Origin of the sequence: Legionella qingyii (assembly GCF_003990155.1) — a bacterium.
Classification (GTDB): Bacteria; Pseudomonadota; Gammaproteobacteria; order Legionellales; family Legionellaceae; genus Legionella; species Legionella qingyii.
Genome location: NZ_RZGX01000005.1, coordinates 1 through 57,671 on the forward strand (window position 1 = coordinate 1; position 57,671 = coordinate 57,671).

Here is a 57,671-nt window from a genome sequence, read left to right on the forward strand (position 1 = left end):
AATTGCTGGAAGAGGACAAATCCTCTCAGGATGGTATTGCTTTAAAAAGAATGAAAGCTGCTCTTTCTACTCAATACTTAAGAAAAGTGATTGGTTTTTAAACTTTGATGAAATCGCCCTGGTCTCTGGATGGCTTGCGCCTTCACCCAAGCTACGATGACTCATTTCCTTAAGTTGACACTATTGAGCATTTACAAGGATGAATCCTCTTGATGCGCAATAAGGGATCTACTTCGTCGTAAACTCCTGGGGATGATGACTATCAAAAGGAGACTACTGTGCTATATATTGGTAATATGAAGCGTAAAAACAATCTGATGCAAAGCTCGGATTGCTTTCACTGAGGCTATGTGAAGATTAAAATTCTTCCCAGATTTCACCCTTTTCATTTCCGTAATCTTTATTATCACGCATCATAGAAATACGCTTGTGCTTGTTAATTTCTTTTATTTGCGATGCAGATTTATTATGAGTTGCATCAAATTCAAATAAAAATTTATCATAAGGACTTACATAAGCTTTATCTATATCATCTGAGTTCATAACCAATCCAAATAACTATAATTTAAAGTGGGTATTTTATAGCTTTTTCATCTAAGTTACCATTACTCTAACTTTTAAAGAAATTAGGAGCACATGATGAGTTTAAAAAAAGCGGAGTTACATGTCCATTTGGAAGGTACCATCACTCCTGGATTAGCTGCAAAGTTGGCTACACGTAATAAACTAGTACTCCCTGAAGGCCTCGTTGCATCTGATGGAAAAAGTTATGTATCCAAAGACTTTCTCGATTTTTTAAAAGTTTATGATACGCTTGCATCGGTGATTCGGCATCCTCGGGATTATTATGATATCACCTTCGACTATTTACGTGCCCGCGCTCAAGAAGATGCTATTTATGTTGAAATGATGTATTCACCAGATCATGCAGAGCTCTCGAGTAAAATCCCTTCCGCAGAACATCTGGCAGCAATTCAACAAGCAATTGACGATGCTAAAGAGCAGTTCAATATAGTAGGACGCATTTTAATTACTGCCGTTCGCCATTTTGGTGTAGAAGCTGTTGAGCATGTTGCGCAACAAACTCATAAAGATAGGTTTCCTTGCGTCACAGGTTTTGGTTTAGGCGGTGATGAAGCAAAATTTCCTCCTAAATTATTCAGCAGAGCATACAGTATTGCTGCTGATGCAGGTTTACAATGCACAGTACATGCAGGGGAATTTGCTCCTGCAAGCGGTATGGTCGAGGCGATGGAACATCTGCCAATCCAACGTATAGGACATGGGGTTAATTCGATTTATTCACCAGATACCATTGCTATGGTAAAAGATAGAAATATTACTTTGGAAATTTGTCCTACAAGTAACATCTTTTTGGGTTTGTTTAAAGATATGAATGAACATCCTTTGCCTAGATTTTATGACGAAGGGATTAAAATTAGTATCAACTCTGATGATCCTCCTTTTATGAATACGACCTTGGGGCAGGAATATCAACGAGTACAAAAATCATACAGCTACAGTGATGAAATAATGAATGCAATCACACGTATGGCCATAGAATCTGCTTTTGTTGATGAAAAAACAAAAGCAGAACTTCTGGCAAGAATTTAATTTGCTCTATTACCCAGGAGTCTGTGTCAGAAAAAGCGGGCTCCTACGTGAATCAAGAAAAAAAGAACACAATGACCTAATCATTACCATGTAGTTCACCCATCAGTTGTTCAATGTAACGTCTGCACGTCAGAGGGTTATGCAAAAAATTAATAATACGACGAGTGCCACCAGTACCGGTGATGCTTATCATCCCATAACTCAACATGCTGCCCATAATGGATTGACGAATATCGATCGCTTCAATTTTGCTTAATGGAATATCAATCGTTTGTCTCACAACGACTCCAGTACGGATAATCACGTGATTTTTCTTGATTGTGAGAGAAGAAAAATAATAAGTCATCCAGGTTATTCCAACCCATAATAAGGCTAGCGCGGCGAAACCGTATCCAAGTTTATGTAAGAAATCAATTTCCACATAATTAACGATCATCAAAGCAGCGCATAAAGATATAACTGGCCAAAAAAATATAATCCAATGCATGCGGGTAAAATAAATAACATTGCTGTCGTAGGGCTTCTCAAACATTGATTCACCTATAATCCTGAAAGTCTACTAAAAAATTATGATATTGCATTTAGCTCAAATTTACTATTCTATACTTCATAGGAAGTATATACTAACTCTCTTTACATTTTTTTTATTCAGAATCGAAAAATGCGTTCTATCAGTCGTTGCCTCAATAAACAACTTGTTGATCTATGCCAACGCTCTGTTCAGTTAGAAGAGCTTGCAAATAAAGTTAAACTTTTGCTCCCTGATACTTTAGCAAATGAATGTCAGGTGGGCAGTTTTAATAAAGGTTGTTTGCTGTTAACAACTACTGACGCTGCCTGGGCAATGCAATTACGTTATGCAATTCCTGAACTGCGAGATAAATTACGTAAAGAAGCAGGCATGTATCAACTTTCTTCAATTAAAGTGGTTGTTATTGAACCAACAGCACAATATGACAAATCCGTACCAACCTCAAAGCATGAGCTATCCGAAAAAGCGAAAGCAATCATTATTAGTGAAAGCCAACATTGTACCTATGAACCATTACAAAAAGCATTATTGCATTTAGCTGATGGTGATGATTCAGTAAATGCAAGCAGTAATAATCAAGAACATTGACAACTGCACCTATTATCATTAATACAATGTCATTGTAACCTGGGTGAAGCATTACATCCTGAGTGCAACGAGGCCCCACGATTTAGCACCGTATTACGATTGGAGTCCTGGGTTCCGTTTTGCTGTACTCAACCTAGAAATACTGCAGATATAATTAGAGAAAAAAATTAAGAATTTGTTTCAGTTAGCGCTGTTGCAAAACGACGAGTTACCCATTCCGGGCCAAGATAAGCAAAACAATCTTGTAGATAATCAGTCAATTCTTCTTCTTCAATTATATGTTCTTTACCACTCGGCTCAACATCATGATGAAAATAGGAATCAAAATAGTTTATGGAAAAATCGACATAATCTCGTGTATGGAGAATAAAGGTATGCCACAGTTCATCAAGAATGAGCAATGGTCCAAAAAGGTAGGTTTTCTTACCTTGTTTTGCCCTTTGCGCATTTAGCCACATCCAAGCCAATAAATCTGCAAATAAAACCTGACCTTCTTGCTCAGAACAGTCAGGATGATGATAGCAAAAATGATTAACTACTGTTTTATTTTTATAAGCAAGTAGTTCAGATAAACTAATCATCCGCAGCACGCTTTTTTGCGACTTGGTTTTTGGGTTACATAACGTACGATACGACAAATCATTTCTTCTTTAGTCATCATTATCTCCACAATTAATTGTAAACAGTGCAGAAAGTCTAACCAATGTTCACAATGGAAGCAATTTAATTATTTATATTTTTTCATCTTCATAAGCGTATAAGCTCCTCTTGCATATTCAGGAGGAGCAACTAATTACCAAATCACACAACGGTTTTTATTCACCATGGGACTGTCATTAGGAATATCGAACGCTTCCTGAAATTGAGGAATATTAGCTAAACTGCCATTCACCCTATATTGTGCAGGAGGATGTGGATCAGTAGTTACCTGATTACGCAGTTGTTGTGGCCGAATGTTCATCGCCCAAACATGTGCTGTTGCGAGAAAAAACTGTTGATCTGGTGTCAGACCACCAATTGTAGGTGCATTTTTATATGCATCAGAATGCTTAAAAGCTCTATAGGCAAGTGTAATCCCTCCTAAATCAGCAGCAGCTTCTCCTACAACCAACTTTCCTTGTACATGCAAATTATCATCTACAACATATTGAGAAAACTGATTCACAATGCACTGCGTAGCTGCCTTGAATTTTTCTAAATCACTTGGAGTCCACCAATTTTTTAAATTACCATGCCCGTCAAATTGCGCGCCTTGATCATCAAATCCATGCGTCATTTCATGTCCCATTACAAAACCAATCGCGCCGTAATTTACAGCAGCAGGTGCATTTGGATCAAAAAATGGTGATTGAAGAATTCCTGCTGGAATATTTAAATTATTCATTGAAGGATCATAATAGGCGTTGATGGTTTGTGGTGTCATAACCCATTCAGTTCGGTCTATAGGTTTACCGATTTTATTAAGATCACGATTCGTTAAAAATTTATTAGCGCGAATTACATTTAAGACATATGGCCCTCTATTAATTACTAATTTGGAATAGTCTCGCCACTTGGAAGGGTAACCTACTCGTTCCTCCATCATTGAAAGCTTTTTCAATGCTGCCTCACGAGTAGCAGGGGTCATCCATGATAGAGTGCTAATATCTTCTTGTAAAACCGCGCGGATATTTTTGAGTATATCCAAAGCTTGCTTTTTATCTTCAGGAGAAAAATAACGCGCCACATACATTTTACCAATAGCAAAACCCAAAGCACCATTTTCCGTAGCAACTACCCGCTTCCATCGAGGCAATATTTTTTCAGCCCCCGTCAGGACTGAAACCATTTTAAAATTCTGGTCCACAAAGGGTTTGGATAAGTATGATGCAAAAGCATCAATTAAATGCCAACGCACGTATGTTTTCCAATCATCTAAAGAAACGGTTCTTAGTTGTTTGTTCATGTCTTTAAAAAATTCGGGCATTGCTAAATTAATACTTTTGATTTGAGCTTGTCCCATCGCTGAAAAATAAGCTGGCCATGAGAAATTGGGAGTGACTTTAGCAAGTTGTGCTCTATCCAAAATATGATATATCGCATGGGGATCACGTTGTTCTATCTGAGACATCGAAGCCTTTGCCATTTGCGTTTCTAAGTTCATCACCGTGCTGGCTTCAGCAGCTGCTTTATCTGGAGAATCACCCAATAGCTCAAACATTTTAGCTATATGATTTATATAAGCCGTGCGAATTTGTTTAAACTTGGCATCACCTTTTAAATAATAATCGCGATCGGGCAAGCCTAAACCGCCCTGCATGGCGGCAGCAATCATCTCTTCACTGTTTTTGAAATCTTGCATGCTGCCAAAATTAAAAAACACATCAACTCCTATTTGATGCAAATGTGCTATTTCATTTTGTAGATCAGTTAAATTTTTTAAATGATTAATGCGATCAAATTCTTGCTGCAGTGGTTTAATACCCAGTTGATTGATGCTGGCTTCATCCATACCGCTATAATAAAAGTCCCCAACCTTTTGCTCTATGCTGCCTGGCTTTGCTTTAGTATCTTTTGCAGCATCGATTAACATTTGGTGAATAATATTTTGAACTTTCTCATTAATCAGATTAAAGCTTCCCCAGCTTGAATAATCGGGAGGAATGGGATTATTTTTTTGCCAATTACCCACAGCATAAGCATAGAAATCTTTGCTTGGTGAGATATTGGTATCCAACCAATTCATTTGGAGTGCTTGCTCAGCATTCTTTTTGGGTGTTTCTGCAGTACTTGCAGAATATATTGAGGAACTACACAACAACGCAAAAGTAAAAAGGCTAATATTAAGTTTCATGCCACAACACTCCCTTGCCAATCATTTATTATTAAATTCACTAGGAATCCGAATAAACGTAGCCAGGTGGAGGCAAATCATAACCAGAGACATATGCGGTTTTGTTTTCCTGGGTTACGACGTTGTCTTCACCCAGGCTACATTCCTACGCTTCGACAGGATAAAATTCGGTTTGCATTGTAGGGAGATATTCTTCTTTATCAAAATAAGTATATTCCCAAGCGTCTTGTCTTACCATTAATTCACGTAACAATCTGTTATTCAGTTCATGACCTGATTTGTACCCTTCGAATGCACCAATCAAACTAGAACCTAATAGATATAGATCACCAATTGCATCCAATACCTTATGTGAGACAAACTCTGATTCAAAACGAAGTCCATCATCGTTGAGAACACGATAGTCATCGACAACTATAGCATTATCCAAACTTCCGCCTTTTGCCAAATCACATTCTCTTAATTTTTCATAATCGGAGAGGAACCCAAATGTACGGGCTCTGCATACCTCTTTCACATAAGAAGTTGTAGAAAAATCAAAACTTACGGTTTGTGGCTTATCATTAAAAGCAGGATGATCAAAGTCAATAGTGAAAGAAATTTTATACCCATTATAAGGATAAAATTGAACGTATTTTCCATTGTCTTCCACTCGAATGGGTTTAAGAATCCGAATGTACTTTTTAGGCGCGTTTTGCTCTCGTATTCCTGCTGATTGGATCAAGAAAACAAAAGGAGCGGCACTGCCATCCATAATTGGCAATTCTGGAGCATTCACATCAATATAAGCATTATCAATACCCAACCCAGCCAAGGCAGATAGCAAATGTTCCACGGTGGCAATTTTAATTGGTCCATGGTGTAACGTGGTACATAACATAGTGTCACCCACATTTTCATATGACGCGGGTATTTCTACTACAGGTGAAAGATCTACTCTTCTAAAAACTATGCCTGTATTAACAGGAGCAGGTCTCAAGGTTAACAGCACTTTTTCACCGGAATGCAATCCTACACCAGTTGCCTGGATCACCTTTTTAGGAGTTCTTTGTTTTGTCATTCAGTGCTCACCTTGTTCCTCTTAATATCAATTTTAAAAATTTTTTATTTTGCACGCAAAACCTAGTGATCGTATCAATATTTTAATATTTAGTCTAATTATTTTTTTATCAAATAATTAAATTTCCCTTCATCTGTACTAATACAGAGGAAGGGGGACAATTTATTTTAAGCTTCTTCTTGCCGACGTAAAAATGCTGGAATATCAAGATAATCCACATCTGGTATGCCATCACCATTTTGTTTTACGCCCGAAGACATTCCTGATTGAGCTTGTTTGCGAACAACGGCAGGTCTATCCAATTGCTGATAATCCAAAGAACCATCACTGCGCGTTGTTTCAAGCAAACGTGCCCGATGGGATTGTGGCTGTGCCTGTTGATGGCGCTGTCTCGCATCGCCTAAACCAGTAACAATAACTGTTACCCGCATTTCATCTGTCATTTCTGGATCGATTACTGTTCCGACCACTACAGTTGCATCATCAGAAATGAATTCTTTAACAACATCTCCGACTTCTTCAAACTCACCAATTGACATGTCAAGGCCAGCAGTAATATTGACCAGGATTCCTCGTGCGCCTGAAAAGTTCACATCTTCTAATAATGGAGACGCAATTGCTGCTTCGGCGGCTTGACGCGCTCGCTGCTCACCCACCGCACTGCCAGTACCCATCATAGCCATACCCATTTCTGACATTACTGTTCGTACGTCTGCAAAATCAACGTTAATCAAGCCTGGACGAGTGATTAAGTCAGAGATACCTTTTACTGCGCCAAGTAAAACATTATTTGCAGCTTTGAACGCATTAAGAAGGCTGATGTTTTTTCCCAAAACACTGAGTAATTTATTATTAGGAATTGTGATTAATGAATCAACATGTTCGGCTAAACGACGGATTCCGTCCTCTGCGGCCAATGCGCGTTGCTTACCTTCAAAAGAAAAAGGCTTGGTTACAACAGCTACAGTTAAAATACCTAATTCTTTAGCAATTTCTGCAAAAACCGGTGCTGCACCTGTTCCAGTTCCACCACCCATTCCTGCAGTAATGAATACCATATCTGCACCACTTAAGATTTCTCGGATATGGTCTCTATCTTCTTCGGCTGCTTCGCGACCTATTTGTGGATTTGCGCCTGCCCCCAAGCCCTTAGTCAGCTCATCACCAAGTTGAATATGTATTTTTGCATTTGAGCCTCTTAGTGCTTGTGCATCAGTATTAGCACAAATAAACTCAACACCATCAATATTTTCTGCAACCATATGCTGGACGGCATTACCACCACCACCGCCAACACCTACGACCTTAATAACAGCATTATTACTATGGTGTTGGCCTTCCATTAATTCAAACATAACCTGCTCCCCTCATATGTTTAATCTTTCAACAAACATCGGCAGTATACCCTTAAATAGAATTATTACCGATCGAGTTATATACGTTAGTTGTAACCTAAAAATTACCCTGAAACCATTCTTTCATACGGGCCCATAAACTTTGGGTATTATCATTCATTGTAGGTACCTTGTAGTTCGATACATACTGTTGTTGGTATCCTTGTAACAACAAACCTACCCCTGTTGCAAATGAAGGATTTTCTGTTGCTTCAGCCAATCCGGATACATGATGGGCGCAACCTTTTCTTACCGGCATTTCAAAGCAAAGTTCTGCAAGTTCAATACCGCCTCTAACATTGGCAGCCCCACCAGTTAGAACAATACCTGCAGCCATTCTATCCTCAAAACCACTACGTCGTAATTCATTGCGTACTAGAGTAAATAGCTCCTCATAACGTGCCGCGACTACATCGGATAGAGTCTTGGCTGATATCTTCCTTCCTGGCCTGTCATTAACACTAGTAACTTCCAACATGAGGTCCGAATTTGCTAATTCAGTTAGAGCACACGCATGATTCAGTTTAATGGACTCTGCTGCTTTTGTCGGTGTGCGTAACGCCATAGCGATATCATTGGTTACTTGATCCCCCGCGATGGGAATTACGGCAGTATGTTGAATTGCACCTTCACAAAATATCGCAATATCCGTAGTACCACCACCAATATCAATCAAGCAAACACCAAGATCTTTTTCATCTTCGGTCAAAACTGCATGACTTGAAGCCAATTGCTCGAGAATAATATCATTTACCTCTAAACCACAACGACGCACGCACTTGACTATATTTTGAGCAGCGCTTACTGATCCTGTAACTATATGCACACGCGATTCAAGTCGTACTCCTGACATTCCTATAGGTTCGCGGATGCTGCCTTGTTGATCGATGATAAATTCCTGCGGTAATACATGTAGAATTTTTTGATCGGCAGGAATTGCTACAGCCTTTGCAGCATCGATCACACGTTCCACATCAGCTTGCGAGACTTCTTTGTCGCGAATCGCCACAATACCATGTGAATTTAAACTACGAATATGGCTGCCAGCAATACCGGCATAAACTGTTCTCACCTCACATCCAGCCATAAGCTCAGCTTCCTGAACAGCTCGCTGAATGGAGTTCACGGTCGCCTCTATATCAACCACAACACCACGTTTTAAACCCCGAGAAGGATGACGACCTATTCCGATGATTTCTATTGCACCATCCGCTGTGACTTCGCCAATTAATGCAATAATTTTTGAAGTTCCAATATCCAATCCAGTGATAATATCTTTTTCTATTTTTTTTGCCATTATCGTTCCGTTTGTTGTTTCCACTGCACTGCCATACCACGTGGATAACGCAGGTCCACGCTAGACAGTTGCTCAATTTTTTCAGCAAACACTGCTGGATATGCTTTACAAAAACGCTGCAATCGTTCTTCTAACTCTTTCTTTCCTAAATATATTTTTATATCATTGGCTAAAAGCAATACCCAGGATTGGTTTTCTCTTAGATGCAGTCCAGTAGCGTTTAAGCTGTACATTGACAATATCTTACTCAATTTTTCGTAAACTTGTAAGACTTCTTCTTGCTGAGATGGTGGTCCTTTTAATTTCGGTAAGCTTAGACCCTCTGGTATAGCACCTTCATTAAATAATCTTCCATCCGCGGTCATCAAAGCATTATCCCAAATTGCAACGGGTTTTTTTTCAACAAGCCTTATTTTCAATGTATCTGGCCAAACACGCTCCACAGATGCTGTGTCGATCCAACCGAGCTCATTTAACTCATTCTGTAACGCACTGATTGATAATGTAAAAAAGCTATTACTCAAGTGTTTTGATAATACACCTTCCAGCTCTTTATGCGTAACATGTTCATAATTTGCTGCAACTTTGATTGTAGTAATTGGAAACCGCTCTGCATCGGATAGAAAATAGTAGCCTAAGCGGCAAGTTAAGAATATTGCACTTAAACTTAATACCAACAACCAACAGATATACCGCAAATTACTGGAATCAACATCCCTATTTTTCTTCATGGCGCTCACAAATAGTTGGTTACCAAATGTTGGCGGCAATTCTGATGCACCATCGCAATACGAATCAACTCATCCAATAATTCGGGATAAGATAAACCACTCGCCTGCCATAGTTTTGGGTACATACTGATTGAAGTAAATCCAGGTAAGGTGTTTACTTCGTTAAAATAGATCGTTTCTGTTTTATCATTAACAAAAAAATCCACACGCGCCATGCCCTTACATTTTAGCCGGATAAAAATATCTGCAGATGCCTTTCTTAATTGCTCATATAAATTCTGACTTAAAGGAGCAGGTACAATCAGATCAGTTTGTCCACTCTCCAAGTATTTTGCTGAATAAGAATAAAAACCATCCGGGTGATTGACACGTATTTCACCTGCGATGCTAACTCTTGGCTCACCGGAAGGTACTGCACTCTCCAGAACAGACAATTCAATTTCTCGTCCATGAACAAAGGACTCTACTAAAATCTCTTCGTCATAGCGCAAAGCATCATCAACTGCGACTAACAATTCAGCCATATTTTTTGCTTTATGAATGCCTACGCTGGAACCCATTGAGCAAGGTTTAACAAATACTGGCCAACCAAACTCTTCTGCAACTTCATGGCAAAAGTGTTGCCTTTCTGATGCTGAGGCATGCCATGATAAGAGCTTATAATTTGCTGATTTTAAACCATTGACGCAAGCAATGCGTCTTGCCATATCTTTATCCATTCCAATGGATGAAGAAAGTACATCACAACCCACATAAGCAACACCTGCTAGCTCAAGCATTCCTTGCAAGCAACCATCTTCATATAAGGGTCCATGAACTACAGGAAAAACAACATCAGCATCAATTGATAAACGTCCATTAACAAATAAACTAGCCAAAGATTTTGAGTGTTCAGTTACTACTGGAAGTTTTTCTTTGTAGGCTAGCAAATCCTGATATTGATGGAGATGAAATAATCCCTCTTTATCCATTGCTACAGGAATAATATTATATTTTTCAGTATCCAAATGAGTAAGCACAGATGCAGCTGAAATTAATGAGATTTCATGTTCTCCGGATTTTCCACCATAAAGCAGAACTAAATTGAGAAGTTTGGACATTTAATGGTCTCCGATTATATGAACTTCGCGCATCAACTCAATTGATGTCTGCTCACGAACTTTAGTTTGTACTAAATTAATCAATGCTTCAATATCAGCTGCAGTTGCTGTACCTTGATGATTGATAATAAAATTAGCATGTTTCTGAGAAACTACTGCGCCTCCGATATTGATACCTTTTAATCCACAGGACTCAATAAGCCGAGCTGCATAATTTTCTGGTGGATTTCGAAACACTGAACCACAATTGTATTCATTAGTGGGTTGTGTGTTTGCACGGTGTGCCAACAAATCTTTTATGACCTGTAATGAGGTTTCTTTATCACCAGGCTGTAGCTTAAATGTAGCTGAGATGAACCATTCATCAGATGGGCCAGAAACATGTCGATACGCCACCGCATATTCATCGGGCTTACGAATTCTTATTTCACCATTGCGAGTCATGGTCTGCAGTTCAACTACAAAATTCCAGGTTTCGCCACCATGACAACCGGCATTCATACGCAAAGCGCCTCCCATTGTTCCAGGGATTCCCGCCCAAAATTCGCCGCCAGACAAATCATTACGCGCGCAAAAACGCGCCATACTCGCACAAGATACTCCTGCATCAACTTTAATAATTTGCTTGTCTAATAGTGCGATTTCTCTTAAGCATCCTTGAGTCAAAATCACTGTTCCTGGAAATCCAGTATCGCGAATTAGAGAATTAGAACCTAATCCCAACCATAATAAAGGTTCTGTTTCGGGGAGCTGGCGAAGAAATATAGCCAGATCCGCAATGCTTTTGGGCTTATATAGCTTGGCAGCAGGACCGCCAACACGCCAGGTAGTATATTCTGCCAAAGGTTCATTATAAAGCAAACTGCCTTGAAACTCGGTAACAAGGCTACAATCATTCTCAGTTGGACTCATGTTGCTCTCACACTTCCCTCATTAAGTTCACAGCAATTTGACCAATACTCCCTGCACCCTGCATCAAAACCACATCACCATCTTTAATCAACTGGTTCAATTTTGCTTTAAGCGATTGTTCATTCACAAGAGTTACTTTTTTATCTTTACCTCTGATTTTCTGTGCCAAACTTTCACTAGTTACTCCAGGGATTTCTGGTTCTCCTGCAGAATAAATATCAAACAAAAATAATTCATCAGCAAGGCTCAACACATCAACAAATTGTTCTTGTAAGGATTGAGTTCTTGTATAACGATGCGGTTGAAAGACATGTACAAGACGCTTATTGGGCCAAACATGTCGAAATGCATCAATGGTTGATAGAATTTCTTGAGGATGATGGCCGTAATCATCCACAATAAGAGCTGAACCATTCTCAAATCTTTTCTCACCTAACATTTGAAAACGGCGCCCCACTCCTTGGAATTTTGCTAATGCACGTTTAATGGAAGCATCATCCACACCTAATTGCGTCGCAATCGCAATAGAGGCCAAGGCATTTAATACATTGTGGCGACCCGGGTACTGAAATTGAATGTTTAATTCAGAATATGGTGCTGGACGTACTACAGTGAACTCGCTAATGAGTTCATTTTGAGTCCATTTGGTCGCACGATAATGAGCTTCCTCAGAAAATCCATACGTTAAGGTAGGTCGCTCAATAGCTGGAAGGATCTTGCGTACTTCCGGATCATCAATACATACCACCGCTAACCCGTAAAAAGGCAAGTGATGCAAAAATTCAAGAAATGTTGTTCTTAATTTATCAAAATCATTCTCATAGTTATCCATATGATCTGCATCAATATTGGTCACTATGGCCATCATGGGTTTTAAGAATAAAAAAGATGCGTCACTTTCATCAGCTTCAACTACAAAATATGGGGATTGACCAAGCTGAGCATTAACTCCGAGACTATTTAATTTCCCACCAATTACAAAACTTGGATCTAAGCCACCTTCAGCTAAGAGACTACTTACTAGGCTTGTTGTCGTTGTTTTACCATGGGTTCCAGCTACAGCAATCCCATGACGAAAGCGCATGAGCTCGGCAAGCATCGCTGCTCGTGGTATTACTGGAATCATTTGTTCGCGAGCAGCCACAATTTCAGGATTATTCATACCTACAGCTGAGGAACGCACTACAACATCAGCGCCTTTTATATGTTCTGCTTTATGTCCCATATAAACATGGATTCCCAAAGATTTTAACCTTTGTACGGTACTCCCATCACCTAAATCAGAACCGGTAATCCGATATCCTTGGTAGTGTAATACTTCAGCGATGCCACACATGCCAACCCCACCAATTCCAACGAAATGTATTTGTTCTACACAGCCCATCCTTGAAGATATAAATTGTCCTGAATTACCCACAAATGCCCCCTTATGATGACAGTGGCCCCAATCCAAGAGCCTGCCAACGATTTTCATGATCAATGCGCAATAATAACGCAATTACAACACAATTGATAACCATACTTGCACCACCATAACTCATTAGTGGTAAAGTTAACCCTTTTGTCGGTAATAATCCCGAATTAACACCCATATTTATAGCGGCTTGCAGCCCCAACCAAAAAGTCAGACCATAAGCAGTATATGAAGCAAACAATCGCTCTTGCATATGAGCATTGTATGCGATAGTCATACCTCTAATAACCAATATAGTGTATAAAAGCATGACCAGTAAAATGCCTACCAAGCCTAATTCTTCAGCCAATACAGCAAATAAAAAGTCAGTATGTGCTTCTGGTAAATACAATAATTTCTGGATACTTTCTCCCAAACCAGAACCAAACCACCCTCCTCGACCAAATGCAATCAAGGATTGAGTCAACTGATAACCACTATTGTACTGATCCGCCCAAGGATCTAAAAATGCCGTTAAGCGGGCAACTCGATAGGGAGATGAAACCGCCAAAAAGGCTAGTGCCCCCATAACGACAACCATAAGTCCTATATAATAGCGTAATTTCACACCAGCTAAAAATAGCATAGCCATAACAGTACCAGAAATTACTACTGTGGCACCAAAATCAGGCTCAAGTAATAACAAAAAAGAAACAACTCCCAAAATTACCATGGGCTTAATAAAGCCCAAAATGCTCTCACTGACAGCTTTTTGTTGGCGTACTAAATAGCCTGAAAGATAAAAGATCATAGTGAGCTTGGCAAGTTCAGACACTTGCACACCTATTGGCCCTAAAGCCAACCACCGTCGACTGCCATTGACTGACCGGCCTATTCCAGGAATCAAAACAATAACCAACATCAACAAACAAATTAGCAACATTGGCATGCTGATGCGTTCCCAAACACTACTATCTGTCCTAACCACGATAAGGGCAATCATTAAACCTGCAAATAAATAACATGCTTGACGAATTAGAAAATGAAATGGTTGATGGAAATATTTGGTAGAAATCATGACTGAACTTGAAGCCACCATCATCAGTCCGATAATCAGCAAACCAATAACCACGCTAATTAACCACTTATCATAAAGCGAAATAGGTCTGCTGACAGGTTTACCCCTTTGATTCACATGTCTTGGCCGCATTGATTACAATCCATTCACTAAAGAAGCAAACGTTTCACCGCGATGATTAAAATCACGGAACATATCTAAGCTGGCACATGCAGGAGACAATAAAACAACATCGCCTGGTTTGGCTTGCGATTTAGCCACAACAACAGCATTATCCAGGGAGGAAGCCCGCGAAATTGGCACTACATTAGCTAATGCAGCTTCAATCTTGTCTGCGTCTTCTCCGATTAAGATAATGGATCTTACATAATCAGCTATAGGCTGAGCCAGTTCGCTAAAATCAGCGCCTTTTCCTTGCCCGCCTGCAATCAATACAATCTTTCCTTCCATAGAGCCTCCTATTCCATTAATAGCAGAGATGGTTGCACCAATATTTGTCCCTTTAGAATCATTAATCCAATCTACGTCATCAAGAGTTCGCACCCATTGACACCGATTCGGTAACCCCGTGAATGAAGTTAACACACTAGTGATGTGTTGATTTGAAATCCCTGCAGCATCCGCTAAAGCAGAAGCAGCAAGCGCATTAAGCCAGTTATGAACTCCTTTGATTAATACAGACTCAACGGGCAAAAGGCCTGTGCTGCCTTTTGCCAAATAGATTTTATTTTCTTGGGTGATCAAACCCCAATTGTCTTTTTCAGGGGCATCAGTACCAAAAGAAATACGATTATCCTCTGTAGCTGGAACAGTATATAGATCATCGCGATTAAATAATGCAACTTGTGCTTGATGATACACTCGTTGTTTCGCTTGCACATAAGCATCCATTGTATGATGTCTATCTAAATGATCAGGAGATACATTCAGAATTGTAGCCGCGATTGGTGCTAAAGAATAAGTTAAATCCAATTGAAAACTGGACAATTCCAAAACCCACAAATCATACTGATGCTCATCATGAAGCATATCAAGAACTGGTGTTCCTATATTTCCGGCGACAGCAACTTTATATCCTGCTGCCTTTGCCATTTCCCCTACTAAAGTGGTCACCGTTGATTTTCCGTTAGTTCCAGTAATTGCGATCACTGGAGCATGAATCTCGCGAGCCAAACACTCTATATCACCATATACAGAGATGCCCATTTGCATCGCTTTTTTTAAAAACGGTGTATCCAAAGACAAGCCTGGGCTTGCAATTATATCTGACAGTTGGCCGATTACTTCATCAGGAATATGCTGAGTATAAACAAGAATATCCGGGAATTCTTTTGTAAATTCAGTTACACTTGGAGCTTGTGCACGTGTATCAAAAGCAATAAAAGGTTTATTTTTTCTACGTAAATATCGCGCTACCGATATTCCAGTTTTACCCAAACCTGCAACTAAATACAAAGGAGAGTTCATGAATGCACCTTTTTATCGAAGTTTTAAAGTGGCTAACCCGCATAACACAAACACAACAGTAATAATCCAGAATCTAACAATTATCTTAGGCTCTGACCATCCTTTTAATTCAAAATGATGATGTAAAGGTGCCATTCTGAATAAGCGTTTACCATGAGTATATTTAAAATAACCTACTTGTAAAATAACGGAAATTGTCTCTATGACAAATAAGCCACCCATCATTAATAAGACTAGCTCTTCTCTAATGACCACCGCGACAATGCCCAAAGCAGCCCCTAAAGCTAGAGAACCCACATCGCCCATAAATAACTGGGCAGGATAACTATTGTACCAAAGAAACCCAAGTCCTGCGCCAACAATCGAAGAACAAAAGATTGTCAATTCTCCTGTATTTGGAACATAAGGTATACCCAAATAAGGTGCATAGACTGAATTCCCAGAAGCATAAGTAAAAATCCCCAATGCACCCGCAACCATGACTATCGGCATAATAGCTAAACCATCCAGTCCATCAGTCAAATTCACTGCATTGGAACTTCCTACAATTACAAAATAAGCTAAAACAGGGAAGAGAATACCCAAACCAATCGTTAGAGATTTAAAAAAAGGCACTGTTAATTGGGTATGGACGGGTAAAGTAGCATGCATATATAAATAAATTACAGCAATAAGCGCGATAACTGATTGCCAAAAATACTTCCAACGCGCAGGTAATCCTTTACTGTTTTTTAATACCAGTTTGCGGTAATCATCAACCCAACCCACAACCCCATTTGCAAGCGTAACCAAAAGAACAAGCCATAAACTGGACTGTTGCAAATCACCCCAAAGCAAACAACTCACCGTGATTGCCAACAAGATTAAAACTCCCCCCATAGTCGGGGTTCCTGCTTTGGATAAATGTGATTGAGGACCATCATCCCGTACCATCTGACCAATCTGTAAGCCTCGCAACCAGCGAATCATGACCGGACCACACAATAATCCCACTATAAGTGCAGTCAAAGAAGCTAAAATAGATCTGAAAGTCAGGTATTGAAAAACTCTTAACGCATGATATTGCCCTTGAAATAGCTGCGTTAGCCAGTAGAGCATAATTGTTCCTCTTGGTTAACCCCAATTATGGGTTTGTGTTAAATAATGCCCAACAGAATGTTGGGTCAAAAAAGCGGCCAAGCATACCACAAACCTACATACCATTCAGCATCATACAAAAAAATTTCTTTTGTTCTTTATTTAATTATTTGTTGTCATGTAGCTTAGAGCTAAAGCTCCTTAATCTATATGAGCTGATGCACAATTTTTTCCATTGCACTGGATCGAGATCCTTTTACCAAAACAACAGTATCTGGTGCTAATTTTTCTACTAAGTTTTGTACCAGTGTCTCTTGACTAGAAAAATGCTCACCACCGACACCAAATGACTCAGCAGCTAGTCTGCTGTTGGAGCCACAACTGAGCAACTGATCTATACCCAACCTACGCGCAGCAAGTCCAACTTCCTGATGATGCTGAGTAGCCCAAGTTCCCAACTCACCCATATCACCAAATACAAAAATTTTTTTGCCTGGGCGTTCTGCTAATACCTCTAAAGCAGCTAAAACAGAACGTAAATTCGCATTATACGTATCATCGATCACTGTAGATTGATTTTTTCCTTTAAGAACCGACAAACGACCTTTTACACCTCCAAAACAATTGAGACCCTGTTGAATTTCTTTTATGGAAATACCCACTGCATAGCAACATGCTGCAGCCGCTAACGCATTGCGAACATTATGCAAACCAGGAATTTTTAAATGAATATCTGCTTGTCCATTAGGCACAATTAAAGAAAATTGACCACAGACCTGCTCATCCAGCACAACGTCTTGAGCATAGATATCCGTGGGATGATCTAGAGAAAAACGAAGAACCTTTTGGTCAATCAATAATTCATCCCAAAAATGGGCATAAGCATCATCATCGTTAACTACTGCAACACCAGCAAGAGATAAGCCCTGATGTATTTCACCTTTGGCGCGAGCAACACCATCTATAGAGCCAAATCCTTCCACATGTGCTGGAGCAATATTATTAATCAATGTCACATCGGGATGAACAATTGCAACCGTATGTGCGATTTCACCTGGGTGATTTGCACCTAATTCAAAAACCGCATAACGATGTTTGTTATTTAATTGTAAAACACTTAAGGGAGCACCAATATGATTATTTAGGTTGCCTTTAGTAGCATGAGAGGGAGGCGGTAAAATGGCAGCAATCATTTCTTTAGTTGTAGTTTTTCCATTGGATCCAGTTAATGCGATAACAGGACAATGCACATTTTGTCGGTGCGCTGCTGCTATTTTGGCTAATGCTTGTACAGGATCCGAAACTACAAATTGCGGTATACCTACTCCATCTACAGTATGACTCACTATTGCAGCTACTGCACCTCGCGCTTCTGCTTCTTTGATAAAATCATGCCCATCAAAACGCTCACCACAAATGGCAATAAACAGACTTCCTGGTGTGAGTTCACGAGTATCAGTACAAATACCAGTAAGTTCAGCATTGATCTGACATGGTTGGGCAAGTAATGCAGCAACAGTATTTAGGTTCATAGTATTTAGATATGGCCAAAAGTCTAGTGTACTAACACTTGTGCGTAGAGTTCAAGTGGGTAATAACAGTAAAAAAAGGTTAATCCTTATTCCCAATCAAAACTTTAGGCTGGCATGGCGCATGCAAAATCCATGTTTCAAGGAAATGAAATACATGTATCAATCCCGGGTTCCGCAGCGTGGCACCCGGGCAACTATACAGTCTTAACCTGCAACAGACTCGAAATGAGACTGATTAATTTGTAATAGACGGTAGTAACGTGCAATACGATCTTCAGTCAACGGCTTACGCTGATCATCCAGCAAGTGCGCATCCAAACCTTCACTTAATTGTCTTGCTGTTTCCAGCATCACCGTAAATCGTTCAATATCAATACCGGGATTTTTTGAGGAGTGCATATACAAACAAAGACCACGCACACTAAAAGCACCAATATTTTGCAAATCAAAAACACCTGTCGCAGTTGCAGCGGCCAAGCTACACAAAACAGGGCCTTGACCATTAGGAAATTGATGGCGATGAAATAATTGTCCTTCGCCAAAACGTAAACCAGCCGCTAAAACCGTTTGTAATAAGTCATATCCCGCAAATTGTCTGTTTTCTTTTGCGAGCAAAAACATCATCAAAGTAGTCTGACTGTCCACCTGGGTTTTCGTCTCAACTTCTATTTTAGGTGTTGGTTTTGACTCAATCTCTATCTTTAACTTAAAGTCATCTTCATCATCCATAGGCATTAAACGTGGTTGTGAGGGCTTTGCCGTAGTTTTCTTTACTAATTGCAAATCCTTATCCACTTCAATTTTATTCTCCATTGCCTCAGCATTGACTTTACGTACAGCAATAATGTCATCATTATAATTCTGTGTGCCATCGGAACTCTTTTCTGGTGTTCCCAGATTAGGTTGATAACGTTCTGGACTTAAGCTCTGTCTTCGAGCTTTCATTAAGCGCCCAATTGCTACGATAACGCCAATTAACAACAGGACATTAAGAATTAGGCTCCAATTTTCCTGCATCATCTACTCCATAGCCAAAGCTTGTGTTACATCAACCGCAACCAAGCGAGATACCCCAGGTTCACGCATAGTTACCCCAATCAAATGATCTGCCAATTCCATTGTAACTTTATTATGTGTAATAAAAAGAAACTGTACGAATTGTGACATTTCTTTCACTAAAGCGCAAAAACGCCCTACATTTACATCATCTAAAGGTGCATCCACTTCATCTAGCATACAAAAGGGTGAAGGATTTAACTGAAAAATAGCAAAAACTAATGCTACAGCAGTCATTGCCTTCTCGCCCCCGGATAACAAATGGATCGTACTGTTTCGTTTTCCCGGAGGTTGTGCCATTACTACAATACCAGCTTCCAACAGATTATCACAAGTCAATTCAAGCTGCGCTCTCCCACCACCAAACAAACGCGGAAAAAGCGCCTTGAATGAAGAATTAACTTCGTCAAAGGTATTTTCCAAACGTGAGCGGGTTTCTTTATCCATTTTTTCAATGGCAGTTTCCAGAGTTGCCAACGCTTGATTTAAATCATTATACTGTTCATCCAAATATACTTTACGTTGCTGTTCTGCAGTAAATTCTTCAATCGCAGCAAGGTTAATAGCACCCAAGCGTTTGATTTTTTCAGAAAGAGCGATTAATTCATCCTCCCGCATAACTTGGGTCACATCAATAGGAATCAACTCAAGTAATGATTGCGCTTGCAAACCCAGTTCATCAAGCGATTCATGTACGGAGCTAGCACGCACTGCCAAAGCCTGCTCTTCCATCCGAGTCTGGCTTATTTGTTCTTGGATACGTTTTACCTCAAAATCACAGTTTAAAATATTTTTCTCACACTCTTCAAGTTCGCTCCTTAATTGTGATGACTGCTCTCGACCAAGAGTCAATTGCAATTCCACTTCACTATGTTTTTGCAACAGTAGGGCCAGTTGTTCGTTGAGCTCTTCCCCAGGACCTTCAGTTTGCAAGCAAAGCATCGCTAAATTTTCCAGACGCTCCTGCAAAATATTTAAACGTTCTTGTTCCCGCTGGATACGATCGTTAATTTGTTGTATTTTATTTCGTTCTCTATCATATTCCAGCTCTGCTTGATGCAGCACAACGCGAGACTCTTCTATTTGTTTATTTTTTAATGCCAGAGTTTGCAACCATTCTTGCTTTTCACGCAGACAATGCTCATGTTGTTGTTCATAATCTCGACATTGTTCTTCTAAAGAATGCAATTTCTCTTTTATATCAAATTCTTCTGCTGCCATTTCTTCCAAAATAAGCTTCAACTCTTCGCACTCTGATGCTAAAGCGGTTGCTTGTTTTTCAGCATGAATAATGGCTTGCTCATTAGCACTCAAAGCCACACTATTTACTCTTAATGCCTCATTACTGGCATTCACATTAAGCTGTTGTAATTCTATTTCCTTCAGACTTCTCTGTAACTGCAGATGGGTCTCGTCACGTTCTGTTCTCAGGATCTCAATTTTTTGTTGTAACTCCTGAACAACTACAGATAAATCAGAAATTTTTTGTTGTCGGGCCAATAAACCTAATTCATCCTGGGTTTCAGGAGTAACAAATTTCACCCATCCTTTCCCCAACCAAAAACCATCAGGCGTTATAATAGACTCATGCTCTGCCAGCTCAGGCAACCAGCTTAATGCTTCATCAAAATGTTCCGCAGTATAAATATGCTCCAATGGACATACATGTGCCGGGATATCCCCTTTTATTTTATCTATGAGACGTGGATGAGTCGCGGATTTGAGATCGCCCTTTCTAAGGGTAACAATATGTTCCCCTTGCCGCTCACAAAGTACTCGGTGCGGCCATAACTCATCAAAAGTTTCCAATACGTAAGCATGTAATGCTTCATTAAGCACACGTTCGCAAGCTGATTGCCATTTGGTTTCAACCTGTAAAATATCCATTAATCGGGGCTTTTCTGACCATTCCTTAATCGTATTTTTATTACTCTGCACACCTTGTTTTGCTGCGCGTTGAGCGGCCATCAATGCGGCATACTCACTGTTTGCCTGATGGAAATCATCTTGTAATCCATGCAGCTTTTGTTCTATATCTTGTAATTTGGCGCGTAATTGTTCCGCACTCTCTTGGCTTTGTTTGAGTTGAAGTTCATCAAATTCTTGATCTGCAATTAATTTAGTATGTTGATTCTCTAAATTTTTCCGAGTTTGTTGTAAATCTGCTACAGAAATGGTTTCTTGTTCTAATTGAAGCTTTTCTAATCTTAAAAGGGTTTGCTGATGCTTCTCTTCCAGGTGCTGCGCTTTAACTTGTGCAACTTGAAATTCCCTTTTCAGAGTACTGCTTTGAGTCTGAACCTCTTGCCATCGAAGTTCCCATTCTGCCTGTTGTTTTTGCGTATCTAGCCAATTAGCTTCTTGTTCTGTAAATTGATTCTTTAATTGCTCAAGTTGTTTTTCCAAATCGCATGCGTGCTGCTGACACTGAAGCAGTTCTTCTTTATCATGTTTGAGTTGTTCCGCAGCAACCCGCCAATCCTCCTGCATTTGCTGTTGATCTTGTTCCAAACGTTTCTTTTCACGCGTTTGCTGTTGTATGGTCTCTTCCAAACGTGCAATTTCAGTACCCAACTGATAGAAGCTCGCTTGAATTTGTTGCGATTGTTCCTCTGCATCGTGCAGGGTTTCATTCAAAATGACCCGGTCTTTATTTGCTTTTGTTAATGCACTTTGCTGTTGTTCATAACCAACTGCGAATTCTTGTATTTGACGTTGTTTCACTTCTTGTTGGGCAATAAAATCTCGCCATTTTAATGCTAAAATTTCTGCACGACATAAGCGCTCTTCATCTTTGAGAATCAGATAACGTTCCGCCGCTTTAGCCTGACGTTCTAAACGCTGTAATTGTTTGTCTAGTTCTTCTCGGATATCCGCAACACGAGTTAGATTTTCGCGCGTGTGATCAATACGTTGTAAGGTCTCGCGTCGTCGTTCTTTATATTTGGATACGCCTGCAGCTTCCTCGAGGTATACTCTTAAGTCTTCTGGTCGGGCTTCAATCAACTGGGAAATAGTACCCTGACCGATAATTGAATAACCACGAGCTCCAGCACCAGTTCCAAGGAAAATATCGGTAATGTCTTTACGTCGACAACGACTGCCATTTAAATAATAAGAAGAATCACCATCGCGAGTTACAATGCGCTTTACGGCAATTTCTCCATAACTGGCAAAAGGACCGGTCAAACGTCCAAGGCTATTATCAAACACCAGTTCAACAGAAGCCTGACCTACAGATTTCCGATTAGAAGAACCATTAAAAATCACATCAGCCATAGATTCACCACGCAAATTTCGCGCAGAACTCTCCCCCATGACCCAACGTACGGCATCGATTATATTCGATTTTCCGCAACCATTGGGGCCAACAACTGCAACCAATTGACTCGGAAAATGAACCACCGTAGGGTCAACAAAAGATTTAAAACCGGCTAATTTTAATTGCTTCAAATGCATAAGAATGGCAATTCTAAACAAAAATAAGAGCGCATTATAACCGAGGATGCATAGGCTATCCACATAAGTACGTAACCTCTTTCCAGTTCCCAATCCTATAGTGAGCGATTTTTTCAGATGATCGGATGTCAATTGGGAATGATTTATAAATCAATTTATCAATAAAGCGGGAAAAGCAGGCGAAATTAAATGAAATGTCAACACACTCTAATAAAGTCAAAAATATAATTATTTAAAACTTTAATTTGGGACTGATTTGACAAACAAATGAACAAAGATATAATTCTGTCATTTAGTAAAAAATGGATGAATAATGACGCGTTTTCTCAATAAATCACTCACTCTAATTGCACTTGGTGTGGCGTTTCTTTTTTCAAATCCAATTTTTTCAGATCCACCGAATCTCACCTTAGTAAAAAATGAACTAAAAAGTTATTATAATTCAGGTCTTTATCAAAAAGAGTTAACACAAGTTATTAAAAAAGCCCAAAAATATATTGATCAACAAGTTGAATTAAATCTAAAAGATAAATCGCATAAAAAGCTCGCTCTGGTTCTAGACATCGATGAAACCAGCTTATCGAATTATAAGTACATGATTGAACGTGATTTTGGTGGAAATCGCAAAGCGTATCATCAAGACATAATGGCTGCTAATGCCCCGGCAATCAAACCTATGCTCACTTTATATCGAGATGCACGAAATCATGGTATTAAAGTATTTTTTGTCACAGGCAGAAATGAATCTGAGCGACAAGCAACAGAGAAAAATTTACACAAAGCAGGTTATACCGGATGGTCAGGTCTGTATTTGCGCCCCATGAATTATTCCTCAAAATCCATTATTCCGTTTAAATCACATACACGAAAAATGCTCACGGAAAAAGGCTACACCATTGTAGCCTCCATAGGAGATCAATATAGTGATCTTAAAGGTGGATATGCTCAAAAGGTATTTAAGTTGCCAAATCCCTTTTATTATTTGCCTTGAATACCTTGCCTAACCAGGCGGCTCTGCTTGCGGATAAGACATATTTCTTAAAAGTTTTTAGGACTATCAGGTACGAGTTCACTTGTATCCTGATGGACTATATCTTTTAAAACTAGTGATATTAATAATTGAATTTGTTGCTCATACATTTCTTGATCATATCCTCCTTCTAACCCCCAATATACTTTTTCAATGCAGCTTTTATTCTCTTGATATATCTTAAATAAATTCTCATAAAAAAAGGTTAAGTCTGTTGCGTTAAAACGAGTTTTTCGCGCCTCGGCACGTCCCATTAAGTGACCATCAACAAATTTACCACAATAAGCGGTTTCCTCTTCATGAGAGTCCCAACCTGTTGGCAGAAATAGAGCGACTTTCTGTTGGTTCGTTTGAGCCAGTTTTATTTCTTCTTTAATTTTTTCTAATGCAAAAACTAAAGCAGGATGTATCAAACCGGGTTTACGTACAGTAAGACTTAAATCTACTGCAAAATATTTAAAACTGCCTCGTTGCCATGCCTGAATTTTTTGTCCAACATCTGTTGCACTCTGTTTGAATGCTTTAGTAATAAAGGCATCATCTTGCTGGGGATAAACCCTTGAGTCAAAAATATCGATATGATGTATATCCATATCTGAAGCAGAATTCATCAAAATATCGCATAGGCCATTGTCTCGATTTACATCAGTTCCAACAATAATGTGTTTCAATGGTTTACTCGATAAGTGCTGCAGGTATTTAATTAACACTGCTGACTTATTTAAAATACAAAAGCCACTTCCCTCATCACTGTACGCATGGTGCGTCGGCAGGCCAAAAGAAAAATGTATTTTTCCCGAATGAAACAAAGTCATTGCAATATCTTTAATCAATACTTCAAATGCTCCAGGTGTAATAAGGATATCTGGGGATAATTGTTTCCATCCTTTTTTTTGTGCTTGAATGCAATAAATAATGAGTTCCTGCAAATATTTTAGTGTATGTACTGCTAATAATGCCTGGAGAATTTCATCTTCTTCAGGAAATTGAGCTAGAAGAGTCAATGCAACTTCCGCATCTCCTTTCTTCATTGCAGCAAATAATTGATTCCAGTGTTTCGGCAGCTTCACTAAATCGGTAGTAGCTACAGATAATGAAGAATCAGTTGATTGAATTTTTGCAATCAACTGAGTCATATTTTTTAAGCGTTCAAATTGATCTTCATCCGCACCTGCCGGCATCGCATGCATTTGCTCTATATCCTGGGGCGATGGAATTTGAATACAACATTCTTGAGCGTTATGTGTATTAGGAGAAACCTTATGTCCAAAAAAATATTTTTGCTTCATCTTCATTAATCCATATGAAAGTAAGGAGCAAAGGAGTTTTGGTATAAGCCAAACTCCTTTAATTTTCTACTAGATTATAGAGTATAGTGTCGTGATGCAATGAAGCAGAGATAAATTAATTTAAGACAACCGCACTATAGGGTGGAGGGTCATCATAGTTCTCAATCCCTTCTTTAATATCTATAAGTTCTTGAGATAAACCTTTACGTGCTCCTGATTCAATAGCTTTAGGACCCGCAAAAAATGTTAATCCAACTCCAGTAGCTGCTGCTAGAGTAGAGGCAACCCCAAAAACAAGTTCTGTTTCTAATAAACTTAGCCCTAATGAAATACCCCAGGCACTTAGTACAGAACTCGAACCAAAAGTAGTGATAAAACCAGCAATACTAGAACAAATGAGCAATGCCCCAAATACAATGAGCAGACCGCCTAAAACTTCCTTACCAATGGATTTGTTTCCGGATGCATGTTCAGCGATTTTTCCTAAACGTGTCGCTAATTGCTTATCTGTAGGATTAACCAAAGATCCGCCCAGTACTTGAAGAGTTCGGCCATAAAAATGGTAATCAATTTCCTCATGATTTTGCTTTTTAAATTTCACTTCTGCATCAATTAAATTGGCCGCATTCATGATGTGCTTTTGAAGTGCCGTAGGCTTTAACGGTGTATTCTGAGTAATAAAAGCAAGTCCATTGTTAAGGGTTTGTTCTTCTAAAATGGGCAAATATTGTTCTTGAATTGCAAAATAGGCTGGTGCAGTTTGTTTATTACTTTCAAACCAGGCAGTCGCACTATAACCTGTTAACATTGGATAAGGTAAATCACCATGTTGCGCAACATGAGCACTTTCAACAAGGCGTCTTAGAACATTCTCAAACTCAGCATCTTTATTTTCTTCTTTTACGTTAGAGTACATATCCCATAACAAACCACACAAACGAAGATAATTGCTGCGATGGACTTGATTCAGATAGCCAGGATCACCGACTCCAGGGTAGGCAGTTAGTAGATTCATATATTGAACAGCCATCAAGCAAATACGTACCTGAGGAGAAAGGCCGACCAAGTGCGTATCTTCATAATTAACGAATGCTTCCCAAATCCTATTGGTCAAATCCTGAACCGACTTCATAGGATTTTGTTGTAATGTTTCTAAAAATAACTGTGCAGCTGGAATATGCTCATTTAACCAGTCTCTCCGAGAAAATAATTCCTGCAAACGCTTTTGGGCTTCAATAATTGCTTGCTCATATGGATACATAGTTCGTTTGACTCTATCACGTTGCTCTTCCAAACGACTTAACTCCAGTTGCAATCCAAAGGTATCCAGTACCCGAATATATTCTCCATAATAATGCGTCTTAGGACGCATGAAATCCTGAGCCAGCCCAATATCCATAGAAATCTGGTGTTCAATTAAAGAAATACGTAAATTCAGGGATCTTAATTCTTCTTCGCTCGGACCAAGCTGTTGCCTCTGGTGTTCAACGAATTGTAAATGTTCTGATATTTGCAGTTCGAGTGGGGTTAATTCTTTCTGCCAGGATAGGAGAGCAGCGTGATTGTAAACAACTGGATTAGCTGTAGGCATAAAGATCCTCACAAGTGGGTTACATTAGAAGCGCAGTCGATTATACACGGTGGGAACTATTGATTCAATTATTGCATTTTATACCCAATATATCGGTATCTTACTGAATTTTAATGATAAAAAATTGGTCTGAAAAATTAAAATACTTCACATTTCATGCATTGGATTTTACTAAATGTGTATCAATAGGTAGCATGTTACATAGGCAAGAAGATACAATAACAACAGTTCCTAAAAATAGTTCAGGGCAATAGTAATGAGCACCCAAAAAACTTTTGGACCTTATTTTTTTCCGTTTATTTTAATTACAGCCATTTTGCTAGGAGGCCTCACAGGATACTTTTTGGGGCCGGCTACGCTCTATTTAAAGCCTTTTGGAGAAATTTTTCTTAACCTAATTTTTACAGCAATTGTCCCTTTAATTTTTTTTAGTGTTTCTTCAGCAATCGCACGAATTGGCTCTATGGGTAAACTGGGTAAGATTGCTTTTTATATGATGATTGTATTTCTGTTTACCGGAATCATAGCCGCCGTTTTTGCGCTTTTCATTGTAAGCCTGTTTCCTCCTGCTCAAGGAGTCGCATTAACACTCAATGTTCCAGAAAAAACGTCTGCATTAAGTTTCCTTAATCAAATTGCTGATATATTTACTGTTCCTGAATTTAGCAAACTTCTTTCGCAGCAGCATATTCTGGCACTCATTGTATTTTCAATCCTGGTGGGCCTGGCTGCATCGAGTAAAAATGAAAAAGGAACGATATTTGTTGATTTTTTAAAAGCAGGTGAAGAAACGTTCATGCGTGTTTTCGCTTTGATTATGTATTACGCGCCATTTGGTTTTTTTGCTTATTTCGCGGTGTTAGTCCATGACTTAGGCCCTCAGTTGATGGCTAATTACCTGAGAATTGCGGTTCTTTATTATTCATCTGGAATAATTTATTTTATTATTGCTTCGACAGCATTTGCCTATTTTGCTGGGAAAACTAAAGGTATAAAATTATTTTGGAGTGCTATTTTTTTACCCGGAGTTACTGCAATTGCCACCTGCAGTAGTGCTGCGAGTATTCCTGCTAATTTACTGGCAGCAAAAAAAATGCGGGTCGCTCCTGAAATTTATGAAACAGTCATTCCTTTGGGTACCATCATCCATAAAGATGGATCGGTAATAGGTGGGGTGTTTAAGATTGCTTTTTTATTTGGAATCTTTCACTTAAACTTTTCAAGCCCCAGTGTGTTGCTTACCGCCCTAGGAATTTCATTATTAGTTGGCACAGTAATGGGAGCAATTCCAAGTGGAGGCATGCTTGGTGAGTTACTCATACTCAGTGTCTATGGATTTCCTCCTTCAGTTTTAATAGCAATTGCGGCAATTAGTATTATTATTGATCCACTTGCAACGATGCTTAATGTAACATGTAATAGTATAAGCAGTATGATGGTTGCTCGTCTTGTTGAAGGAAAAAAATGGCTATCACAATCCTAACTAAATTGTTAGGAACATTCATTGAAGGTAAATTATGACTCAACCCTACAAAAAGTTATGGCGCTCTCGTAAAGATCGAAAAATTGCTGGAGTATGCGGTGGTTTAGGAGTTTATTTTGGTGTCGACCCGGTATGGATGAGAATTATATTTGTGATTTTCTTCCTCATTGGAGGCACAGCACTTATCGCATACCTCATATTATGGCTCATTATTCCTTTAGAGCCCGAGGGCTGGCAAGACGCATAAGCATAGATCAAGCACACTTCAAAGAAAGAGAGGACCTTTTAGTTCCGGGTTAGATTTTAAACCCTAACCCAGAACTACCCATTTAGAGTTCATCGTGTGATAAAACAAAGGACAATGCATTTAAAATCGCTGCAATACGAAGCACAGACTGTACTGCAACCTTGTTTAACTCATGCTCCAACAATTGCCTTATATGTGAATGGATGCACATCCCACAACCGTTGATTGCAGATACGGCCAAAGCGAATAACTCAAAATCAGTTTTAGGTACCCCAGGATTTAACATACCATTCATACGCAAATTAGCAGGCATTGATAAAAGTTCTTTGTTTTCTGCCAAATGAATTGCCCGATAATATATATTATTCATTGCCATCAAAGCAGTTGCTGTTTTTACAGCCTGATCCAATTCAGCGGTTATGTAAGATGTACCCTCTGTTTTAACGGCATCGATAATCCGCTTATTTTTTAAAGTGTAAGCAACAGCTAATGCAACTCCATAAAATTGGGTTTCTGTTAAACCTGATTGCGAGACATTGCCGAATATATTACTCACATTTAGACGAATATCCTTAGCAAAATCGGGTATCATTTGTTTCAATTGTTCTATAGACATAGTACTCTCCTTTGCAGAAGCTCTTATCGATAAGAACTTCTGAATTTTGCTCAGGCCTATAATGTTTCACCACCAATAGGACGATTACAAGGACACAACTCATCAGTCTGCAAGGCATCCAAAATACGCAATATTTCTTGAGGATTACGCCCAACATTTAATGAATTGACACTAACATGTTGAATCACATTGTTCGGATCAATAATAAATGTTGCCCTTAAAGCACACCCACTTTCCTCATCCCTAATACCAAAACCATCAGTTAATTTTCCATGCACATCAGCAAAACTGTACTGATCTAACTTATCTAAGTCCTTATGTTCTCTTCGCCAAGCCAATTTAACAAACTCATTATCAGTACTCCCTCCAAGTACTACCGTATCTCTATCGTTAAATTCGCTGTTTAATTTTGCAAACTCCACAATTTCTGTTGGACATACGAAAGTAAAATCTTTAGGATAGAAAAAAAGTACTTTCCATTTCCCCGGAAAACTTTTTTCAGTAATCACTTCAAATGCACTCACACCATGTTCTTCATGATTATTAAAACCAGGTTTTGCTGCAACAATAGAAAATTCTGGAATTTTTTGACCAACAGTTAACATAAAATTCTCCTCATTTGTTTCGTTCAAATAAATTATAGTTATGGTATATAATTATTTAAAATGAATAAAACAGATTACTTTAATCGGAAAAATCGATGAGCAGATTAATCAGTCTTAAACAGCTTCATTACCTAATTACACTATATGACCATCAACATTTTGGGCGCGCAGCGGCTGCATGTTTTATAAGTCAGTCAACCTTAAGTGCAGCAATTACAAGCCTTGAAGAAACTTTGGAGGCACAATTACTTGAGCGCGATCATAAAACATTTCTGTTTACGCCTTTAGGAGAAGAAATTGTTCGTCGCGGTCGACTAATCATTGAACAGAGTAACGATTTAGTGGATTACGCGCGAAATCAAGGAAAGCTGATGCAAGGTAAATTTTATTTGGGAGTAATTCCTACCATTGCCCCTTTTATCTTAAGTGACTTACAGAATCTATGTCAGCAACTTTATCCAGAGCTCACTTTATTTATCAGAGAGGACACGACAGACAATGTTTTGAACTATTTAAGTGAAGGAAAACTTGATCTTGTTATATTAGCACTGCCCTACTCAACCCAAGAATTTCAGACACAGATATTATGCAAAGATTATTTTAAACTTGTCTTACCAAAAACTTGGTCACAGGAAGGTTTTGACAAAGAAATCAGTAAATTGCCTGAAAACAGTATTTTCCTTCTGGAAAAAGAGCATTGTTTAACAGGACATGCATTACAAGCATGTCAATTAAAAGAAAGTAAAAAAATCAATCATTTTTTTGCCACCAGCCTGCATACTTTAATCCAAATGGTAAGCCATCAGCCTGGCATTACTTTTTTGCCTAATCTTGCAATTAACAGCGACATCCTTACCGGTACTGATTTAGTCTCCCTACCTTTAAAAACCGACCATGCCTACAGAGAAATTGGCGTAGCCTGGCGTGCAACCTCCCATAAAATAGAAAATTACACGCTATTAACGGAATTAATTAAACAGATTGTTGTTGCAAAGTGCACTGATGCTTCTTAAAAGTATTCTAACAAACTTACAGTGACAGAACTGATGGCCATAGATAAAGGAAATTAAAACAAACGATCTACTATTTTTGCTAATAAATCTTCTTAAAAAAGGCTCCGTATATTATAGTCTCCCAAAAACTCATGGTGAACATTATGCGACAATACATCACGTTGCTCCTTTGTATTCTTCCATTTTTAACATCAATAAATTCTTATGCAGATATAAAGAAAACCACACGCATTCCTCAACTATCAAACAAAGAGGTCTCTGTCTGGACAACAGTGATTTATCCGAATAAAAAACAAATTTTAAAAATGCATCGACATGAACACAATCGAGTCATTGTTGCCTTAGATAATGGAGTGTTGAAAGTAGTTAACAATAAAGGAAAAGTACATTTCTTAAAATTGGAAAAAGATAAAGCGTATTATCTCTCTAAAGATGTCCCTGGTGAATTGCACACCGATGAAAACATGAGTAAACATCCAATAAAAGTTGTTGTCATTGAATTAAAAAAGTAAACGGTTTCGCATAAGACACGAAACCGTCCGCTGCATCTTATGATTTTTTAGCAAAATTCTTATTCTGAAGACGACAATGATGACCGTGATGAACAGGCAATAAAACACCCAATTTTTGATAGGTTTGAAATTGGGTTTGAGCCCATAGAGTACTTATTTTCGCATGAACACGATTTCTTTTTTCTACCAAGCTCGAGATATCACTCCATTTCGCATTAGGAGTAGCTAATTTACCTCTTATTTGCATACTTAGGGCGCGCTTTTCTTTAACTAATGGAGCCATTTGTTCGCGAAGATTTTTTTTGATTTTAGCCAACTCTGAACGCTGCTCAGGAGTTAGCAGCTTACCAACATGCTGACGATAATGATCTGTTTGATTTATAGAGACTGTCGCGCTAGATACTACTGGTTGTGCTATTGCGATAGAGGTACTTAATACACTGAAAGCCAAGCTATTAACCAATAAGAATCGTTTCATATTCATTTTATTTCTCCTATTTGGATTCATTGATAAGTTTAATGAAGCAATGTAAAAGGAATATGACAAACACACTGTTTATTGTAACAACACTGTTACAATGCTAAAAATAGGGCCGTTTGCTGTTATAATACAGTCTGAGTACAACGCGTAATTTTACTCGTTAAAAAAACCTCTGGGTTCTGCTTCATTGCCCAAGATTACATTTCTTTTATCAGGTGATTCATGAGCACAAGAAAAAACCACATATTGATTATTGATGATGATCAAGAAATTACGCACTTGATTAATGATTACTTGATTAAAAATGGTTTTCGAACCACCTGGACCTTGAATGGCTTGAATATCAAACAATTATTAAGAGAAAATAATTTTGATTTAATTATTTTAGATATTATGCTCCCAGGAATTGATGGATTGAATTTATGCCAAACAATTCGGCAAACTCATAGCATGCCAATTATTATGCTCAGCGCAGCAAATAGTATTGCTGATCGAGTTGCTGGACTGGAATTGGGTGCAGATGATTATATTTCCAAACCCTTTAGTTCACGTGAATTACTTGCTCGCGTCAAAGCACAATTAAGAAGAACTCAGGGTGAATTAGAGCATGATCGTAAAAAACTCACTCCATTACAACAAATTCATTTCGATAATTGGATTCTTGATCGCAATACCCATTCTTTGATTGATAAAGAATCCGTGGCCATCCCTTTAAGTCATCGTGAATATGAGCTCTTGGTCATTTTTTTGGAGCATCCTGGGCGTATTCTAAGTCGTGATCAATTGATGGATTTGTTGTATGACAAAGACTGTGATTCGCAAGATAGAACAATTGATGTTCTAATCGGACGTTTACGTAAAAAAATTGAAATTGATCCTCGGAACCCCAAATTGTTATTAACGATTCGAGGCGGTGGCTACCAATTCAAAACCAAGGTTGATTTGGTATGAGTCAATTAACTAAAACCGCAAAAAAAACCCTGGTTGGGTTAATACTGGGGAATTTATTAATAATTTTTTCACTCATGCAACTGGGGAAATATTATTATGAAAACATCCGCTCCCCCCTTCCCCCCAAAGCAGTACGATCGTTGACTCATCTTGTGACACTATTACAAAAAAACCCCCAATCCATATGGCCTCTGATCTTACGAAATCAAAGTATTTCTTGGGCAGAAATAACTTTATCCCCTAAACCCTTGTTCGATAAAAATGCATTTTTGACTTTAAAAGCTCCAGTGCTTTTTAATTTAATAAAACAAAATAAAAAATTAGAATTCTCCGTTTTTATAAAGGAGAATAACTGGTTAAATATCAAGGTAATTTCCTTTTTTCCCGTGCAAGCAAACTCAGTTGTCAGCCTGTTTCTTATCCTAATTGGGGCGTTACTTTTCATCAATTATTGGGCCGTACGCACACTCAATCAACCAATTCATACTTTAATCCAAAGCCTTCATTACAGCGAACACCAAGAAAATTGGTTACCTATCCCAATAACTGGAAATCAAGATCAAAAAACTATTTTTAAAAAAATTAATGATCTACAAGAAAAAGTGAATAAACTTTTAGCAAATCGAACTCGAGTAGTTACTGCGATTTCGCATGATCTGCGCACACCGTTAACCCGTTTAAAATTACGTGCAGAATATTTGGAAGATGATCCCAACTACAACAAAATAATGGCTGACATCAATGAAATGGAAGTCATGATCCGTGAAACCCTGGATTATTTCAGAGATGTAAATGTTGAGGAAAAACCTCAACTTTTTGATTTGGTAGCGCTGCTTTCATCACTGAAAGATGATGCCACCGAATTAAACTATGATGTCAGTTTTACTAGTGAAACCACGAAGTTTGTCTATTATGGTACAGTAAATTTACTAAAACGTGCTTTTAATAATTTAATTAATAATGCAGTTCATTATGGCTATAAGGCGATGATTCACTTAGATTGTTTACAAAATAAAATAGAAATTACAATTACAGACCAGGGACCAGGATTAGCAGAAGCAGATCTAGAGCACGTTTTCTTGCCCTTTTACCGAGGTGAAAATTCGCGTTCACGCAGTACAGGCGGCACTGGACTTGGATTAACAATTGCCAGAGAAATTATCCAAATGCATCAAGGCGATATTACGTTAACTAATAATTTGCAAGGGGGTTTAAAAGTAATTGTAACTTTGCCCATGAGAACAAATTAAATTTGTGATTGAACACTATAGCGTTAAGCACCACCAGCCCGAACATAATGATGTCCCGACATATTGAGGGATCTCCTGTAAGTGGTATGACATTATAATAAAATAATGCCATGCTAAAATTTGGAGATCCTTAATTGTAAATTCCTCAAGATGACGTGGTCGTATATCCTATTGGGAGAAGCCATATCGTGTCCCCCAAAAGGCTATAGTTAAAAAATGACTCACTTAATATAGAAGCAGGTTATCGAATTAAATTCACAGCCCCTTCCAAACGTGTTTTAAGCAAGAAAAGAATGGCGTTTTTCTTTTCATTAGTCAGGGTATTAGATTGTACCAAAGTCAAACAATACTCAGCGAATGCAGCAAGCTTTTCCTGATTTGTTGGTGTTGACGCATCAAGCGCATGCATTTCTCTATAGTTATTTTCCAGCTCATTAGCAATAACATCCATCATTTTTGGATCTGGATTTTTTATATTTTCTAGACCTTCTTGTTTCTTAACTGTCGCGATCTTTTCCAAAAGTCCACTTACCTGCTCCGATGTCACTTCATTAGCTTGGTTCGATTTCTTTGTTATTGATTTTAAACTATCTCGGTGAGTACTTTCCCAATATTCTCTATCGCCCTGAAATGCAATTACAGTCATGAGTACGCGAGAATCAATTTCCTTTTGATTGAATAATACTCGGTTGGTAATAGTAAAAGTCCAGTCATTTTTCAGCCTAAAAAATGGTCGATATAAAGTAGCCATTTCTTTATCTGTTACCGGATCGTAGATTGTGAAGGTTGTACCCCAGAAGTTCATACTCGCCTTAGCCAATTTTGTATATCCATCTTGTCCATAAATATCAAAGGTAGGGAAAAAAGCAAATAATCGTTCATCAGCTGCCCCAATAAAATTTTCATAATTATCGTAAACATCAAAATGGGCCGTCAGAGAAAAGAATTTTGATCGGGCATATGCCAATTTGTTATCGAACGGATCAAAAAATTCGTAAGTTAATAAGAGACTGAAGAATTTTCGATATAAAGTACCTAGTTTTCGTGTTTTTGTTTCAATGTCATAGCTTGTGGTTAAACTGATCCAATGTTCTTTAATGAACATTTCATCAGGAATTTTCGTATTTGTCAGAGCAAAACTTGTATTAATACCTATTACTAATGAAAACAAAACAGCGATTGCATTTTTCATATAGAACCTCATTTTAAACATTCCTTTTTTATTATTTTTTAATCTTTTCAGAATGAATTTGCACACAACAAATCCATTCATGATTCAGAACGAGGACGATTATATGGAAGTTCTATTAAGATAATATTAAATTACATTAACCTGAGTTCGATATAAAAAACATAGTATTATATTCCTATATCGAACTGGATTTATTTAGAAAGGATCCCGCATAAAAGGAGCCGCATTTTTATTGGATAAGTTCATCTCGTAACCTAAAAAGTATAAAGCTATTATTTTATACTTCTTAGGTCTAACTCATGTTAATTTAGCAGGTAAACTCTTAACATCAGGATTTTTTGAGTAAGCATCAAGGATTTCGTTAATTAATTGTTCTACAATACTTTCTTTCAGTTCATCCTCAATCAAACCCATTTTTTCTTTCATACTATTCAATCGAGTTTCTAGTTCTTTGGCAACGGAACCATTAGGAAATAATGCAGCCAAAAGACGCCTTGCTTCTGCAGGGCCAAGATGTCGATATAAGTGGTTTCTCACTGTAGCATCTTCAGCTGTAGTACTAAACGCCCAGAGTTCCACAGGCCCTAAAGTCAGGGTAAGCAATTGCACATTTACACCATTTTTAGTGGCATACTGTGCCAAAAACGTTCCCCCACCTTGTCTTGGTCCATGTACACGGGTGCGCAAAGCAGTTTTTGCAGTATCCGAAAGTCCAAATATTGCAGTCGTTTTTTCGATCGCTTGTGAAGGTCCTGCATCCATAATGTAAATTGCAGTAGCAAAATCGATCATAACGGGATCAAAGTCATCAACTGACTGAGATAATAAGGCGATTTGTACTTTCCACTTACGTCCCTCACGCATATCGATAATGACTTGTTCGCGTACTGCTGCAGATTTTGAAGTACGATGGAACTCGTCATAAACAATACGTTTGTGATCTTCGCGAATTTCTTGCACTCTTTCTTTATGATATTCCTTATATTGATCCGGTATATTATTTAGACTCTCTTCAGTTAAATAATAATGTCTTGCCAAGACATAACGTGCCAACATATACATAACAGCTGTCTGTCTGTCTGCAGCATCTCCACCACTTTTTGCAACTTCATCAAGATCAAGTGATACCACGCGCGCATCACCGATATCAAATGCACTTACACGCGATAAAATAGGATATTCCCGAACCGCAGCGGAGATCATTCGCGAAAACGCATTAATTAGGGACTCACCTGTCGGTGCCGTTATTCTTTCGTATAAATCTTCAATAGATGGAGTACGGCAAATTGATGCAGCATCTGCCAACAAAGGCATCGCATAGCGTTGAGCCAACATCGCTTCATGAATAAATCCTGCTGAATAAAGTGAATCTGTTACTTCCCACCATGTTGATTTTGAATCACGAATAAAACCAATTTCTTCCAAAATACTGTCAATAAATTCCTCAACCCCAGGGGAGTAAGGTGCGGGATTATACTCATCAGCCAAACTTTTATATAATTCATCTACAACCATACCTGCAAGATCCGGCATACCATCATAGGGTTTTTCCGCACCAAGAGGAGTGGTAAGCAGCGTAATAAAGTTAACTAAAAAAGCACGCTCTAATGCTGTAGGATAGCGACACCCTAATTGCGTATCAAAAGGATTAATTGAATATTCAGGGGTCATCCTTAACCGATGATAAGCAACCTGGTGACGTTTTGATGCGGGAAGAGCTTCTTTCAGCAAAGAGATGAGTCCACTGCTTGAAGGTCCAATATCAATAATCGCAATACGTGGTAAACGTAACAATCCCCCAGACAAACATAATGCTAAATTAATCGCATTTGATAGAACTGATTTACCAGAACCTGGGCGTGCATAAACCAAATCAATCCAAGTAGTCTGTTCCGTAGAGCCTGGTTGGAAAGGCCAAGGCTTACCGTCAGGTGTCCTAAAAAGCAAGGCACCTTTTGTCCAAGGTGATGCCGGACGGGTAATAGGCAAAATGGATACTACCGAACTTAGTGGTGCAACTGTAGGTACGGCGGTGCTATTGAGCGTAGCCGCTAACATACTGGAAACAAACCCACCAAACGGATCGCCACAAATTTCAGAAACATCGGTTGAACCCCATCCCTCAATGGCTTTTACTAATTCAGAACTACGTTGGCGTAATAATGGAAGTCTGTCTTCAGGTGCCCAGGTTGTTGCAACAACTCGCAAGCGCACTATTGATTCATCCGTATTAAGCTGAATGTATTTTAATAAATTCACTGAATCACTGATCAAACGATTTTGTGCCGAACTAAAAGTAAGAATCGCAGCCAACATTCCCTTAAGCTTAATCGTGGCAAGTCCTTCACTCTCAATCAAAAAAGAGATTCGCCAAGGGACATGTGAAGGTAATATACGAGTAAATAACTGAATAAAAGGTCTTAGATCTTTGGGGAATAAATCGATATAGGTTGATGAATAAATCTTATCCCCAACCCTAACTGTTCGCAAATCTAATACTTCGGCGTCACGAGGAAATACTTGTTTTGCTAATGAAGGCCATAATAAATCAGAAGGATCACCTTCAAAACTATTAATTTCTCTAACTGTTACCCTATCTCCAGGCAAACTTGGTCGCCAATCATCGGCAGTATAATCAGGATCTGAAGTCATGCGAACTGCATGGATTGCATCGTGAACTTCCAGTAACTTAGCAAACACATGATGCGAATCCAGATCATTCATAACGGAACGAACATAGGCATCATGGGTGTCACGTAACTCTGGGATCGCAGCATAGATAGTCTGGGTGTTTTTAAAAGGGGGAGCCTTCTTATCTTTGAGCATCTTCATTTTGGCTTTGTTAGCAGCCTTTAATTGCTCTGATGTTAAATTGAAGGGTCGCGTAATCAGCACAAAATAAACTCGTTCTTCCGCGCAATACTGTGCCATATAATTAACTCGTTCTTCAAACAAGTCCGCTAAATTCAGTTCGAGTCGTTTTGCTGTAGCTGTAGCTGGTTGGTAGGTATCTTGGATCAACTTTTTTATGTTTTGTTTATCATGACTAAAATAAACCTGCAGAGCGTGTCCTGGACGTCCCATAGCGGCTTGAAATGAATTGGTTAGCCCTGCAACCAAATTTTCAAATTCTGCATTTCCTACAAGAGCTGAGACTCCTTCAACCTTCAAAATTGATAGCAGAGAACCATCGTGATTAACCAACACTGTTGAACTATCAGCTGTTTCTAAATCAATGTATGATTCTGTCGTTTGCTTGAGCGATGTACTTAGCCAGGCAAAGAAGGTATCTACTCCTTCAAAAAAAGATTCTGACCAATGCGCCATTCCTTTCCTCACATTTAACTTGAAATTTCTTCTAATGCACTTGCAGCCCATTTTTCAATTTGTTTACGAAATTTGGCTCTTGAAGGCAATAGAAGTATATTTTTAAACAATTGAGATCTTCTCTCTTCGTCATTTACGCCCGCATCAATCATTAGCTGACCGAATATTGCAGGGTCGCTTGTTCCCTCACCAAATTTTTCTTCCACAAGTTGTGAACGAAATTTGAAAGCTCGATAAATATTTTGTGCACTGGACTTATATCCCGTATCATTGGTAATCGCACAAAACAGTACATGGCATATGCTATTTAACTCGGCTTGAGTTAGCTCAGGAAGATAAATTAATGTTCCTCCACCATAGCCACCAACGCCAACAGATTCAACAAAAAAGCACTGTGCACAGAAACAACAAGAAGTAACCAAATTATCTAATTTGTTGTTAGCATAATTATTATCAAGATTCACCACTTCTTGGAATAAGCGAGCTTGAAATCCACAAAACCTACACGTATATCTATCTCTTTGAAATACTTTTTGCTCGAACGATTTAAATCGCTCGTCTACCTTTCTGGCAGAATACAAACGCCATGAACCTGGCGTAGCCATTAATTTTAATTTGTTTTGCTCTTGATTAACTGCCATATTCCTGGCTCACATTTAATACAATCTACTTTATTGGCAATTACTCGATTTGATACTCATTAAAAGATCCTCTTCCCTTGGGGAGAGAGGATCTGAAATGAATCTTACCATTTTTATTATAAAAGTAACGTCTATGCTAATTAGCTGCCACTTGTATAAACTGTTCCAGTTGGGCCCGCAGTTGAACCACCACTGCCCCCAAACATTGTTACTCCGGTTACCCCTAGAATAGAAGGTAGGAACAACAAGGCCGCAGCGATAAATACCAACGCAATTGGCGTACCTATTGGAATCTGAGTTGGGTTATCTTTGTGCTGTTTAAATTTCATAATAGCACCAATTGAGAAGCCCAAACCCGCCAAGTAAGAACCTGCAGTGATTAATTTGGTCAAGTTTGTAAATGATGAGGTAATCGTTGATGCCATTCCTCCTATAGACATTCCGCCTCCTGCAGCAGCATCTTGACTCACCAAAGCCAATAAACTTAAGCAAATAAAACTGCTTAACCAATATTTGTAACTAGATTTACTTATGACTTTACTCTTCACCTTTTTCTCCCCAATTTTAAATTTACTAGAAATTAAATCAAATTAAAATCGTGCTTAGCTCTGTCACGATGTCCCATATAAAGTATTGTTAATCATTTCAATTGTACCTATAATGTTAATCGCTAATATCCCTCCAAATACATGAATCAAACCTTTTCCTGTTCCTCCTGGGGGTTGTCCTTGGGAAGCAGAACGTGCAATCAACACCCATCCTCTTACGAAGGCTACTAAGCCGATGACCTGAATAATAATTGTCAAAGGCCTTCCCACAACACTCCCACTACCGAATAAGGTATCAAGTGTCGGGTTACTACTATTTACCGGAGCATATTGGAGAACATTTTGATAACCAAAAGTACTCACCATCAATGATGAAAAAGCCGATGGGAAATAAATAAATATCGCGCCAACTACTAAGTATACAATTGGTTCTTTCATACTCGTATTACTCGACATCATCGTACGAGCTTCACCATATATTTTTAAACTATAGACTGCTTTGAATAAAAAAGCACAACCAATTAAGTATGCCCCCCCTGTAATCAAGCGTTCTACAGGAATCAGCGAATTTGCAATATTTGTTAATATATTCACTTGACCTGATATCCAGCAAGCTACTGTTCCGCCCGTACATGTATCAGCCATACAACACCTCAACTATCTTCTTGACTAAACCTGATTACTCGCCCGGAACTCGTTAAAACCCGACCTTGCATAGAGTCAATGAGCTTAACAGTTCCGTATCCTGCGATTTTTGTTCCTTCTCTTACTGTAAGTGTAGAACCATTTGTGCCAATTAGCCAAGCCCGACCAGGAATTACTGCATTTATATAATAAATTATTTGTGGTGCCACTGGGCGGGAACGAACTATTTTCTTGACAGGCTTTGGTTTTGTACGTTCTATTAATACGTTAATTACTTCAGATTGCTTCGCCACCTGATTATTCAAATCGCTTATCATCTGATTCAGTTTCGTAATTTGGGCATTTAACGCATTTACATTATTATTGACATTTCCTACTTGCTGGTTCATTGAATTCACTTCAGATTGAACCGTTTGTTGGCTTGCCTCAATAGACGCTACTTTGTGCTCTAGTACCGCATTATTCTCTTGAACCGCCGGAGGCTGTTGTTGGACTACCGGTTTTGGTTGAATGGGTTCCGGTGGAATCTGAGTCACGGGCTGAGGAGGAGTGGGCGTTATCTCTGCTACAGGAGCCGGAGTTATACTCTCCTTAGGAGGAGTACTTTTAGAAAACATCCCTCCGATAAATTTATACATCAACATAGCAAAAACAATAACACCTATGGCAATTAAAGCATTACGCTTAATATTCTTTTGGGGCTCCATTCCTACTGATCGTGCAGGAGCAGAACTTTTCGTATCAAACTCTGAAGTATCTAATGATTCATTCTCAAGAGAATCTAATTCTTCGAATTTATATTCATCATTTTGATCATTATCCGCCATTTTTACCTACCATCAAATTAAATAGATTGTACATCCTGAGTAAATAAAACCCCAACAGGAGTTCCAGCATAGACTTCAACAGTTGGAGGTGTATTAAATAATACTTGTGCTTGCTGCCCCCACGTCTTACCAACGGTAGCTAAACCAATTACCGCATTTTCCAAAGTAGAACGGCCAACACCATTTGCAACGGTTACGTTATTGCCGCCACCTGTACCGCCTATGGTGACCGTAGTATTCGCAGACTGGAATGCATTACCAAAGCCCTCTAAAAACGAGGAAGCAAACAATGAACCGTATCTCAATAAAAAGTGATTGTTTGTTCTACTAGAAAGAGCGGTTCTTGCTGTATTTGGATCAATTGCATAGGCAGAGATCGAAATTGTTTTTGGTGCACCTGGAATTGACATAGTATTAAATGTAATAACCATTTTGTCGGCATTGGAAGGCAAATTAAAGCTGCCAATTAGTTTGGTTCCTTTAAGTTTACCTGCAACTATAGTAGCAAGAATTGGTCCGGGTTCATCACTATTGATTGAAGTATCGATTACAGCGAAAAGGACATCTCCTGTTTTAATCATATTTGTTTGAGTAGTTGATGCAGTTGGCGACTGGGCAACAGTTGCCCCTCCAGGACCAGGACCAATTCCTGCAGCAGCTGCAGCAGCACCAGCACCTTTCTCTTCATTACCCGAAGTATAAGTCTGTGTTGGTACGTTTTTCCATTCTGCAATTAATTGGTTCGCAGCGTTTAACATGTCAGAACTTTTTTGTTGAATTTTTTGTTGATATTTTTGCTCAGCCATTTGCTGATTTTGTCTGTTGATAATAGCTTGTAATTGTTCATTGCTAGCAGTAGATCCTGGCATTAAGGTTCCTTCTGCCCCTCCCTGGCCTAATGATGGGATTCCACCAACATTAAATGCGCCCTGCCCGATATTTGGAGCACCCAAACCTGCTACTTGAAACGCATTCACTAATTCAGAAGCACTGTATCCAGCGTTTTTTAAATCATCAGAACTAAACCCTGCACTAGCCAAATCTCTAGCACCAAAACCAGCCGCTTTTAACTCTGCGGCTGTAAATCCGGCATCCTTCAAATCTTTGGCGCTAAAGCCCGCTGCTCTTAGTTCTGCAGCGGAAAATCCTGCATCTTTCAATTCTTTGGCGCTAAAACCCGCGGCTCTTAGTTCTGCAGCGGAAAATCCTGCATCTTTCAATTCTTTGGCACTAAAACCTGCATCTTTTAGTTCTTGGGCAGTAAAACCTGCTGCTCTTAATTGAGCCGCAGTACATCCAGCATATTGTTTTATTAGTGCAGCACTAACTCCTGCAGCCCGTTCCTTTGTTAATGCATCAACACTACAACCCGCTTTTTTTATGCCATCAAGAGTAACACCTGGTGGTAACGTAGCCCCTGCTGCATTTATTTCTCCAGCAGAATAACCGGCCTTAGCAAGCTGATCTGGTGTGAACCCGGCACTTAATAGGTCTCCAGCAGTATACCCTGCTGCTTTTAATTCTTCGGCGGTAAAACCAGCATTTTTTAAATCCGCAGCGCTAAAACCAGCATCTTTTAATTCTTTAGCATTAAAGCCAGCCGCCTTTAGCTGTGCGGCTGTGAATCCTGCATCCTTCAAATCCTTAGCACTAAATCCTGCGTCTTTCAATTCTTTAGCACTAAAGCCTGCATCTTTTAACTCTTTAGCACTAAAACCTGCATCCTTTAATTCTTTAGCACTAAAACCTGCATCTTTTAAATCTTTGGCACTGAAGCCTGCATTTTTAAGCTCAGCTGCCGTAAAACCAGCATCTTTAAGTTCTTTTGCAGTATAACCCGCGTCCTTTAGAGCTTTGGCAGAACACCCAAGTGTTTTCTTAATCGTCAGGGCACTCACTCCTGCTGCTCTTGCTTTCTTTAATGATTCAACACTGCAATCTGCAACACGGCCACTTGCTATGATATCTGCCGGACTCAATCCTGCATTTTGTAAATCTTTAGGAGTAAATCCCGCTGCAAGAAGTTGCGCTGGTGTATATCCTGCATCAAGTAATGATTTGGCATCATATCCAGCATTTTTTAATGCTTCAGCACTACATCCATTTAATTCTTTAATGCGCTTGGCAGAAACACCGGCAGCGAAAAGTTTCTTCAAATTATCCGGATTACAACCCGCTGCTTTGATTTGTGCATCCGTCAAAGGAGTTGCAGCGCTAATTTGTTGGGGAGTAAAACCAGCATTCGCTAAATCTGCATCAGTAAAACCAGCTGCTTTTAAAGCTTGGGCACTACACCCAGCATATTGTCGAATAAGGGCTGCACTAACTCCTGCAGCTTTTTCCCTTTTTAATGCATCAACATCACAACCTGCTTTTTTTACATCATCAGGAGTAATACCTGGCGGCAATTCAGCCTCTGCAGCCTTTATATCAGCAGCAGAATAGCCAGCCTTCTCAAGATCCTCTGGCGAAAACCCAGCATTTAATAAATCCCTAGCACTATATCCTGCTGCTCTTAATTCTTCAGGTGTAAAACCTGCTCTCTTTAAATCAGCCGCACTAAATCCTGCATTACGCAACTCTTTAGCAGTAAAACCAGCCGCTTTTAATTGTTCTGCACTACATCCACTTATTCGTCGAATGGCAGAGGCCGTAACTCCTTCTTTACGTAATTTAGTCAATGCCTCAACACTACATCCGGCTTTTAATACATCCGCAGCAGTTATTCCTCCCGGTAAACCACTGGCATTGGCTATTTCCTCTGGAGAATAACCAGCTCCCTTCAATTCATCATCAGAAAAACCAGCATCTTTAAGTTCTAGTGCAGTAAAGCCCGCATTACGTAATTCGCATGCATTAAAACCACAGTCTCTTAAGCGAGTAGCATTATATCCTGCATCTTTAAGTTGCCTTGCATTATATCCTGCAGCCTTTAATTCTTTACAGGGACAAACTTGATTCAAATCTTTTAAAGAATAACCATTATCTTTTAACTGTGCACAGCTACATGCTGCTTTCAGATCAGTTAATTGTGCTCCTTGGCTAACAACCTGATCAACAACCGTCTTTGAACAACCCCCGTTTTGAAGTGCCTGCAGCCAAAGACTTTTTTGAGATCCTTCTTCATTCTCACGGGCTAACGTCGCAAACCCTACTCCACTTTGCCCCCCCTGAGAACCGATGACGCCAACTCCCTCACCCAAAGCTTGGGTTCGGATAATTGTTGGAATGGCACTTCCTCCGGTTTGCTCTGCTTTTTGTGCCTGAGTAATGTTCTGCTCTTCCTGCAATTTGGCATATTGCGCTGTTGGATTGAGAACGCCCGGAATAGACTGAATCGCTCCTGGAGTACGTCCAAGAGTAGCAACAGCTGAAGGGCCTGTATTTATGGATCTTAATTTTATATACCCTATCACCACAGCAAATAATAATAATGCCGCTGTAAAAATGATAATCACTCGCGTACGCGTGTTTGAAAAAAGCGATTTTATATTTTCTTTTCTGCCAGCCATTTATAACCCTTCTACCTTGAGCTGCATGACTTTCCCATGCCAAGAAACCAATAACACCGGAGATTTTTGCATTTCATATGCATGCGTCCCATCTGCACTGGTCATACTTGCTAACCAGCCCGGCGACAATATAGTAAGATTTGTTCTAACATACATTCTGTCGTTAGCTAACCAAGCACGCGCATCACCTCCGGTGATACTTAATCGTTTACTTCCGGGAGGTGGAACACCATCTAAAACATGAAGAAGCAATTCACTTGCTGAAGGGGGAATTCCAGTTTCTAGAGGCATGCTTTTAGCATTTGGCCCATAACCTTGAACACGCAAATCAACTCGATAATCAACAGCTTTTTGTCCCGGTATAAGGGTTAGCATCACTGGAGTATTTAAACCTCTCAAGCGAACTGCCAAATTACCATAATTGTATAATTTTAGTGCTTGAATCATTAGCGTATTGCTTGTTTTATCCCATTGAATATTGAATGAGTTTGGATCCCCTAAATCATAAGCAGCGATTGGCCATGGAGCTCCGGATGAATCAAGAAAAACTAATGAAGAGACAAATCCTTGCGCCAAACGAATGACGGGCGGAGTGGAGCCTGGAGATAAATTCACGAATTGAGATGTTGCTGTCGGTTTTGGTGGTGTACCTACAGGTGAAGACTTAGCGTATTCCATGGTTTCGTTCAATTGTTTTAAATGAACAATTTGCTCTGTATTCAATGGATAGATACTTTTTGTCATATCCTTATATGCTTTATTATCAATAATTTCCTCATCATTTTGTGTCATGACTTGCGGCGCATTAGGATTGGGAGTAGGACTAGGTGCAGGTGTTTGCGCTGGAGGCTTGTAAATATTATTTGCGAGAGGAATAGGAATATTTGCTGCTTGATCTTGTGCAGGCGCTGGATTTAGTCCAGAAATTTGACTTTGCCCTGCTGGCTGATTTTGCCCTGCTGGCTGATTTTGTGATAATCGTTGTTGTAACAAGCGTAACTGTTGCAATGCCTGTTGCGCACTATCAGATTGATCTTGCGCATAAGAAAGACCAGGAACCGAATAAGCTAATCCGGAGATCAAACAAAACTTTAAAAACCAGTTCAGCTTTTTCATTAAGACACTCCACCTGCAGCAGGTCCCACAACAAATTGCGATATACCTATTCCTCTGGGCGAATTCAATGTAGAAACACGAGTAATCAGCATAGTAACTACATTATTCTGTTGTGTAAATTCACTGGCGCTCTGGTACGTTACCAATATAGGCATTTGTACTCGCCATGAAAAACTACCGTTTAATACCCCTTTTTGTAAGATAATGGGGGCTCGTGTTGCTACTGCCGAAACAATCAGTTTTTTAGCTTTGACTGCATCCAGATTATTTGATTGTTGTAAAGCACTCAGAAATTGATCCCAACCTTCAGGTGTAAAAAATCCAGATGAAGCTTGTAATTCGTCTCTATAATTAACGAAATTATAAGTAAACGCAGCAATAGCGGCCTGGTTTGCCCATTGCAAAACTGCAGAATCTGATTGGTTTGGTTCATTTAAAGGAAAAAGCGGCGTGATACGTCCGTTAATACTGGTCGCAAAATATTTGGGGGCTGGCGGATGGGTAATGATATAAACCAATAACGAAGCTAGAACTATATTGACAATAAGAGCAATTAACAATGCAAGCATTACTTTACGCTGGCTGTCTTTATAAAATTTGTTTCTTAGTGCGACAACTGTCAAGGCATCTTCAGCCATAATATCCTCTATTTATTGCTTATTGTGGTATCAATTTATCCTCACTCTCCGCAGGTGGATCAGGAGGAAGTAACGCGTTTGCTGTAAAATTCGGAGCCAAAAGAGGTTGCAACTGAATAGGTGGTGATATTCCACTCGTTGCATAATAATCTCGCTCGGGCTCTGTTAAATGAATGTAAGCGATTAAAACTCCAAAAATGCAATTCACGATCAAAGAGATAATTAAAGTAATTAATCCACGTCTGTAGGAGATAACATAGAAATTTTTACTATTTTTTATCAATTCCCAAGTTTCGCGACTCATTATTTCCCCTATGCGACAGCTCGTCTAAACGTAATCTCTACCCGCGCATTTATTGAATTATCACCGCCTTTAGTGAACCCAATAATAGGTTTATCACTACCTAATCCTTGTGTAAAGATAAAACGGCTATCTACTCCCTGAGACCAAAGATATTCACCAACGACTCGCGATCTGGCTAAAGTCAATGCGTGTTCTCTTTGCGGTGATACATATTTGTTACTGTAACTCGCTACATTAATTGCAATTTTTCGAAACTGTTTTAGAAATACTGCAATTTCATTAAGCAATGGATAGGACTTCCATTTCAGATGCGGTGTTTCCGGTTCAAACAAATAATTAGCCGGGATACTGATCATATAATCCTGGCCAATAGTAATTACTTTTACCCCTTTTTTATTTAGTTTTTTAGCGAGCTTCATGATGGTAGCATCACAGGCACCAAGAACCTTGCAGGGATATTTAGGCTCCTCTTTATCTAGTGCCCAATAGTCCCTTTTGCAGGCGGTCAACGTCAATAAGACAATCACTCCAACAGCCTGAATTAGATTAATACGTACTGATCTCACTCACTATCCTCATATTTCAAAATGACCATTTTAAAATGATTCTGACTGTAGTTCGGTTGTGTGTTCCATCTTTAAGAAAAGGATACAAATCATTACGTTACAATGAATTCGATAAAATAGCTATTTTTTTAAAAATTTATTTATTGCTTTACAATTTTTTGAATAAAAACACAGCGGCTAGGTTTATTTTTTTTCAATGTTAAAATAGCCCTCAGGGAGTTTGATGCTTAAGAAATAAAGTTTGTGGTAAAACGTCTGGAGGGTTTTTAGCCATGAACTGACATGGCTAAATTTCTTCCAATTGTCTAAATAGGATTGACGATATAATGAAGTAGGGTGAATGAAAATAGTTCTGTAACGCTTACTCTGCTTCACCTTTTGCAACTGCTTTTTCACGTTCCGTTGCAATTTTTTCTGACAAAGATTTTACCAGATCAGTTAACTCATCTGGAGCAATGAAATCTCTTTCCTCAGGCGGATAACTAGTAGCTAATTGAAAATCCTTAATCAATTCATTTGCTACTGTGCCAGCATATTTATCCTTAGCACCAGCAAGACGCTCAATATTCATCATCTGGTTACGTGTTTCGTTAATAGGTAACAAGGACTCTGAAAATGCAGCCTTATCACTTACTAAAATTGGAGGCGCGCCTTCATTTTCTCGTAAAGGACTAAATATCGTTAATGCGCCTTCGACTTCTTCTTCAATCAAGTCCTCAACGGGTTCAGGCTCATTATGACCATGAAACGCAATTAAAGCAGAGACACCTCGCTCTATTGGTTCTTCTATGGGAGATTCATGCAACAGCTTAGAAATAAGCGTAATTTCTTCACTTTCAGCTGTTTTGTTTATTGATAAATCGCCGCTTTCTAGTATTGCCTGGAATGAAGCCAATTGCTTTTGTAACTTCATTAAATAATCGTCTGGTGGCGCTTCTACCTTTAAAAATTGATTTAATTTTAGTTGTTTAACAGGTTTCGGATTCGCATAAAACATCCGGGCACGAACAATTTTTGACTTGAAGAATATATGTGCCTCACCTTCTGTTTGTTCTTTTAAATCTAGAAGATCAACACGAGCTCTCTTTTCAAAAGAAGAGCTTTTACTATCCATATAAGTATTGGCAATGCTGGTATCTTTCGCTTGGAATGAGTCTACTTTAGTTACATAAGCTTCACCTGCTGTTTTGGTGAAGAAATCCCATGTTTCTGTAGGATCTTCCAATTTCATACATATTTTAATGTTCGTGTTTGCCCCAATGGATGCAGCTTCTTCTTTAGAGGCTTTTTGGAATGCCGGTAAATCTTGTCCTGCAAAAATTGCAGAGAAGCCAAGAGAACGCGCTTGCGCAGGAACCACCGCAAATCCCTGAACGGCATAATATCCATACTCATCAAGGATGCACATATAGGGTGTAGGTGCATTCGTTGGCTTTCTCAAGATCACATCACGATAATCCCCTTCGACGTCCTCTCCCAAACCTGCAGCCATCATTGCTTTTAATGAAGATACAATAATCTTACCTAGGTTAGACAACTCATCGGGGGATTTTTCTAAAGCGGGTAATAGCACAACCAAAATCCTTCGATTCAGTACCACGTCCTTAAAATCAACCTCGGCCAAATTCGTACGAACAATGTGCCCATATGTATCAGCCAAGGATGAAAACGCTCTGACCAACTGCATGGTAATAAAACCGTGTTGTTCCAATACCTGTGATACTTGCTTTCCTTTTTTCTCTTTATTGTAACCTGGCAAAGTACTTAAGTAGTTACGCAAAGGATCTGTAACTAATTTTGGAATCTGTTCTATGTTAACACTTTCTTGATTATCACGAGGAAAAATTTTATCAACAACAATGGTTTCTAATCGTGTTAATTCAAAGTAGTTACGGATAGTATCCGCATCCAAAAGTATGACTCCCTCATCACGCATATAAACTAGAAGGCGCATCAACGCTTCTACGAAGGCAATCGCACGACCTTTCCACATGTCTCCATCTCCGCCACCTTTTGAATCCCCCATCAAACTCACTACAAGCTGGGTTAACATACTGGAAGAACCTTGAGAAAAGGGATTAAAGGTATTAGACAACCTTTTTTCTTGTGGACCGATAATATCTCGCGCACCAGTCATAAAGTTAATCAAAAGCAAATCGTCTTCACGCCCCATGCTCCTGACCATGGAAAAAACTTTAGCGTAGAGCGAGTTATCCCCTTTACCGTCGACATAAATAAAACCACTACCTTGTACTAAGGCATTAAAAGCTAGAGAAACCAAACATTCTGTTTTACCGCTACCGGTTGAGCCGAAAATTAATGCATGGGTACGCATATCATCATTAGCAAACCATAATTCATGCCCTGTTTTACGATCATTGCCAAAAAAAGCGATACCACGAGCCATATTGGGCTTATTAACTCCTGGCTTCATATCGTTGTAATCTTTTACTCTGGAAATGAGAGGAAGACGAAACGGTAATTTTTGTTTCCGAGTGTAACTGTAAAGAAAGCTGCCAGCCCCTACAAGCATCAGGAATGTTGCTGACTCGGAAAAGTAATAAGACATTGCTGCTAAGGTAAAAAGTATAATCGAAATATTAGTTGGATCAGCGAAGAAATCAGCTAATCTCTGTGTCAAAGTTCGCGTATCCCTAAGTAAGAGGGTGGGATCTAACTCATGACGTGATTCAATGCCACGCATCATGGCTCTAACTCCTGCATTTGTCGGGGTGTTAACTTAACTTCTTTTATGGCAATTTCCAAAGCCTTAATCGCCTCGTCTATCATAGGCACCAAAGAACGACGTCCCATTTCTTTCTCTGCTTTCCAGTGAGCAAACGGGCCTGCAACTTCTGAAAATGGTGTTTGTCTACCAACACAATTGAGCATATACCACAAACGTCTATCTACAGGCCTTAACCATAAAAATTCAGCGCTCGGAACAACCCCATCATCCCGGGCCTTTTCAAGTAATGAAGCCATTACAGTTAAAGTATAGGCATGTTTTGCAACAACTTCCTGTATAATTTCTGTGTTTTTATATTTTTCTATGGTTGGTCTAGCAACAGAATAATCAAGCTTCCCTGCAACATAACTTCTATCTAAGGTTGCTAAGATATTATTTGCGGCATCTCTATCGCGATTAATGCGAGCAAGGAAAACGGCGGCTAAGGCATAAGCTTGTGGTGAACAATGTTCAAAACCATCCCAGTATGGTCCTAATTGCAGAGTAAAAACTCGTTTAGCATCTCCTCTTCGTATCCCTGCTGTCATCTCCTGCCCCGGTACAGGATTGTCTAATAATACATCTTCCTTTTTTAATAAATTGTATTTGCGTGCAAACTCCATTGGAGTTAGAGCCATAGCCCAAGGACCTTTATTTATATCTTCGTCTACCAAATTTTCTTTAACTATAGGCATAATTGCAGGCCAGTTAAATTGCTCTTGCTCACGTAATTTTTTCATATCGTACGTTTTGCGAAACTTCAGAGTGATATTTGATTGATACAAAAGAACTGCCAGGACAAGTAGCACAAGAACCACGGGATAACGCATGAAATCGCCAACAGCACGCGTTGTATCTACGAGCTGTTCCCAATTTACTGCATTGGGATCTATTGTTTGCATGATTTGAATCAAACTTGCTAGTTGCTCACTATGAACAAAAAGGTTAACTAGCTTTGCTTGCCAAATATTAATTTGAAAAACAACCATCACAATATACTGATGTCCGGTTTTCCATATAATAAACACCGTAATAAACAACAGTACCATGACCCATATTGGCCCCATGCCACTATCTTGACCTTGTTGTTGCGGTTGTTGTGCCATTAATGATTACTTCAAAATTATTTGTTTGCTTTAAGTATATACTGCTCTAAGATAATTTTGCGAGAGATTCGCAAGTATATCTATGCATTTATACAACGTTAAAACAGGATCACTGTTCTTTAATCAAACGACCACGTGAATATTTATAAACACCACTTATATGAATAAAACGAGTAATGTTTTCTACGTCTAGAGATCTATCTTTTAAAGTTAATAAGGGATTACCTAATCTATCAGATAGGGTTTTATCAGGAGAAAGAGCAATAATATCTGTTTTATTAATGTAAATCGCTACATAAGCCTCATTCTGTTTGTTCTCTTTTGATTTAATTACAGCGGTTACCTGATCTTCATTGCTGTAGATTGGGCGAGAAATCATTTGACGCGGCAAATTGGCGATTATCCTTTCCCAAGATGAAAGATTAGACCCATCCGAAGAATATAAAGAAACAAAAACTTCCTGCTGGCCACTACGTAAAGCAAGACGATTTGCTAAATGAGCATCAGAGCGAATTTGCTCTTCGCTTCGCGCACTAATTTTTTTGGCAAAATTATCGCGAATTCCAACCAGGCGATTACCAATTGACCGCAGAAAATTTGACTTATCCCAAGGTCCATTTTGAATTGCATAATCCAATGCTTTAAGAATCGCGTCATTATGCTCTTCGGTGAACGTATCTTTTTTCATAACATCAAATGTAACCTTATAAGAATGAAACAACTCTGCAAAAATCGATGCAATATTAAGGAGTATAACAGTAATTTCGAGATATATAAAAAAGATAAAATTCACAAAGAGGCTTAAACTCTCTTTGTGAATAGAACAAAAAAAGATTAAATTTACTGAGAGTTAATATTAACTCATTCCTAAACGAGACCCACTTTCATTTTCGACTTCTTCCTGGGCTACCTCTTGTTGTTTAGTTGCTTGAAGTTGTTGCTTAGCATCTTGGAATAGTGGTGTTGCTACTTGAGTTTGTTGCTTCGCTTCTTGGGTTTGCAAAGATTGCAATGCTTCAGGACCTTGAGTTATTACATTTTTCACAGCATTTAGATTTTTTATTGCCTCTTCAAGCAAACTCAAGCCCTCTTTATCAGCTTTTGCTAAAGCAACTGTTTCCATTTTTTGGACAGTTTGCATTAATCCATCTATTCCCTTACCTGCTTCTGTAGCAGCTGGCTCGCCTTGTCCGTGTTCGTGAGCAAAAAAACTCTCTCTTTTTAAAAATCCCATCACGTCACCCCTAAAACATAAAAACTTTAATAAGTTTAGTTTATCAAAATATATTGTAGATGTATTTAAAATCGTCAGTGCTTTCGATTTCTTTACAATTAATTTTCAAAAGTGTTCCTAGTCGTACATTAATTCGTCTAATGGGGTATAATCACGACTTGGTCCACCTTGAATCAACTCATTTAACACATCAGTCATGCATAACAAACGTAATACATTTGGCGTTACTTCATCAAAAATCACTCGCAGTCCTAACAAAGCACCTTCTGCCTCGTCAAATGTCGCCCCTAACCCATACCCAAGACACAGGGAACACAGTTGATCTGCTCGTTTCGCAATTGCTGGCAGCAAACCCGTATCAACAAAAACTTCCTCATAGCTCACAAATCTATCATTAAGATAAAATTTTGCATTTAAACTTGCTGCAATAACTGACATGCATTTGCTAATATCTCGTTCCATGTTATCGCCACCAAGGTTTTGAAGACTTAAGCGACCCGGCCAAAACGCTCCTCATCCATCTTAAAAAAACAGGCACTGTAAAACCGTAATGCTCAAGAATACCAAAAAACACTGCAGAGATTAAAACCAATATCCCTGTCCAGATTCTAATGTGCATTAAAAATAAAAAAATAGGAAATGCGGCTCGAGCATCAACTATAAAAAATCGAGCGCTTCGAGCAGAATCTCTCCAATGTGCAGTTTCAGCAAATCCTGCCATATTCAAGCCTCAAAAATAATAGCCTCTTCTAAAAAGTATATACCTAAATAAAGGCTTTAGCACCTTGGTATTTCATAAAATTTATAATATTTTTACGACAATTCGTATATTTACTGAATACTTTAGGTTATGAACTAAATAATCAAAACCTCCTCTCCAGAAAGGAGAGGACTAAGATTATGGATGACAATTGAATTGATTACTTTTTATCCATTGGGGAATATCCTTTTGAAAATGAAGGTCCTAAGATGTTGGTTAGGAGTTTTTTCATTTCTAATTCCTCAGATGTTTTTTTTGCAGAGGGTATTAATTGAGGCACAGCTAATTCTTGTCCAACCTCCTCTGTTGCCTGCGAAACGTCTTCAATACGTGTATTGCCTTGTCCAGCAGCCAGTTTTCCTAACATTTTAGAAGTACTGTATTGACTCATCTGAATTCCTTCTATTACGTCTATATGTAATAAATTAGCATAAACAACTTAAGAAATTATTAAAACAATTATATTTTTTATAAAAAATACTATTGAGTAATAAGTCAATTTTACGTTATGTTAAAACAACCTATAAAAAAATAGGTTCAATTGTCATTTATGGATAAATGCAATTGCTCAACTTACCAAAAAAGTCAGAGCAATTGAGAAACAATAGAGTCTAAGCTATGAGACTCTAGAAAAGGAGGAAATATGGCTAAAGGTGAAGTTAAATGGTTTAATAATGCCAAAGGTTGGGGATTTATTATTCCAGAAAATGGCGGCGATGATATTTTTGTTCATTTCTCGTCTATTCATGGTACAGGCTACAAAACATTAGTTCCCGGACAAACAGTCAATTACGATGTAGAACAAGGTGATAAAGGTCTGCATGCAGCTAATGTGATTGTGCTTAATGAAAGTGCTGATATTGAAATGGCTTAATTAAGTTAACGCAGTATCATTGGTGGTGCTGCGTCCCTAAGCCAAGAAAGACTTAATTTTACACAAGTACTGAATTAAAAACCGTCTTCATGTATGATGACCTTACTCTATTTAAGGTTAGAAATTTACTGATGAAGCATGGTCTATTACTCATAAATCTTGGCACCCCCAAGAGTGCAGATACCTCATCTGTCAGGAGCTATTTACGCGAATTTCTTACTGATAAGCGCGTCATCGATCTCCCTGCTTTGTTGCGCTATGCACTGGTTTATACATTTATTTTACCTTTCCGTTCAAGACGTTCTGCCCATGCATATCAATCCATATGGACTGAACAGGGTTCGCCTTTGCTTTTTCATAGCCAAACTTTAGTGAATCAATTACAAAAAGAAGTGGGAGCAGAGCACATCATTGCTCTTGGCATGCGTTATGGGGAACCATCTATTGAAACCGCTTTAAATCAGTTAAAACATTGCGAATCCATTACTATTCTGCCTTTATACCCACAATATTCATCAGCGGCTAGTGGCTCATCCATTGCAGAAGCCATGCGTGTCATAAGCAGCTGGGATCTCATTCCATCAATCAAAATCATTAGTAATTTTTTTCAACATCCAGCATACCTAAAAGCGCAAGCCCAAACCATTAAAGCGTTTCTTGAAGAGCATTCCCATGTACTTTTTAGCTATCACGGAATTCCTGAACGCCAAATTACCAAAAGCAGTTGTAAGACTATTTGCACTGGACCCTGCCCTAAATTAATAGATGATATTCATGGCTGTTATAGAGCTCAATGCTATGAAAACAGTCGTTTATTAGCATTGGAACTCGGCTTATCTCCGAATAGCTATAGTACCGCGTTCCAATCAAGATTAGGTAAAACGCCCTGGGTAAAGCCTTATACGGATCAGATTCTAGCTGAATTGATTACTCGAGGGATTACAAAACTGATTATTGTTTGCCCTTCTTTTGTAGCCGACTGTTTGGAAACACTTGAAGAAATAGGAATCCGTCTCAAAGAACAATGGATAACACTTGGTGGAAAAGAATTAATTATTGTTCCTAGTATGAATACCGACCCTTTATGGAGAAAAGCCATAATTACAATGGCACATCTGCACGCCGATTCAGAACTTAGGAGCATCTCGTGAAGCCCCGGTTAATCTTTGCCCAAAAGAGTATCCTCGGTTCTAAATTCAAGTTTATTGCATTATCGAGCATTCTGCTGACTGCTTTAGGCATTTACTTTAAATTCTATTATCAAGCGGCCAAATCTTCTGCCCCATCGCCTAAAATAGTCGAGACAGTTACCATAAGGCCCTCTACAATTGAAAAAAAGATAAAGCTTATTGGGACCATACGCCCCAAACATGCAACAGTTCTTATTGCTAAAGGCTCGGGAATGCTTGACATCCTAATGAGCTCAGGGCAAATAGTCCAAAAAGGTGACTTAATTGCCAAAATAATCAATCCAGACATTGAACGAAGCTACCAACTCTCTAAAGAAACAGAACAATTGGAAAAGACTCAATATCAGCGCGTTAAAAATTTGCAAAAAACAGGATTTGTCAGTGCACGAGAAGTGGAAGAGAAAAAAAGAATCTGGATCGATTCACAAAAGGAAAAAGCCAGAACCAAAATTGAATTAAAGAATATGCGTTTTTATGCCCCATTTGACGGCGTTATAGGCGCATTTAAAATTAAAGAAGGGGCCCAAGTAACTGAAGGCGCACCAGTAGTTACCATCTACGATCCGAACTCATTAACTGTGGAAATTGATATTCCCTGTACTAATAATCACTCAATAGAAGAAAATCAGCCAATTTATATATTGGGCAAACTTTATCATTTAAATCATGTGCAAAAAATGATCGACGATGAAACCCATATGTGCCCAGCAGATGTCGATATCCAATGTACTCATTGCTTAGTAGGAGCGAGCGTATCCAGCCAACTCGTAGTGAATAAAAAAACAAAAGCATTGGTTATTCCTGCACAAGCATTATTTCTCAAACAAGGTAAAACTCATGTGTATAAGGTCGTTGATAAAAAAATAGAACTTATAGCAGTCAAAACAGGGATACAAGAACAAGATAAGGTAGAAATTATTTCGGGATTAAAATCCGGAGATCAAATAGTAAGTAAAAGCCCCGAACGATTATATCCAGGACTGGAAATCTCAATTTATAAAGGTTAATCACCCTCTTATGAAATTTACAAGCTATTTCTTAAAACATCCAGTGATTGCGATCATCCTTAATTGCATGATTCTGCTCTTGGGAATACTTTGTTTTAATTCGTTACCTTTAAGAGAATACCCCAATATCAGTTTTCCAGTCATTACGATAAATACCAACTATCCCAATGCCAGTCCTGAATTAGTAGAATCGGTAGTAACTAATGTACTTGAGGATCAACTTGCCGGGGTAGAAGGATTAGAACTGATGACTTCACGTTCTAACCAAGGAAACTCATACATTACCTTACGATTTCGTCCAGGAACCTCCATGGACAAAGCTCTGAATGCCGCACATGAGGCAGCACGGCTAGCGCAGGCTCAACTTCCTTCAACAGTGAAGGCACCCGTTATCGAACGTCAACGGCAAGCGGATGGCTTACCTTTTATAGGCATTGCCCTAGAATCTTCTTCTTTAAATTTTGGAGAGCTCACCCATTATGCCAATTTAAATCTAAAAAATACGTTTCGTAGTCTGAAGGGAGTTGCCTCAGTCGATATATGGGGACAACCCTTCACTTATACTATTCAATTAGATCAAAAGAAATTATATACGTTTGGAATCAATGTCGATGAGATTGCCAATGCAATTGCTAGTAACCATTTATCCCTACCAGCAGGTAATTATCAAAATAAGATCCCTACAACACTTGATTTTGAATTAAAAACCCCAGAAGACTATGAAAATCTAGTAATCAAAACGCAAAACCATCATCCTGTTTTTCTCAAGTCATTAGCTAAAATTCAATTAACTACCGACAATAGCCAATTTCGAGTTAAGGTCAATGGCCATTCAGGTTTAGTACTTGCTGTTAATCGCGCTAATGATGCAAATCCCATTGAGGTATCACAAAGTGTCCGCAAAGAACTAAATATCTTGAAAAAAAGTTTGCCTGATGACATCAAGACTAAAATCATTATTGATCAATCTGAATTTATTAAAGCATCTCTTAAAAACATTCAGTCTTCCATTCTTGAATCTATTTTCTTGGTCTTAATCATCATTTTTATTTTTTTGCGAAATATACGCGCTACGATTATTCCATTAATTGCAATTCCCATTTCCCTATTAGGCTCTTTATTATTTTTGAAAATTGCAGGCTTTACCATAAATCAAATGACGCTTCTTGCGATGGTATTGGCTGTTGGTTTAGTTGTAGATGATGCCATTATTGTTCTTGAGAATATATGGCGGCACATCGAAGATAATTTATCGCCCATGGATG

The 57,671-nt window shown here is 38.8% G+C and carries 54 protein-coding genes (1 of these 54 running past the window's edge); 14 read left to right on the forward strand and 40 right to left on the reverse strand.

Going from position 1 to position 57,671, the window contains the following annotated elements; genetic code table 11:
* Positions 1 to 101, forward strand: a 101-nt coding sequence (locus ELY20_RS16965; protein ID WP_233590492.1) for a hypothetical protein, incomplete at its 5' end; no start/stop codon positions are given.
* Positions 102 to 357: 256 nt separating this feature from the next.
* Here ELY20_RS16965 and ELY20_RS04680 read toward each other — a convergent pair.
* Entirely contained in the window at positions 358 to 543 is a 186-nt protein-coding gene (locus ELY20_RS04680) for a CBU_0585 family protein (protein ID WP_058466621.1), read from the reverse strand.
* A 96-nt stretch (positions 544 to 639) separates the two neighbouring features.
* Here ELY20_RS04680 and ELY20_RS04685 point away from each other — a divergent pair, with 96 nt between their 5' ends.
* The gene (locus ELY20_RS04685; RefSeq protein ID WP_110141776.1) at positions 640 to 1,614 is read left to right on the forward strand and encodes an adenosine deaminase; all 975 of its coding nucleotides are present in this window, start codon (positions 640 to 642) and stop codon (positions 1,612 to 1,614) included.
* 76 nt (positions 1,615 to 1,690) lie between these two features.
* Here the strand turns inward: ELY20_RS04685 and ELY20_RS04690 are convergent, their stop codons facing one another.
* Positions 1,691 to 2,146, reverse strand: a complete 456-nt coding sequence (locus ELY20_RS04690; RefSeq protein ID WP_110141775.1) for a PH domain-containing protein — start codon at positions 2,144 to 2,146, stop codon at positions 1,691 to 1,693.
* A 129-nt stretch (positions 2,147 to 2,275) separates the two neighbouring features.
* Here ELY20_RS04690 and ELY20_RS04695 point away from each other — a divergent pair, with 129 nt between their 5' ends.
* Complete coding sequence (locus ELY20_RS04695; RefSeq protein WP_110141774.1) at positions 2,276 to 2,734, forward strand: DUF721 domain-containing protein; 459 nt, start codon at positions 2,276 to 2,278, stop codon at positions 2,732 to 2,734.
* A gap of 167 nt (positions 2,735 to 2,901) precedes the next feature.
* Here ELY20_RS04695 and ELY20_RS04700 read toward each other — a convergent pair whose 3' ends face one another.
* The 15 genes from ELY20_RS04700 to smc form a co-directional block, all read right to left on the reverse strand.
* The gene (locus ELY20_RS04700) at positions 2,902 to 3,315 is read right to left on the reverse strand and encodes a glycine-rich domain-containing protein (protein WP_110141773.1); all 414 of its coding nucleotides are present in this window, start codon (positions 3,313 to 3,315) and stop codon (positions 2,902 to 2,904) included.
* A gap of 212 nt (positions 3,316 to 3,527) precedes the next feature.
* Positions 3,528 to 5,567: a M13 family metallopeptidase gene (locus ELY20_RS04705; protein WP_110141772.1), complete on the reverse strand. Its 2,040-nt coding sequence runs from the start codon at positions 5,565 to 5,567 to the stop codon at positions 3,528 to 3,530.
* Positions 5,568 to 5,712: 145 nt separating this feature from the next.
* The gene (lpxC, locus tag ELY20_RS04710) at positions 5,713 to 6,627 is read right to left on the reverse strand and encodes a UDP-3-O-acyl-N-acetylglucosamine deacetylase (RefSeq protein ID WP_110141771.1); all 915 of its coding nucleotides are present in this window, start codon (positions 6,625 to 6,627) and stop codon (positions 5,713 to 5,715) included.
* Between the two features lie 167 nt (positions 6,628 to 6,794).
* The gene (gene ftsZ, locus ELY20_RS04715) at positions 6,795 to 7,982 is read right to left on the reverse strand and encodes a cell division protein FtsZ (RefSeq protein ID WP_110141770.1); all 1,188 of its coding nucleotides are present in this window, start codon (positions 7,980 to 7,982) and stop codon (positions 6,795 to 6,797) included.
* A gap of 97 nt (positions 7,983 to 8,079) precedes the next feature.
* On the reverse strand, positions 8,080 to 9,318 hold the full coding sequence (ftsA, locus tag ELY20_RS04720; protein WP_110141769.1) for a cell division protein FtsA: 1,239 nt from the start codon (positions 9,316 to 9,318) through the stop codon (positions 8,080 to 8,082).
* Complete coding sequence (locus ELY20_RS04725) at positions 9,318 to 10,049, reverse strand: cell division protein FtsQ/DivIB (RefSeq protein WP_110141768.1); 732 nt, start codon at positions 10,047 to 10,049, stop codon at positions 9,318 to 9,320. Before ELY20_RS04725 ends, ftsA begins: the two co-directional genes overlap by 1 nt.
* A 5-nt stretch (positions 10,050 to 10,054) precedes the next feature.
* Entirely contained in the window at positions 10,055 to 11,149 is a 1,095-nt protein-coding gene (locus ELY20_RS04730; RefSeq protein ID WP_110141767.1) for a D-alanine--D-alanine ligase family protein, read from the reverse strand.
* Entirely contained in the window at positions 11,150 to 12,061 is a 912-nt protein-coding gene (gene murB / locus ELY20_RS04735) for a UDP-N-acetylmuramate dehydrogenase (RefSeq protein ID WP_110141766.1), read from the reverse strand.
* A 7-nt stretch (positions 12,062 to 12,068) separates the two neighbouring features.
* Positions 12,069 to 13,478: a UDP-N-acetylmuramate--L-alanine ligase gene (murC, locus tag ELY20_RS04740; RefSeq protein ID WP_110141765.1), complete on the reverse strand. Its 1,410-nt coding sequence runs from the start codon at positions 13,476 to 13,478 to the stop codon at positions 12,069 to 12,071.
* Positions 13,479 to 13,488: 10 nt separating this feature from the next.
* Entirely contained in the window at positions 13,489 to 14,664 is a 1,176-nt protein-coding gene (gene ftsW, locus ELY20_RS16865; protein WP_110141764.1) for a putative lipid II flippase FtsW, read from the reverse strand.
* Between the two features lie 3 nt (positions 14,665 to 14,667).
* Positions 14,668 to 15,999 (reverse strand): UDP-N-acetylmuramoyl-L-alanine--D-glutamate ligase, encoded by a 1,332-nt coding sequence (murD, locus tag ELY20_RS16870; RefSeq protein ID WP_110141763.1) that lies wholly within the window; start codon positions 15,997 to 15,999, stop codon positions 14,668 to 14,670.
* A 12-nt stretch (positions 16,000 to 16,011) separates the two neighbouring features.
* Entirely contained in the window at positions 16,012 to 17,097 is a 1,086-nt protein-coding gene (gene mraY / locus ELY20_RS04750) for a phospho-N-acetylmuramoyl-pentapeptide-transferase (protein ID WP_110141762.1), read from the reverse strand.
* A gap of 185 nt (positions 17,098 to 17,282) precedes the next feature.
* Positions 17,283 to 18,608, reverse strand: coding sequence for a UDP-N-acetylmuramoyl-tripeptide--D-alanyl-D-alanine ligase (locus ELY20_RS04755; RefSeq protein WP_110141761.1), 1,326 nt, complete (start codon positions 18,606 to 18,608; stop codon positions 17,283 to 17,285).
* Positions 18,609 to 18,812: 204 nt separating this feature from the next.
* Complete coding sequence (locus tag ELY20_RS04760; RefSeq protein ID WP_199739210.1) at positions 18,813 to 19,625, reverse strand: cell division protein ZipA C-terminal FtsZ-binding domain-containing protein; 813 nt, start codon at positions 19,623 to 19,625, stop codon at positions 18,813 to 18,815.
* A gap of 3 nt (positions 19,626 to 19,628) precedes the next feature.
* Positions 19,629 to 23,123 carry a chromosome segregation protein SMC gene (smc, locus tag ELY20_RS04765; protein WP_110141780.1) on the reverse strand — a complete coding sequence of 1,165 codons (3,495 nt, stop codon included), beginning with the start codon at positions 23,121 to 23,123 and terminating at the stop codon, positions 19,629 to 19,631.
* 313 nt (positions 23,124 to 23,436) lie between these two features.
* Here smc and ELY20_RS04770 point away from each other — a divergent pair, with 313 nt between their 5' ends.
* Positions 23,437 to 24,114, forward strand: a complete 678-nt coding sequence (locus tag ELY20_RS04770; RefSeq protein WP_110141759.1) for an HAD family acid phosphatase — start codon at positions 23,437 to 23,439, stop codon at positions 24,112 to 24,114.
* 47 nt (positions 24,115 to 24,161) lie between these two features.
* Here the strand turns inward: ELY20_RS04770 and ELY20_RS04775 are convergent, their stop codons facing one another.
* Positions 24,162 to 25,442 carry an arginase family protein gene (locus tag ELY20_RS04775; protein ID WP_110141758.1) on the reverse strand — a complete coding sequence of 427 codons (1,281 nt, stop codon included), beginning with the start codon at positions 25,440 to 25,442 and terminating at the stop codon, positions 24,162 to 24,164.
* A gap of 115 nt (positions 25,443 to 25,557) precedes the next feature.
* Positions 25,558 to 27,033: a hypothetical protein gene (locus ELY20_RS04780; RefSeq protein WP_110141757.1), complete on the reverse strand. Its 1,476-nt coding sequence runs from the start codon at positions 27,031 to 27,033 to the stop codon at positions 25,558 to 25,560.
* Between the two features lie 256 nt (positions 27,034 to 27,289).
* On the opposite strand from ELY20_RS04780, the gene ELY20_RS04785 reads away from it, so the two are divergent.
* Together ELY20_RS04785 and ELY20_RS04790 are read left to right on the forward strand one after the other, a co-directional pair.
* Positions 27,290 to 28,516 (forward strand): dicarboxylate/amino acid:cation symporter, encoded by a 1,227-nt coding sequence (locus tag ELY20_RS04785; protein WP_110141756.1) that lies wholly within the window; start codon positions 27,290 to 27,292, stop codon positions 28,514 to 28,516.
* A 34-nt stretch (positions 28,517 to 28,550) separates the two neighbouring features.
* A complete protein-coding gene (locus ELY20_RS04790; protein ID WP_110141755.1) occupies positions 28,551 to 28,763 on the forward strand; it encodes a PspC domain-containing protein in 213 nt (70 codons plus the stop codon).
* An 82-nt stretch (positions 28,764 to 28,845) separates the two neighbouring features.
* Here the strand turns inward: ELY20_RS04790 and ELY20_RS04795 are convergent, their stop codons facing one another.
* Together ELY20_RS04795 and ELY20_RS04800 are read right to left on the reverse strand one after the other, a co-directional pair.
* Positions 28,846 to 29,379 (reverse strand): carboxymuconolactone decarboxylase family protein, encoded by a 534-nt coding sequence (locus ELY20_RS04795; protein WP_110141754.1) that lies wholly within the window; start codon positions 29,377 to 29,379, stop codon positions 28,846 to 28,848.
* 56 nt (positions 29,380 to 29,435) lie between these two features.
* On the reverse strand, positions 29,436 to 29,984 hold the full coding sequence (locus ELY20_RS04800) for a peroxiredoxin (protein ID WP_110141753.1): 549 nt from the start codon (positions 29,982 to 29,984) through the stop codon (positions 29,436 to 29,438).
* A 95-nt stretch (positions 29,985 to 30,079) separates the two neighbouring features.
* On the opposite strand from ELY20_RS04800, the gene ELY20_RS04805 reads away from it, so the two are divergent.
* Together ELY20_RS04805 and ELY20_RS04810 are read left to right on the forward strand one after the other, a co-directional pair.
* Positions 30,080 to 30,997: a hydrogen peroxide-inducible genes activator gene (locus ELY20_RS04805; protein WP_110141752.1), complete on the forward strand. Its 918-nt coding sequence runs from the start codon at positions 30,080 to 30,082 to the stop codon at positions 30,995 to 30,997.
* Positions 30,998 to 31,140: 143 nt separating this feature from the next.
* Positions 31,141 to 31,509, forward strand: a complete 369-nt coding sequence (locus ELY20_RS04810; protein WP_110141751.1) for a cupin domain-containing protein — start codon at positions 31,141 to 31,143, stop codon at positions 31,507 to 31,509.
* A gap of 37 nt (positions 31,510 to 31,546) precedes the next feature.
* Here the strand turns inward: ELY20_RS04810 and ELY20_RS04815 are convergent, their stop codons facing one another.
* Entirely contained in the window at positions 31,547 to 31,993 is a 447-nt protein-coding gene (locus tag ELY20_RS04815) for a Spy/CpxP family protein refolding chaperone (protein ID WP_110141750.1), read from the reverse strand.
* A gap of 219 nt (positions 31,994 to 32,212) precedes the next feature.
* Here ELY20_RS04815 and ELY20_RS04820 point away from each other — a divergent pair, with 219 nt between their 5' ends.
* Both ELY20_RS04820 and ELY20_RS04825 read left to right on the forward strand, forming a co-directional pair.
* A complete protein-coding gene (locus ELY20_RS04820) occupies positions 32,213 to 32,941 on the forward strand; it encodes a response regulator transcription factor (RefSeq protein ID WP_110141749.1) in 729 nt (242 codons plus the stop codon).
* Positions 32,938 to 34,191, forward strand: a complete 1,254-nt coding sequence (locus ELY20_RS04825) for a sensor histidine kinase (protein ID WP_110141748.1) — start codon at positions 32,938 to 32,940, stop codon at positions 34,189 to 34,191. The genes ELY20_RS04820 and ELY20_RS04825 overlap by 4 nt, the downstream gene beginning before the upstream one ends.
* Before the next feature lie 241 nt (positions 34,192 to 34,432).
* On the opposite strand, the gene ELY20_RS04830 is transcribed toward ELY20_RS04825, so the two are convergent.
* The 18 genes from ELY20_RS04830 to ELY20_RS04915 all read right to left on the reverse strand — a co-directional run bounded on the left by ELY20_RS04830 (position 34,433) and on the right by ELY20_RS04915 (position 53,726).
* Positions 34,433 to 35,383, reverse strand: coding sequence for an LURP-one-related/scramblase family protein (locus ELY20_RS04830; protein WP_110141747.1), 951 nt, complete (start codon positions 35,381 to 35,383; stop codon positions 34,433 to 34,435).
* 297 nt (positions 35,384 to 35,680) lie between these two features.
* Complete coding sequence (locus ELY20_RS04835; RefSeq protein ID WP_110141746.1) at positions 35,681 to 38,710, reverse strand: type IV secretion protein IcmB; 3,030 nt, start codon at positions 38,708 to 38,710, stop codon at positions 35,681 to 35,683.
* 14 nt (positions 38,711 to 38,724) lie between these two features.
* Positions 38,725 to 39,351, reverse strand: a complete 627-nt coding sequence (icmJ, locus tag ELY20_RS04840) for a type IVB secretion system protein IcmJDotN (protein ID WP_110141745.1) — start codon at positions 39,349 to 39,351, stop codon at positions 38,725 to 38,727.
* A gap of 140 nt (positions 39,352 to 39,491) precedes the next feature.
* On the reverse strand, positions 39,492 to 39,899 hold the full coding sequence (locus ELY20_RS04845; protein WP_110141744.1) for a type IV secretion protein IcmD: 408 nt from the start codon (positions 39,897 to 39,899) through the stop codon (positions 39,492 to 39,494).
* Positions 39,900 to 39,962: 63 nt separating this feature from the next.
* On the reverse strand, positions 39,963 to 40,544 hold the full coding sequence (locus ELY20_RS04850; RefSeq protein ID WP_110141743.1) for a type IV secretion protein IcmC: 582 nt from the start codon (positions 40,542 to 40,544) through the stop codon (positions 39,963 to 39,965).
* 8 nt (positions 40,545 to 40,552) lie between these two features.
* Positions 40,553 to 41,371: a type IVB secretion system protein IcmG/DotF gene (gene icmG / locus ELY20_RS04855; RefSeq protein WP_110141742.1), complete on the reverse strand. Its 819-nt coding sequence runs from the start codon at positions 41,369 to 41,371 to the stop codon at positions 40,553 to 40,555.
* A 17-nt stretch (positions 41,372 to 41,388) separates the two neighbouring features.
* Positions 41,389 to 44,883: a type IVB secretion system protein DotG/IcmE gene (gene dotG / locus ELY20_RS04860; protein ID WP_110141741.1), complete on the reverse strand. Its 3,495-nt coding sequence runs from the start codon at positions 44,881 to 44,883 to the stop codon at positions 41,389 to 41,391.
* On the reverse strand, positions 44,884 to 45,999 hold the full coding sequence (locus ELY20_RS04865; RefSeq protein WP_110141740.1) for a DotH/IcmK family type IV secretion protein: 1,116 nt from the start codon (positions 45,997 to 45,999) through the stop codon (positions 44,884 to 44,886).
* On the reverse strand, positions 45,999 to 46,637 hold the full coding sequence (locus tag ELY20_RS04870) for a type IVB secretion system apparatus protein IcmL/DotI (protein WP_110141739.1): 639 nt from the start codon (positions 46,635 to 46,637) through the stop codon (positions 45,999 to 46,001). The genes ELY20_RS04865 and ELY20_RS04870 overlap by 1 nt, the downstream gene beginning before the upstream one ends.
* Positions 46,638 to 46,656: 19 nt before the next feature.
* Positions 46,657 to 46,941, reverse strand: a complete 285-nt coding sequence (gene icmM, locus ELY20_RS04875) for a type IVB secretion system protein IcmM/DotJ (protein WP_110141738.1) — start codon at positions 46,939 to 46,941, stop codon at positions 46,657 to 46,659.
* Positions 46,942 to 46,949: 8 nt separating this feature from the next.
* Positions 46,950 to 47,507: a type IVB secretion system protein IcmN/DotK gene (gene icmN, locus ELY20_RS04880; RefSeq protein WP_110141737.1), complete on the reverse strand. Its 558-nt coding sequence runs from the start codon at positions 47,505 to 47,507 to the stop codon at positions 46,950 to 46,952.
* A gap of 361 nt (positions 47,508 to 47,868) precedes the next feature.
* Positions 47,869 to 50,214, reverse strand: coding sequence for a TraM recognition domain-containing protein (locus ELY20_RS04885; protein ID WP_110141736.1), 2,346 nt, complete (start codon positions 50,212 to 50,214; stop codon positions 47,869 to 47,871).
* The gene (icmP, locus tag ELY20_RS04890) at positions 50,211 to 51,341 is read right to left on the reverse strand and encodes a type IVB secretion system coupling complex protein DotM/IcmP (protein ID WP_110141735.1); all 1,131 of its coding nucleotides are present in this window, start codon (positions 51,339 to 51,341) and stop codon (positions 50,211 to 50,213) included. Before icmP ends, ELY20_RS04885 begins: the two co-directional genes overlap by 4 nt.
* 109 nt (positions 51,342 to 51,450) lie before the next feature.
* Complete coding sequence (gene icmQ / locus ELY20_RS04895) at positions 51,451 to 52,029, reverse strand: Dot/Icm secretion system protein IcmQ (protein WP_110141779.1); 579 nt, start codon at positions 52,027 to 52,029, stop codon at positions 51,451 to 51,453.
* A gap of 168 nt (positions 52,030 to 52,197) precedes the next feature.
* Positions 52,198 to 52,575: a hypothetical protein gene (locus ELY20_RS04900; RefSeq protein WP_110141734.1), complete on the reverse strand. Its 378-nt coding sequence runs from the start codon at positions 52,573 to 52,575 to the stop codon at positions 52,198 to 52,200.
* Between the two features lie 117 nt (positions 52,576 to 52,692).
* Positions 52,693 to 53,037, reverse strand: coding sequence for a type IV secretion IcmS family protein (locus ELY20_RS04905; protein ID WP_058466666.1), 345 nt, complete (start codon positions 53,035 to 53,037; stop codon positions 52,693 to 52,695).
* Position 53,038: 1 nt separating this feature from the next.
* Positions 53,039 to 53,296 carry an IcmT/TraK family protein gene (gene icmT, locus ELY20_RS04910; protein WP_110141733.1) on the reverse strand — a complete coding sequence of 86 codons (258 nt, stop codon included), beginning with the start codon at positions 53,294 to 53,296 and terminating at the stop codon, positions 53,039 to 53,041.
* Positions 53,297 to 53,495: 199 nt separating this feature from the next.
* Positions 53,496 to 53,726, reverse strand: coding sequence for a hypothetical protein (locus ELY20_RS04915; protein ID WP_110141732.1), 231 nt, complete (start codon positions 53,724 to 53,726; stop codon positions 53,496 to 53,498).
* A 252-nt stretch (positions 53,727 to 53,978) separates the two neighbouring features.
* Between ELY20_RS04915 and ELY20_RS04920 the strand changes: the two genes are divergently transcribed.
* The 4 genes from ELY20_RS04920 to ELY20_RS04935 form a co-directional block, all read left to right on the forward strand.
* Positions 53,979 to 54,209: a cold-shock protein gene (locus ELY20_RS04920; RefSeq protein WP_058466669.1), complete on the forward strand. Its 231-nt coding sequence runs from the start codon at positions 53,979 to 53,981 to the stop codon at positions 54,207 to 54,209.
* Between the two features lie 131 nt (positions 54,210 to 54,340).
* Positions 54,341 to 55,360 carry a ferrochelatase gene (gene hemH, locus ELY20_RS04925; protein WP_165831577.1) on the forward strand — a complete coding sequence of 340 codons (1,020 nt, stop codon included), beginning with the start codon at positions 54,341 to 54,343 and terminating at the stop codon, positions 55,358 to 55,360.
* Positions 55,357 to 56,406, forward strand: a complete 1,050-nt coding sequence (locus ELY20_RS04930) for an efflux RND transporter periplasmic adaptor subunit (protein WP_110141730.1) — start codon at positions 55,357 to 55,359, stop codon at positions 56,404 to 56,406. The genes hemH and ELY20_RS04930 overlap by 4 nt, the downstream gene beginning before the upstream one ends.
* 10 nt (positions 56,407 to 56,416) lie before the next feature.
* Positions 56,417 to 57,671: the 5' portion of an efflux RND transporter permease subunit gene (locus ELY20_RS04935; protein ID WP_110141729.1), read on the forward strand. The gene runs 1,763 nt beyond the window's last position; the window shows 1,255 of its 3,018 coding nt (coding positions 1–1,255); its start codon is at positions 56,417 to 56,419; the stop codon falls past the right edge of the window.

What these genes read in the sequence shown, in the direction of transcription:
- ELY20_RS04820 (WP_110141749.1), top strand. Translation starts at nt 32,213, where the DNA reads ATGAGCACAAGAAAAAACCACATATTGATTATTGATGATGATCAAGAA.
- ELY20_RS04685 (WP_110141776.1), top strand. Translation starts at nt 640, where the DNA reads ATGAGTTTAAAAAAAGCGGAGTTACATGTCCATTTGGAAGGTACCATC.
- ELY20_RS04770 (WP_110141759.1), top strand. Translation starts at nt 23,437, where the DNA reads ATGACGCGTTTTCTCAATAAATCACTCACTCTAATTGCACTTGGTGTG.
- ELY20_RS04865 (WP_110141740.1), bottom strand. Translation starts at nt 45,999, where the DNA reads ATGAAAAAGCTGAACTGGTTTTTAAAGTTTTGTTTGATCTCCGGATTA.
- ftsA (WP_110141769.1), bottom strand. Translation starts at nt 9,318, where the DNA reads ATGGCAAAAAAAATAGAAAAAGATATTATCACTGGATTGGATATTGGA.
- ELY20_RS04690 (WP_110141775.1), bottom strand. Translation starts at nt 2,146, where the DNA reads ATGTTTGAGAAGCCCTACGACAGCAATGTTATTTATTTTACCCGCATG.
- murB (WP_110141766.1), bottom strand. Translation starts at nt 12,061, where the DNA reads ATGAGTCCAACTGAGAATGATTGTAGCCTTGTTACCGAGTTTCAAGGC.
- ELY20_RS04885 (WP_110141736.1), bottom strand. Translation starts at nt 50,214, where the DNA reads ATGATGCGTGGCATTGAATCACGTCATGAGTTAGATCCCACCCTCTTA.
- ELY20_RS04795 (WP_110141754.1), bottom strand. Translation starts at nt 29,379, where the DNA reads ATGTCTATAGAACAATTGAAACAAATGATACCCGATTTTGCTAAGGAT.
- ELY20_RS04705 (WP_110141772.1), bottom strand. Translation starts at nt 5,567, where the DNA reads ATGAAACTTAATATTAGCCTTTTTACTTTTGCGTTGTTGTGTAGTTCC.
- ftsZ (WP_110141770.1), bottom strand. Translation starts at nt 7,982, where the DNA reads ATGTTTGAATTAATGGAAGGCCAACACCATAGTAATAATGCTGTTATT.
- icmQ (WP_110141779.1), bottom strand. Translation starts at nt 52,029, where the DNA reads ATGAAAAAAGATACGTTCACCGAAGAGCATAATGACGCGATTCTTAAA.
- ELY20_RS04780 (WP_110141757.1), bottom strand. Translation starts at nt 27,033, where the DNA reads ATGCCTACAGCTAATCCAGTTGTTTACAATCACGCTGCTCTCCTATCC.
- lpxC (WP_110141771.1), bottom strand. Translation starts at nt 6,627, where the DNA reads ATGACAAAACAAAGAACTCCTAAAAAGGTGATCCAGGCAACTGGTGTA.
- ELY20_RS04810 (WP_110141751.1), top strand. Translation starts at nt 31,141, where the DNA reads ATGCGACAATACATCACGTTGCTCCTTTGTATTCTTCCATTTTTAACA.
- ELY20_RS04905 (WP_058466666.1), bottom strand. Translation starts at nt 53,037, where the DNA reads ATGGAACGAGATATTAGCAAATGCATGTCAGTTATTGCAGCAAGTTTA.
- dotG (WP_110141741.1), bottom strand. Translation starts at nt 44,883, where the DNA reads ATGGCTGGCAGAAAAGAAAATATAAAATCGCTTTTTTCAAACACGCGT.
- ELY20_RS04725 (WP_110141768.1), bottom strand. Translation starts at nt 10,049, where the DNA reads ATGAAGAAAAATAGGGATGTTGATTCCAGTAATTTGCGGTATATCTGT.
- icmG (WP_110141742.1), bottom strand. Translation starts at nt 41,371, where the DNA reads ATGGCGGATAATGATCAAAATGATGAATATAAATTCGAAGAATTAGAT.
- ELY20_RS04825 (WP_110141748.1), top strand. Translation starts at nt 32,938, where the DNA reads ATGAGTCAATTAACTAAAACCGCAAAAAAAACCCTGGTTGGGTTAATA.
- ELY20_RS04870 (WP_110141739.1), bottom strand. Translation starts at nt 46,637, where the DNA reads ATGGCTGAAGATGCCTTGACAGTTGTCGCACTAAGAAACAAATTTTAT.
- ELY20_RS04920 (WP_058466669.1), top strand. Translation starts at nt 53,979, where the DNA reads ATGGCTAAAGGTGAAGTTAAATGGTTTAATAATGCCAAAGGTTGGGGA.
- ELY20_RS04805 (WP_110141752.1), top strand. Translation starts at nt 30,080, where the DNA reads ATGAGCAGATTAATCAGTCTTAAACAGCTTCATTACCTAATTACACTA.
- mraY (WP_110141762.1), bottom strand. Translation starts at nt 17,097, where the DNA reads ATGCTCTACTGGCTAACGCAGCTATTTCAAGGGCAATATCATGCGTTA.
- ELY20_RS04700 (WP_110141773.1), bottom strand. Translation starts at nt 3,315, where the DNA reads ATGATTAGTTTATCTGAACTACTTGCTTATAAAAATAAAACAGTAGTT.
- ELY20_RS04695 (WP_110141774.1), top strand. Translation starts at nt 2,276, where the DNA reads ATGCGTTCTATCAGTCGTTGCCTCAATAAACAACTTGTTGATCTATGC.
- ELY20_RS04730 (WP_110141767.1), bottom strand. Translation starts at nt 11,149, where the DNA reads ATGTCCAAACTTCTCAATTTAGTTCTGCTTTATGGTGGAAAATCCGGA.
- ELY20_RS04790 (WP_110141755.1), top strand. Translation starts at nt 28,551, where the DNA reads ATGACTCAACCCTACAAAAAGTTATGGCGCTCTCGTAAAGATCGAAAA.
- icmT (WP_110141733.1), bottom strand. Translation starts at nt 53,296, where the DNA reads ATGGCAGGATTTGCTGAAACTGCACATTGGAGAGATTCTGCTCGAAGC.
- hemH (WP_165831577.1), top strand. Translation starts at nt 54,341, where the DNA reads ATGAAGCATGGTCTATTACTCATAAATCTTGGCACCCCCAAGAGTGCA.
- ELY20_RS04835 (WP_110141746.1), bottom strand. Translation starts at nt 38,710, where the DNA reads ATGGCGCATTGGTCAGAATCTTTTTTTGAAGGAGTAGATACCTTCTTT.
- ELY20_RS04775 (WP_110141758.1), bottom strand. Translation starts at nt 25,442, where the DNA reads ATGAAGCAAAAATATTTTTTTGGACATAAGGTTTCTCCTAATACACAT.
- icmP (WP_110141735.1), bottom strand. Translation starts at nt 51,341, where the DNA reads ATGGCACAACAACCGCAACAACAAGGTCAAGATAGTGGCATGGGGCCA.
- murD (WP_110141763.1), bottom strand. Translation starts at nt 15,999, where the DNA reads ATGAACTCTCCTTTGTATTTAGTTGCAGGTTTGGGTAAAACTGGAATA.
- ELY20_RS04815 (WP_110141750.1), bottom strand. Translation starts at nt 31,993, where the DNA reads ATGAATATGAAACGATTCTTATTGGTTAATAGCTTGGCTTTCAGTGTA.
- ELY20_RS04755 (WP_110141761.1), bottom strand. Translation starts at nt 18,608, where the DNA reads ATGAACCTAAATACTGTTGCTGCATTACTTGCCCAACCATGTCAGATC.
- ELY20_RS04850 (WP_110141743.1), bottom strand. Translation starts at nt 40,544, where the DNA reads ATGGCTGATACATGTACGGGCGGAACAGTAGCTTGCTGGATATCAGGT.
- ELY20_RS04785 (WP_110141756.1), top strand. Translation starts at nt 27,290, where the DNA reads ATGAGCACCCAAAAAACTTTTGGACCTTATTTTTTTCCGTTTATTTTA.
- ELY20_RS04680 (WP_058466621.1), bottom strand. Translation starts at nt 543, where the DNA reads ATGAACTCAGATGATATAGATAAAGCTTATGTAAGTCCTTATGATAAA.
- ELY20_RS04830 (WP_110141747.1), bottom strand. Translation starts at nt 35,383, where the DNA reads ATGAAAAATGCAATCGCTGTTTTGTTTTCATTAGTAATAGGTATTAAT.
- icmJ (WP_110141745.1), bottom strand. Translation starts at nt 39,351, where the DNA reads ATGGCAGTTAATCAAGAGCAAAACAAATTAAAATTAATGGCTACGCCA.
- ELY20_RS04900 (WP_110141734.1), bottom strand. Translation starts at nt 52,575, where the DNA reads ATGGGATTTTTAAAAAGAGAGAGTTTTTTTGCTCACGAACACGGACAA.
- icmM (WP_110141738.1), bottom strand. Translation starts at nt 46,941, where the DNA reads ATGAGTCGCGAAACTTGGGAATTGATAAAAAATAGTAAAAATTTCTAT.
- ELY20_RS04915 (WP_110141732.1), bottom strand. Translation starts at nt 53,726, where the DNA reads ATGAGTCAATACAGTACTTCTAAAATGTTAGGAAAACTGGCTGCTGGA.
- ftsW (WP_110141764.1), bottom strand. Translation starts at nt 14,664, where the DNA reads ATGCGGCCAAGACATGTGAATCAAAGGGGTAAACCTGTCAGCAGACCT.
- ELY20_RS04800 (WP_110141753.1), bottom strand. Translation starts at nt 29,984, where the DNA reads ATGTTAACTGTTGGTCAAAAAATTCCAGAATTTTCTATTGTTGCAGCA.
- ELY20_RS04760 (WP_199739210.1), bottom strand. Translation starts at nt 19,625, where the DNA reads ATGCAGGAAAATTGGAGCCTAATTCTTAATGTCCTGTTGTTAATTGGC.
- smc (WP_110141780.1), bottom strand. Translation starts at nt 23,123, where the DNA reads ATGCATTTGAAGCAATTAAAATTAGCCGGTTTTAAATCTTTTGTTGAC.